General features: G+C 65.9%; 59 protein-coding genes, 1 tRNA gene and 2 rRNA genes (2 of these 62 only partly in view). 35 read left to right on the top strand and 27 right to left on the bottom strand.

Annotated elements, in window-relative coordinates; all coding sequences use genetic code 11:
- Together TZ53_RS10245 and tsaD are read right to left on the bottom strand one after the other, a co-directional pair.
- A protein-coding gene (locus TZ53_RS10245; RefSeq protein ID WP_044661191.1) for an NAD(P)H-dependent glycerol-3-phosphate dehydrogenase crosses the window boundary here: on the bottom strand, positions 1 to 255 show its 5' portion. 732 nt of this gene lie to the left of the window's left edge; the window shows 255 of its 987 coding nt (coding positions 1-255); its start codon is at positions 253 to 255; the stop codon falls past the left edge of the window.
- Entirely contained in the window at positions 252 to 1,286 is a 1,035-nt protein-coding gene (gene tsaD, locus TZ53_RS10240) for a tRNA (adenosine(37)-N6)-threonylcarbamoyltransferase complex transferase subunit TsaD (RefSeq protein WP_044662974.1), read from the bottom strand. Before tsaD ends, TZ53_RS10245 begins: the two co-directional genes overlap by 4 nt.
- A gap of 45 nt (positions 1,287 to 1,331) precedes the next feature.
- Between tsaD and hemC the strand changes: the two genes are divergently transcribed.
- The 4 genes from hemC to TZ53_RS10220 all read left to right on the top strand — a co-directional run bounded on the left by hemC (position 1,332) and on the right by TZ53_RS10220 (position 4,702).
- Positions 1,332 to 2,270 (top strand): hydroxymethylbilane synthase, encoded by a 939-nt coding sequence (gene hemC / locus TZ53_RS10235; protein ID WP_044661190.1) that lies wholly within the window; start codon positions 1,332 to 1,334, stop codon positions 2,268 to 2,270.
- On the top strand, positions 2,267 to 2,935 hold the full coding sequence (locus TZ53_RS10230; RefSeq protein WP_044661189.1) for a uroporphyrinogen-III synthase: 669 nt from the start codon (positions 2,267 to 2,269) through the stop codon (positions 2,933 to 2,935). The genes hemC and TZ53_RS10230 overlap by 4 nt, the downstream gene beginning before the upstream one ends.
- Before the next feature lie 10 nt (positions 2,936 to 2,945).
- Entirely contained in the window at positions 2,946 to 3,830 is an 885-nt protein-coding gene (locus TZ53_RS10225; protein WP_044661188.1) for a hypothetical protein, read from the top strand.
- Positions 3,831 to 3,952: 122 nt separating this feature from the next.
- Positions 3,953 to 4,702 (top strand): esterase/lipase family protein, encoded by a 750-nt coding sequence (locus TZ53_RS10220; protein WP_044661187.1) that lies wholly within the window; start codon positions 3,953 to 3,955, stop codon positions 4,700 to 4,702.
- A gap of 159 nt (positions 4,703 to 4,861) precedes the next feature.
- Here TZ53_RS10220 and gltX read toward each other — a convergent pair whose 3' ends face one another.
- Together gltX and TZ53_RS10210 are read right to left on the bottom strand one after the other, a co-directional pair.
- The gene (gltX, locus tag TZ53_RS10215; RefSeq protein ID WP_044661186.1) at positions 4,862 to 6,190 is read right to left on the bottom strand and encodes a glutamate--tRNA ligase; all 1,329 of its coding nucleotides are present in this window, start codon (positions 6,188 to 6,190) and stop codon (positions 4,862 to 4,864) included.
- Positions 6,191 to 6,195: 5 nt separating this feature from the next.
- Positions 6,196 to 7,857 carry an NAD+ synthase gene (locus TZ53_RS10210; protein WP_044661185.1) on the bottom strand — a complete coding sequence of 554 codons (1,662 nt, stop codon included), beginning with the start codon at positions 7,855 to 7,857 and terminating at the stop codon, positions 6,196 to 6,198.
- A gap of 131 nt (positions 7,858 to 7,988) precedes the next feature.
- Between TZ53_RS10210 and TZ53_RS10205 the strand changes: the two genes are divergently transcribed.
- Positions 7,989 to 8,924, top strand: coding sequence for a ribose-phosphate pyrophosphokinase (locus TZ53_RS10205; RefSeq protein WP_044661184.1), 936 nt, complete (start codon positions 7,989 to 7,991; stop codon positions 8,922 to 8,924).
- Positions 8,925 to 9,018: 94 nt separating this feature from the next.
- Here TZ53_RS10205 and TZ53_RS10200 read toward each other — a convergent pair whose 3' ends face one another.
- Both TZ53_RS10200 and TZ53_RS10195 read right to left on the bottom strand, forming a co-directional pair.
- Positions 9,019 to 9,255, bottom strand: a complete 237-nt coding sequence (locus tag TZ53_RS10200; RefSeq protein ID WP_025548238.1) for a hypothetical protein — start codon at positions 9,253 to 9,255, stop codon at positions 9,019 to 9,021.
- Between the two features lie 54 nt (positions 9,256 to 9,309).
- Positions 9,310 to 9,738, bottom strand: a complete 429-nt coding sequence (locus TZ53_RS10195; protein ID WP_044661183.1) for a VOC family protein — start codon at positions 9,736 to 9,738, stop codon at positions 9,310 to 9,312.
- Between the two features lie 127 nt (positions 9,739 to 9,865).
- Between TZ53_RS10195 and hisN the strand changes: the two genes are divergently transcribed.
- Positions 9,866 to 10,651, top strand: coding sequence for a histidinol-phosphatase (gene hisN / locus TZ53_RS10190; RefSeq protein WP_025548235.1), 786 nt, complete (start codon positions 9,866 to 9,868; stop codon positions 10,649 to 10,651).
- Between the two features lie 116 nt (positions 10,652 to 10,767).
- On the opposite strand, the gene TZ53_RS10185 is transcribed toward hisN, so the two are convergent.
- Entirely contained in the window at positions 10,768 to 12,963 is a 2,196-nt protein-coding gene (locus TZ53_RS10185; RefSeq protein WP_044661182.1) for an AsmA family protein, read from the bottom strand.
- A 158-nt stretch (positions 12,964 to 13,121) separates the two neighbouring features.
- Here TZ53_RS10185 and rpmI point away from each other — a divergent pair, with 158 nt between their 5' ends.
- The 7 genes from rpmI to TZ53_RS10150 all read left to right on the top strand — a co-directional run bounded on the left by rpmI (position 13,122) and on the right by TZ53_RS10150 (position 19,175).
- Positions 13,122 to 13,325 carry a 50S ribosomal protein L35 gene (gene rpmI, locus TZ53_RS10180; RefSeq protein WP_007689506.1) on the top strand — a complete coding sequence of 68 codons (204 nt, stop codon included), beginning with the start codon at positions 13,122 to 13,124 and terminating at the stop codon, positions 13,323 to 13,325.
- A 14-nt stretch (positions 13,326 to 13,339) separates the two neighbouring features.
- Entirely contained in the window at positions 13,340 to 13,702 is a 363-nt protein-coding gene (rplT, locus tag TZ53_RS10175) for a 50S ribosomal protein L20 (RefSeq protein WP_022682430.1), read from the top strand.
- A 200-nt stretch (positions 13,703 to 13,902) separates the two neighbouring features.
- Positions 13,903 to 14,523 (top strand): LysE family translocator, encoded by a 621-nt coding sequence (locus tag TZ53_RS10170; protein ID WP_025548232.1) that lies wholly within the window; start codon positions 13,903 to 13,905, stop codon positions 14,521 to 14,523.
- Between the two features lie 60 nt (positions 14,524 to 14,583).
- Entirely contained in the window at positions 14,584 to 14,931 is a 348-nt protein-coding gene (locus TZ53_RS10165; RefSeq protein ID WP_007689499.1) for a GIY-YIG nuclease family protein, read from the top strand.
- A 22-nt stretch (positions 14,932 to 14,953) separates the two neighbouring features.
- A complete protein-coding gene (gene pheS, locus TZ53_RS10160; RefSeq protein ID WP_025548230.1) occupies positions 14,954 to 16,057 on the top strand; it encodes a phenylalanine--tRNA ligase subunit alpha in 1,104 nt (367 codons plus the stop codon).
- Positions 16,054 to 18,468 (top strand): phenylalanine--tRNA ligase subunit beta, encoded by a 2,415-nt coding sequence (pheT, locus tag TZ53_RS10155; protein ID WP_044661181.1) that lies wholly within the window; start codon positions 16,054 to 16,056, stop codon positions 18,466 to 18,468. The genes pheS and pheT overlap by 4 nt, the downstream gene beginning before the upstream one ends.
- Positions 18,465 to 19,175, top strand: a complete 711-nt coding sequence (locus TZ53_RS10150; protein WP_044661180.1) for a DUF4386 domain-containing protein — start codon at positions 18,465 to 18,467, stop codon at positions 19,173 to 19,175. Before pheT ends, TZ53_RS10150 begins: the two co-directional genes overlap by 4 nt.
- Here TZ53_RS10150 and TZ53_RS10145 read toward each other — a convergent pair.
- Positions 19,123 to 19,647, bottom strand: coding sequence for a hypothetical protein (locus tag TZ53_RS10145; protein ID WP_044661179.1), 525 nt, complete (start codon positions 19,645 to 19,647; stop codon positions 19,123 to 19,125). The genes TZ53_RS10150 and TZ53_RS10145 overlap by 53 nt on opposite strands.
- A gap of 160 nt (positions 19,648 to 19,807) precedes the next feature.
- On the opposite strand from TZ53_RS10145, the gene TZ53_RS10140 reads away from it, so the two are divergent.
- Entirely contained in the window at positions 19,808 to 20,692 is an 885-nt protein-coding gene (locus tag TZ53_RS10140; RefSeq protein WP_044661178.1) for an aldose 1-epimerase family protein, read from the top strand.
- Between the two features lie 66 nt (positions 20,693 to 20,758).
- Complete coding sequence (locus TZ53_RS10135; RefSeq protein WP_044661177.1) at positions 20,759 to 22,324, top strand: peptide chain release factor 3; 1,566 nt, start codon at positions 20,759 to 20,761, stop codon at positions 22,322 to 22,324.
- A 188-nt stretch (positions 22,325 to 22,512) separates the two neighbouring features.
- On the opposite strand, the gene metW is transcribed toward TZ53_RS10135, so the two are convergent.
- On the bottom strand, positions 22,513 to 23,100 hold the full coding sequence (metW, locus tag TZ53_RS10130; RefSeq protein ID WP_044661176.1) for a methionine biosynthesis protein MetW: 588 nt from the start codon (positions 23,098 to 23,100) through the stop codon (positions 22,513 to 22,515).
- A complete protein-coding gene (metX, locus tag TZ53_RS10125; RefSeq protein WP_044661175.1) occupies positions 23,097 to 24,248 on the bottom strand; it encodes a homoserine O-acetyltransferase MetX in 1,152 nt (383 codons plus the stop codon). Before metX ends, metW begins: the two co-directional genes overlap by 4 nt.
- Positions 24,249 to 24,305: 57 nt before the next feature.
- Here metX and TZ53_RS10120 point away from each other — a divergent pair, with 57 nt between their 5' ends.
- The 3 genes from TZ53_RS10120 to TZ53_RS10110 all read left to right on the top strand — a co-directional run bounded on the left by TZ53_RS10120 (position 24,306) and on the right by TZ53_RS10110 (position 27,329).
- Positions 24,306 to 25,265: a 2-hydroxyacid dehydrogenase gene (locus TZ53_RS10120; RefSeq protein WP_044661174.1), complete on the top strand. Its 960-nt coding sequence runs from the start codon at positions 24,306 to 24,308 to the stop codon at positions 25,263 to 25,265.
- A gap of 61 nt (positions 25,266 to 25,326) precedes the next feature.
- Positions 25,327 to 26,424 carry a histidinol-phosphate transaminase gene (gene hisC / locus TZ53_RS10115; RefSeq protein WP_044661173.1) on the top strand — a complete coding sequence of 366 codons (1,098 nt, stop codon included), beginning with the start codon at positions 25,327 to 25,329 and terminating at the stop codon, positions 26,422 to 26,424.
- Positions 26,424 to 27,329 (top strand): prephenate/arogenate dehydrogenase family protein, encoded by a 906-nt coding sequence (locus TZ53_RS10110; protein WP_044661172.1) that lies wholly within the window; start codon positions 26,424 to 26,426, stop codon positions 27,327 to 27,329. Before hisC ends, TZ53_RS10110 begins: the two co-directional genes overlap by 1 nt.
- A 38-nt stretch (positions 27,330 to 27,367) precedes the next feature.
- Here TZ53_RS10110 and TZ53_RS10105 read toward each other — a convergent pair whose 3' ends face one another.
- The 4 genes from TZ53_RS10105 to ftsE are packed head-to-tail and all read right to left on the bottom strand — an operon-like array spanning position 27,368 to position 30,229.
- Positions 27,368 to 28,063, bottom strand: a complete 696-nt coding sequence (locus TZ53_RS10105) for a lysophospholipid acyltransferase family protein (protein ID WP_044661171.1) — start codon at positions 28,061 to 28,063, stop codon at positions 27,368 to 27,370.
- Between the two features lie 14 nt (positions 28,064 to 28,077).
- The gene (locus TZ53_RS10100; RefSeq protein WP_044661170.1) at positions 28,078 to 28,608 is read right to left on the bottom strand and encodes a YdcF family protein; all 531 of its coding nucleotides are present in this window, start codon (positions 28,606 to 28,608) and stop codon (positions 28,078 to 28,080) included.
- Entirely contained in the window at positions 28,605 to 29,519 is a 915-nt protein-coding gene (locus TZ53_RS10095; protein ID WP_044661169.1) for a cell division protein FtsX, read from the bottom strand. The genes TZ53_RS10100 and TZ53_RS10095 overlap by 4 nt, the downstream gene beginning before the upstream one ends.
- Positions 29,519 to 30,229: a cell division ATP-binding protein FtsE gene (ftsE, locus tag TZ53_RS10090; RefSeq protein WP_044661168.1), complete on the bottom strand. Its 711-nt coding sequence runs from the start codon at positions 30,227 to 30,229 to the stop codon at positions 29,519 to 29,521. Before ftsE ends, TZ53_RS10095 begins: the two co-directional genes overlap by 1 nt.
- Positions 30,230 to 30,398: 169 nt before the next feature.
- Here ftsE and TZ53_RS10085 point away from each other — a divergent pair, with 169 nt between their 5' ends.
- Positions 30,399 to 31,235: an MJ0042-type zinc finger domain-containing protein gene (locus tag TZ53_RS10085; RefSeq protein ID WP_044661167.1), complete on the top strand. Its 837-nt coding sequence runs from the start codon at positions 30,399 to 30,401 to the stop codon at positions 31,233 to 31,235.
- Between the two features lie 108 nt (positions 31,236 to 31,343).
- On the opposite strand, the gene TZ53_RS10080 is transcribed toward TZ53_RS10085, so the two are convergent.
- From TZ53_RS10080 to TZ53_RS10070, 3 genes are read right to left on the bottom strand one after another with little or no spacing between them, the layout of a single operon-like run.
- Positions 31,344 to 32,267: a pirin family protein gene (locus tag TZ53_RS10080; protein ID WP_044661166.1), complete on the bottom strand. Its 924-nt coding sequence runs from the start codon at positions 32,265 to 32,267 to the stop codon at positions 31,344 to 31,346.
- Positions 32,264 to 32,971, bottom strand: a complete 708-nt coding sequence (locus TZ53_RS10075; RefSeq protein WP_044662973.1) for a glutathione S-transferase — start codon at positions 32,969 to 32,971, stop codon at positions 32,264 to 32,266. Before TZ53_RS10075 ends, TZ53_RS10080 begins: the two co-directional genes overlap by 4 nt.
- Positions 32,972 to 33,022: 51 nt before the next feature.
- On the bottom strand, positions 33,023 to 33,307 hold the full coding sequence (locus TZ53_RS10070; protein WP_044661165.1) for a BolA family protein: 285 nt from the start codon (positions 33,305 to 33,307) through the stop codon (positions 33,023 to 33,025).
- Positions 33,308 to 33,351: 44 nt separating this feature from the next.
- On the opposite strand from TZ53_RS10070, the gene TZ53_RS10065 reads away from it, so the two are divergent.
- The 7 genes from TZ53_RS10065 (at position 33,352) to TZ53_RS10035 (ending at position 40,054) form a co-directional block, all read left to right on the top strand.
- On the top strand, positions 33,352 to 33,969 hold the full coding sequence (locus TZ53_RS10065; RefSeq protein WP_044661164.1) for a J domain-containing protein: 618 nt from the start codon (positions 33,352 to 33,354) through the stop codon (positions 33,967 to 33,969).
- 85 nt (positions 33,970 to 34,054) lie between these two features.
- Positions 34,055 to 35,341, top strand: a complete 1,287-nt coding sequence (locus TZ53_RS10060; protein ID WP_044661163.1) for an Hsp70 family protein — start codon at positions 34,055 to 34,057, stop codon at positions 35,339 to 35,341.
- A gap of 88 nt (positions 35,342 to 35,429) precedes the next feature.
- Positions 35,430 to 36,437, top strand: coding sequence for a cobaltochelatase subunit CobS (gene cobS / locus TZ53_RS10055; RefSeq protein WP_044661162.1), 1,008 nt, complete (start codon positions 35,430 to 35,432; stop codon positions 36,435 to 36,437).
- 1 nt (position 36,438) lies between these two features.
- Positions 36,439 to 36,861, top strand: a complete 423-nt coding sequence (locus TZ53_RS10050) for an OsmC family protein (RefSeq protein WP_044661161.1) — start codon at positions 36,439 to 36,441, stop codon at positions 36,859 to 36,861.
- On the top strand, positions 36,858 to 37,643 hold the full coding sequence (locus TZ53_RS10045; RefSeq protein ID WP_044661160.1) for a tyrosine-protein phosphatase: 786 nt from the start codon (positions 36,858 to 36,860) through the stop codon (positions 37,641 to 37,643). Before TZ53_RS10050 ends, TZ53_RS10045 begins: the two co-directional genes overlap by 4 nt.
- Positions 37,643 to 39,469, top strand: a complete 1,827-nt coding sequence (cobT, locus tag TZ53_RS10040; protein WP_044661159.1) for a cobaltochelatase subunit CobT — start codon at positions 37,643 to 37,645, stop codon at positions 39,467 to 39,469. The genes TZ53_RS10045 and cobT overlap by 1 nt, the downstream gene beginning before the upstream one ends.
- A gap of 114 nt (positions 39,470 to 39,583) precedes the next feature.
- Entirely contained in the window at positions 39,584 to 40,054 is a 471-nt protein-coding gene (locus TZ53_RS10035) for a GreA/GreB family elongation factor (RefSeq protein WP_044661158.1), read from the top strand.
- A gap of 173 nt (positions 40,055 to 40,227) precedes the next feature.
- On the opposite strand, the gene TZ53_RS10030 is transcribed toward TZ53_RS10035, so the two are convergent.
- The 3 genes from TZ53_RS10030 to TZ53_RS10020 all read right to left on the bottom strand — a co-directional run bounded on the left by TZ53_RS10030 (position 40,228) and on the right by TZ53_RS10020 (position 41,754).
- Positions 40,228 to 40,719 carry a Dps family protein gene (locus TZ53_RS10030; protein WP_044661157.1) on the bottom strand — a complete coding sequence of 164 codons (492 nt, stop codon included), beginning with the start codon at positions 40,717 to 40,719 and terminating at the stop codon, positions 40,228 to 40,230.
- A 119-nt stretch (positions 40,720 to 40,838) separates the two neighbouring features.
- Positions 40,839 to 41,405, bottom strand: a complete 567-nt coding sequence (locus tag TZ53_RS10025) for a TMEM165/GDT1 family protein (RefSeq protein ID WP_044661156.1) — start codon at positions 41,403 to 41,405, stop codon at positions 40,839 to 40,841.
- Between the two features lie 16 nt (positions 41,406 to 41,421).
- The gene (locus tag TZ53_RS10020) at positions 41,422 to 41,754 is read right to left on the bottom strand and encodes a hypothetical protein (protein ID WP_044661155.1); all 333 of its coding nucleotides are present in this window, start codon (positions 41,752 to 41,754) and stop codon (positions 41,422 to 41,424) included.
- A gap of 218 nt (positions 41,755 to 41,972) precedes the next feature.
- On the opposite strand from TZ53_RS10020, the gene rpmG reads away from it, so the two are divergent.
- Positions 41,973 to 42,140, top strand: a complete 168-nt coding sequence (gene rpmG / locus TZ53_RS10015; RefSeq protein WP_007687342.1) for a 50S ribosomal protein L33 — start codon at positions 41,973 to 41,975, stop codon at positions 42,138 to 42,140.
- A 311-nt stretch (positions 42,141 to 42,451) separates the two neighbouring features.
- Here rpmG and TZ53_RS10010 read toward each other — a convergent pair whose 3' ends face one another.
- Entirely contained in the window at positions 42,452 to 44,326 is a 1,875-nt protein-coding gene (locus tag TZ53_RS10010; RefSeq protein ID WP_044661154.1) for a PhoX family protein, read from the bottom strand.
- A gap of 2 nt (positions 44,327 to 44,328) precedes the next feature.
- On the opposite strand from TZ53_RS10010, the gene TZ53_RS27755 reads away from it, so the two are divergent.
- Positions 44,329 to 44,451, top strand: coding sequence for a hypothetical protein (locus tag TZ53_RS27755; RefSeq protein WP_255308956.1), 123 nt, complete (start codon positions 44,329 to 44,331; stop codon positions 44,449 to 44,451).
- Positions 44,452 to 44,524: 73 nt separating this feature from the next.
- On the opposite strand, the gene TZ53_RS10005 is transcribed toward TZ53_RS27755, so the two are convergent.
- Complete coding sequence (locus TZ53_RS10005; protein WP_170825584.1) at positions 44,525 to 44,887, bottom strand: response regulator; 363 nt, start codon at positions 44,885 to 44,887, stop codon at positions 44,525 to 44,527.
- Between the two features lie 78 nt (positions 44,888 to 44,965).
- On the opposite strand from TZ53_RS10005, the gene TZ53_RS10000 reads away from it, so the two are divergent.
- From TZ53_RS10000 to TZ53_RS09980, 5 genes are read left to right on the top strand one after another with little or no spacing between them, the layout of a single operon-like run.
- Entirely contained in the window at positions 44,966 to 45,262 is a 297-nt protein-coding gene (locus tag TZ53_RS10000) for a DUF3572 domain-containing protein (RefSeq protein WP_044661152.1), read from the top strand.
- The gene (locus tag TZ53_RS09995; RefSeq protein WP_044661151.1) at positions 45,259 to 45,915 is read left to right on the top strand and encodes a hypothetical protein; all 657 of its coding nucleotides are present in this window, start codon (positions 45,259 to 45,261) and stop codon (positions 45,913 to 45,915) included. Before TZ53_RS10000 ends, TZ53_RS09995 begins: the two co-directional genes overlap by 4 nt.
- On the top strand, positions 45,912 to 46,373 hold the full coding sequence (locus TZ53_RS09990; protein ID WP_044661150.1) for a RidA family protein: 462 nt from the start codon (positions 45,912 to 45,914) through the stop codon (positions 46,371 to 46,373). Before TZ53_RS09995 ends, TZ53_RS09990 begins: the two co-directional genes overlap by 4 nt.
- Positions 46,357 to 47,082, top strand: coding sequence for a glycerophosphodiester phosphodiesterase family protein (locus TZ53_RS09985; RefSeq protein WP_044661149.1), 726 nt, complete (start codon positions 46,357 to 46,359; stop codon positions 47,080 to 47,082). Before TZ53_RS09990 ends, TZ53_RS09985 begins: the two co-directional genes overlap by 17 nt.
- On the top strand, positions 47,075 to 48,220 hold the full coding sequence (locus tag TZ53_RS09980) for a GNAT family N-acetyltransferase (RefSeq protein ID WP_044661148.1): 1,146 nt from the start codon (positions 47,075 to 47,077) through the stop codon (positions 48,218 to 48,220). Before TZ53_RS09985 ends, TZ53_RS09980 begins: the two co-directional genes overlap by 8 nt.
- 188 nt (positions 48,221 to 48,408) lie before the next feature.
- Here TZ53_RS09980 and TZ53_RS09975 read toward each other — a convergent pair whose 3' ends face one another.
- Complete coding sequence (locus TZ53_RS09975) at positions 48,409 to 48,705, bottom strand: SEL1-like repeat protein (protein ID WP_044661147.1); 297 nt, start codon at positions 48,703 to 48,705, stop codon at positions 48,409 to 48,411.
- A 196-nt stretch (positions 48,706 to 48,901) separates the two neighbouring features.
- Here TZ53_RS09975 and TZ53_RS09970 point away from each other — a divergent pair, with 196 nt between their 5' ends.
- The gene (locus TZ53_RS09970) at positions 48,902 to 50,176 is read left to right on the top strand and encodes a multidrug effflux MFS transporter (protein ID WP_044661146.1); all 1,275 of its coding nucleotides are present in this window, start codon (positions 48,902 to 48,904) and stop codon (positions 50,174 to 50,176) included.
- Positions 50,177 to 50,208: 32 nt separating this feature from the next.
- Here TZ53_RS09970 and TZ53_RS09965 read toward each other — a convergent pair whose 3' ends face one another.
- The gene (locus tag TZ53_RS09965; protein ID WP_044661145.1) at positions 50,209 to 51,825 is read right to left on the bottom strand and encodes an amino acid permease; all 1,617 of its coding nucleotides are present in this window, start codon (positions 51,823 to 51,825) and stop codon (positions 50,209 to 50,211) included.
- A gap of 164 nt (positions 51,826 to 51,989) precedes the next feature.
- On the opposite strand from TZ53_RS09965, the gene pgeF reads away from it, so the two are divergent.
- A complete protein-coding gene (gene pgeF, locus TZ53_RS09960) occupies positions 51,990 to 52,751 on the top strand; it encodes a peptidoglycan editing factor PgeF (protein ID WP_044661144.1) in 762 nt (253 codons plus the stop codon).
- 190 nt (positions 52,752 to 52,941) lie between these two features.
- Here pgeF and TZ53_RS09955 read toward each other — a convergent pair.
- From TZ53_RS09955 to TZ53_RS09945, 3 genes are all read right to left on the bottom strand, one after another.
- A tRNA-Met gene (locus TZ53_RS09955) sits at positions 52,942 to 53,018 on the bottom strand.
- A gap of 66 nt (positions 53,019 to 53,084) precedes the next feature.
- Positions 53,085 to 53,199: ribosomal RNA gene (gene rrf, locus TZ53_RS09950) — 5S ribosomal RNA — on the bottom strand.
- A gap of 165 nt (positions 53,200 to 53,364) precedes the next feature.
- Positions 53,365 to 54,088 (bottom strand): 23S ribosomal RNA (locus TZ53_RS09945); it runs 2,071 nt beyond the window's last position.

Raw genomic sequence — 54,088 nt, 5'->3', positions numbered from 1 at the left:
CTGGGCAGGGCTGACGATCAGCAGCAGATCGCGGTCGGCCATGGCGGCCATGTCGCCGGTCGCCTCGATCGAGGCGCTGAGCGGGATATGGGGCAGGTAGAGCGGGTTCTGGCGGTCGCCGTTGACCGCCGCCACGACTTCGGGTTCCAGCGCCCAGAGGCGGACATGCCGGCCGTCCGCCGCCAGCGTCTGGGCCAGCGCGGTGCCCCAGGCGCCTGCTCCGATGACGCCTGCCTTCAGGGAGGGAGCCTTCATGCTTTCACTCCTGCGCCGCGCGCCTTTTCCGCGCCGGGGTCCAGCGGCCAGCGCGGGCGCGCCGGGACCGTGAGGTCGTCGATAAGGCCCGCCGCATAGCGTTCCGCCCCGGCCCACGCGATCATCGCCGCATTGTCCGTGCAGAGCCAGAGCGGCGGCGCGACAAAGGGCAGATCATGCTTTGCGGCGAGCGCTTCCAACGCGGCGCGGATCGACTGGTTGGCGGCGACGCCCCCCGCGACGACGAGGGCGGTGATGTCCTGAAGGCCCGCCAACTGCCGCTCGGTGCGGTCGATCAGGCAGTCGATGACGGCCTGCTGGAAGCTGGCGGCGATGTCCTCGGTCGAATATCGGCCGGACTGGGCCGCGCGCATGACCGCGCTCTTGAGGCCGGCGAAGGAGAAATGCGGCTCGGCGGTGCCGACCAGCGGGCGTGGCAGGGGAACGGCCCTCGAATTGCCATCGGCGGCGGCCTTCTCCACCGCCGGTCCACCGGGATAGCCCAGTCCGAGCAGCTTGGCGGTCTTGTCGAAGGCCTCGCCGCTGGCGTCATCGATGGTGGTGGCCAGGCGGGCATAGTCGCCCGGCCCCCGCACATGCAGCAACTGGCAATGGCCGCCCGACACCAGCAGCAGCAGATAGGGGAATTGCAGCGTCGGATCGGCCAGGCGCGGCGAAAGGGCATGGCCTTCCAGGTGGTTGACCGCGATCAGGGGCTTGTTCGCGGCATGGGCGAGCGCCTTGCCGGTGACGAGGCCGACCATCACGCCGCCGATCAGGCCGGGGCCGGCGGTGGCGGCGATCACGTCCACATCGGCAAGCGTGAGGTCGGCGTCCTTCAGCGCCGCCTCTATCAAGGGCGAAAGCGCCTCGACATGGGCGCGGGCAGCGATTTCCGGGACGACGCCGCCATAGGGGCGATGCGCCTCCTCCTGCGTGGCGAGGCGGTGGGCCAGGATCCTGCCCTCCGCCGTCACCAGCGCCGCCGCGGTTTCGTCGCAGCTTGATTCCAGGCCGAGGATGATCGTCATTGCCGCTTCCATCTAATGCCCGCGATCATTAGAGCAAGCGGGATCATGCAAAAGCCTTCCCGTCCGCCCCACACGCCCCTTCGCCTTGGCACGCGTGGCTCCCCGCTCGCGCTGGCGCAGGCCCATATGACGGTGGCGGCGCTGCGGGCGCGCCACGGCTGGGACGAGGGCGCGGTCGAGATCGTCGTGGTGCAGACCAGCGGCGACCGCATTCAGGACCGGGCGCTCGCGGAAATCGGCGGCAAGGCGCTTTGGACCAAGGAGCTGGACCGCGCGCTGGCCAGTGGCGAGATCGATTTCGCCGTGCACTCGATGAAGGATGTGGAGACGATCCGGCCCGCCGAAATCCGCATCGCCGCCATGCTGCCCCGCGCCGATGTGCGTGACCGCCTTGTGGGTGCGGACAGTTTCGCGGCGCTCCCCGAAAGGCCGCTGGTGGGCACCAGCTCGCCGCGCCGGGCGGCGCAGGTCAGGCGGCTTCGGCCCGACGCGGAGGTCATCCTGTTCCGCGGCAATGTCGCGACGCGGCTCGCCAAGCTGGAAAGGGGGGAGGCGCATGCGACCCTGCTGGCGGCGGCCGGGCTCGACCGGCTGGGCCAGGGCGATGTAGGCGTCACCATCCCAGTCGAGGTCATGCTGCCCGCGCCGTCCCAGGGCGCCGTGGGCATCGAGACGCTGAGCGACAATGAAGCGGTGCTCGATCTGCTGGCGTCGATCAGCGACGCCGACACCTTCGATTGCGTGATGGCGGAGCGCGCGGTGCTGGCCGGGCTCGGCGGCACCTGCCATTCGCCCATTGCGGCGCTGGCCCGGCTGGAGGATGGGCGGGTCCATCTGCGGGCCGAGATCATCAGCCCCGACGGGCAGGAGACGGTCAGCGATGCGCTGCGGATCGGGCGGGGCGATGCCGCCGCCGCGGAAAGGATGGGACGCGCTTTGCTGGACAGGGCCAGTCCGACGCTGCGGGCTTTGTTCGAGGCGTGAGGCCTCTCGTCATCCTGCGGCCTGAACCGGGGGCGGGCAAGACCGCGGCGCGGGCGGCGGAACTAGGGCTGAAAACGCGGGTCTTTCCGCTGTTCGCGCCCCGGGCGCTGCAATGGGAGGCCCCTGCCCCGGAAAGATTCGATGCCCTGTTGCTGACCAGTGCCAATGCGGCCCGACTGGCAGGGGAAGGGCTGGCCCGCTATCGGAAGTTGCCCGTCTATGCGGTCGGACAGGCGACGGCGAAGGCGCTGGAGGAAGCCGGATTCGCAGATGTCGTCGCCGGAGATGGCGACGGCACCGCCATTGCGCGGCGGATCGCGGCGGACGGGCATGGCGATGTGCTGCATCTGGCGGGGCGGACGGTGGCGCCGATCGACGCGGGCGCGCTGCGGATCGAGCGGGTCGTCGTCTATGAAATGCTGCGGACCGGCGATGAGGGATGGGTGGAGCGGCTGGAGGCCGGCAGCGTCCTTCTGGTCCATTCCCCGCGTGCCGGCGAATTGCTGGCGCGCCATGTGGGTCCGGGGCTGCGCAGATCACTCCACCTGATCGCCATCAGCCCTGCGGCGCTGGTCGCCTGCGGCACCGGATGGGCCAGCGCTCAGGCGCCCGATAAGCCCGATGATGAGAGGATGCTGGCCCTTGCCGTCCGATTATGCGAATGATTCGCCTCATATGGAAGAAAAGCCCTTGATGAGCGACACGGATGGCCCGTCCGGCGGCGTTGCGCCGCCGCCCCCGGCGCGACGCGGATCCTGGCTGCTGGTGCTGCTGGTCTTGCTCGCCTTTGCGGTCGGGGTCGTGCTGACCGTCCTCGCCCTGCCGCGCATCCAGCGGTGGAATGCACCGCAACGGCCGTCGGTGCTGAGCGATCCGTTGCTGAATGCCGCCGCGCCGGGCGTGCCGATGCGGCCGCTGTCCGCCGATGCCGGGCAGATGCTGGACGCGCGCGTCGTGCAGCTGGAGGAACGGCTCAACCGCATCACGGTGGAGGCGCAGGCGGCGTCGGGCAATGCGGCGCGCGCGGAGGGCCTGCTGGTCGCCTTCGCGGCGCGGCGGGCGCTCGATAGCGGGACGCCGCTCGGCTATATCGAAGGCCAGTTGCGCCTTCGTTTCGGACAGGCGCAGCCGCGCGCGGTGGCGACCATCATCAACGCCGCGCGGGAACCGGTGACGCTGGCCGACCTGCGCGCCGGGCTGACGGCCCTGGCCAACCGGGTCACCGTCCCGCCCGCCGACGCGAGCTGGTGGGAAGCGCTGGAACATGAGGCGCGGGAGATCATCACCATTCACCGGGCGTCCACCCCCTCCCCCCGGCCGCAGGCAGCGCTGGACCGGGCGCTGCGCTATCTGGACGGATCGCAGGTCGGCGCGGCTCTGGCCGAGGTGGAGCAGATGCCGGGGCGCGCGGCGGCCGACCGATGGATGCAATATGCGCGGCGCTATATGGAAGCGCGGCGGGCGCTGGACCTGATCGAAACGGCCGCGATATTGGAGCCGCGCCAGTTGCGGGCGGCCGACGGCGCGCCGGTGGCGCAGACCTCTCCATTGGCGCCCTGATCCTTCCATAAGCCGCTGTCACAAACGGCGAACCGTTCATGCCCGTGGATAAATCTCCATGGACTCGGGAGCCTGTGTCATGAGAATGTCATTTTTCCTGTTGGAAGAAGGAAGACATTTTCGTGCCGCCCTATGCCGACGCCATTGCCAGTTTCTGGAAGAGCCGCCTGGCCAGCGGACCTCGCGCGGCCGAGCGGCCGTCGCTCCAGCATCTGTTGGGCAATGCATCGGTGCCTTTCGATCTGGCGCGGACACGGGCGCAGGCCGCCCAACTGGCGCGGGCCATCCATGGCGACGGACGGCAGATCCTGCTGATCCCGGGCCTGCTCGCAAGCGAGCAGCGGATGGAGCCTTTACGCGCCGTGCTGAACGCGGCGGGCTATGAGGCGCATGGCTGGGGCATGGGCCGCAATTTCGGACCCAAGCCGGACAGTCTGGAACAGATCGACCGCCGGGTGGATGCCATAAGGCGTGAGACCGGAGCGCCCGTCACTCTGGTGGGCTGGAGCCTGGGCGGGCTGTTTGCGCGGGAATATGCCAAGTTCGCCATGCATAAGGTCGGCGGCGTCGTGACGATGGGTACGCCCTTTTCCGGCGATCCCCGCGCCAATCATGCGTGGCGGCTCTATCAGCTCGTTTCCGGATTTCCAGTCGACCGGCCGCCCTTCACCTGCCGGCGCGAGGAAAAACCGCCGGTGCCGACCGTGGCGCTCTGGTCGCGTCGGGATGGCGTGATATTGCCCCAATGCGCCAAGGGGCGCGTCGGCGAACGGGATCGGGCAATCGAGGTCGACTGCACCCATATGGGCTTCGCAGCCGCGCCGGAAGGGATTTTGGCCGTGGGCCGGGCGCTGGAGCTTATGCAGCGGTAGGGCTTTCGGAGCGCCGGGATAGTGGCCCGGGTGGAGAGCGGACAGGCCTGCTTTCTCCCACCGGTCTTGCTTGGGACTGTGGCGCAAAAACAGGCATAAAGGGCTTCGACAAGCTCGGCCCGAACGGTCTTCTGGTCCGCTCCTCGCCAAATCTCCCGATCAGACCGACAGACGCGCCAAGGCTTCTTCCCGCCCGATCAGTGGCAGGAGCTGGCCCATGTCCGGTCCATGGTCCAGTCCGGTCAGTGCCCGGCGTAGCGGCAGGAACAGCGCCTTGCCCTTGCGGCCGGTTTCCGTCTTCAGCGCTTCGGTCAGGGTTCGCCAGATGGCGGCATCGAAGCTCGCCTCCGCCAGCCGGGCATGCGCCAGGGCGAGGAAGTCGCGATCTTCGTCCACCGGGAATGGCGCGTCGATCGGGCCGGTGACGATCCGCCACCAGTCAGCCGCCCCCGCCACGGTTTCCAGATTGGGGCGGATGGCGTCCCAGGCCGCTTCGTCCATGCCCTGGGGCAAATGATCCACAACAGCCGCATAGGGCAGCAGGTGGACGATCTTCTGGTTGAGGCTCGCCAGTTCCCCTTCATCGAAGCGTGCTGGCGCACGGCCGAAATGGGCGAAGTCGAAGCTGTCGATCAGCGGTTGCAGGTCCGTAAAGGGTTCCACTGGCATGGAACTGCCCAGCCGCGCCAGCAGGGAGGCGATGGCCATCGGTTCAAGACCGCTCTCGCGAAAATGCGCGACGCCAAGCGACCCCAGCCGCTTGGAAAGCTTGCCCTCGCTCCCGGTCAGCAGCGCTTCATGGGCAAAGGCGGGCAGTGTCGCGCCCAGCGCCGCGAACATCTGGATCTGCGTCGCGGTGTTGGACACATGGTCTTCCCCGCGCAGAACATGGGTGACGCCCATGGCGATGTCGTCGATCACCGACGGCAGCATATAGAGCCAGCTTCCATCAGCGCGGCGGATCACCGGATCGGACAATAGTTTCGGGTCGAAGCGCTGGTCGCCGCGGATCAGGTCGGTCCAGCCGATGGGCAGGTCATGATCCAGTCTGAAGCGCCAGTGCGGCCGACGCCCTTCGGCTTCATAGGCCGCAATCTGGTCCGCGCTCAGGGCCAGCACCGCCCGGTCATAGACCGGCGGCAGGCCACGACCCAGCAGCACCTTGCGGCGCAGGTCCAGTTCCTGCGCGGTTTCATAGGCCGGATAGACATGACCCGACGCCTTGAGCGCTTCGAACTTTTCCTCATAGAGGGCGAAGCGGTCGGACTGCTTCTCCTCCCCGTCCCAATGCAGGCCGAGCCAGTTCAGGTCCGCCTTAATGCCGTCGACATATTCGGGGCGCGAGCGTTCGAGATCGGTGTCGTCGAGGCGCAGCAGGAACTGGCCGCCATATTTGCGCGCGAACAGCCAGTTGTGCAGCGCGGCGCGGATATTGCCGACATGGAGGTTGCCGGTGGGCGACGGAGCGAAGCGGGTGATGACTGTCATGCGGTTTACAGCGTGCGGAAGGCGTTGGTTATCGGGTAGCGGCGGTCGCGGCCGAAATTGCGGATGCCAAGCTTCACGCCCGGGGGCGACTGCCGGCGCTTATATTCCGCGACATAGAGCAGCCGTTCGATACGGGCGACCGTGTCGCGTTCGAATCCGCGGGCGACCAGTTGCTCGACCGACAGTTCCTCCTCCACCAAACCGTAGAGGATGGGGTCCAGCACCTCATAGGGGGGCAGGCTGTCCTCGTCCTTCTGGTTGTCGCGCAATTCGGCGCTGGGCGGCTTGGTGATGACGCGCTCGGGCATGACGGGGCCATGGGGGCCGAACCCCTCGCCCAGCGACGGGACATTCTCGTTGCGCCAGCGGCAAAGGTCGAACACCGTCGTCTTATAGGCGTCCTTCAGCACCGAATAGCCGCCCGCCATGTCGCCATAGATGGTGGCATAGCCGACCGACATCTCGCTCTTGTTGCCGGTGGTGAGCAGCATATGACCGAATTTGTTGGACAGGCCCATCAGCGTCACGCCCCGGATGCGGGACTGGATATTCTCCTCCGTCAGGTCGCGCTGGCGGCCGGCGAAGACGTCGGCCAGCATCGCATCGAAAGCCTCCACCGCGGGTTCGATGGGGATGCTGTCGTAGCGGACGCCCAGCAGGCGGGCGCATTCGATGGCATCGTCCAGGCTTTCCCGGCTGGTGAAGCGCGATGGCATCATCACGCACCACACCCGGTCGGCGCCCAGCGCGTCCACCGCGACGGCAGCGGAAAGGGCCGAGTCGATGCCGCCCGACAGGCCAAGCACGACTCCGGGAAAGCGGTTCCCATTCACATAGTCGCGCAGGCCCAGGACCATGGCGTTGTAGATGTCGGCGGGGCGATCATCGAGCGCGTGGCGCTCGCCGGGAAGGCAGACCCACTGGCCTTCCCATTTTTCCCAGTGCGTCAGGACCAGCGCCTCTTCCCAGTCGGGAAGCTGGTGCGCCAGGCTGAGGTCGCCGTTCATGACGAAGGAGGCGCCGTCGAACACCAGCTCGTCCTGCCCGCCAACGCGGTTCAGATAGACGAGCGGCAGGCCGGTTTCACGAACCCGGGTCCCGGCGACGGCGTTGATGCGGCGGTCGTCCTTGTCGACCTCGAACGGGGAGCCGTTGGGGCTGATCAGGATTTCCGCGCCTTCCGCCCGCAAATGGGCGGTGACGAAGGGAAACCAGATGTCCTCGCAGATCGGGACGCCGATGCGAACGCCCCGGAACTCGATGGGCGCGGGCAGCGGACCGGGGGCGAACAGGCGCTTTTCGTCGAAGGTGCCGTAATTGGGCAGTTCCCGCTTCTGCCGGATGGCGGTGACCGCGCCATTCTCCAGCAGGGCGACGACGTTGAACAGGACGCCTTGCGACGCCACGACCGTGCCCACCAGCATGGCGGGGCCGCCGTCGGCGGTCGCCTGCGCCAGCCGGTCCAGCTCATGATTGGCCCGGTCCACCAGCGCGGGCTTCAACACCAGATCCTCGGGCGGATAGCCGATCAGTTGCAGTTCGGGATAGACGATGAGGTCCGCTTCCATCGCCCGCGCACGCCATTCCAGCATCGCGTCGGCATTGGCGGACAAGTCGCCCACCGACTGCGTCATCTGGGCCAGGGCTATCACGAGTTTGTCGGTCATGGTCCGCGCCCCTAGAGCATTTTGCAGCAGCGCGCAAAAGCGCCTTTTCAGGAGGGGCCTCCGCCGCTAAAGGGGCCGCGTTCCGACAGCGTCACCAATTTGTCACGCCATTTAGTTCTAGGGGTTTGGCCATGAAGCTCATGACCGGCAATTCCAACAAGCCGCTCGCGGCCGCCATCGCCGACTATATCGAGATTCCCCTGACCGACGCGAGCGTCCGCCGCTTCGCCGACGAAGAGGTTTTCGTGGAAATTCACGAGAATGTCCGCGGCGAGGACGTGTTCGTGATCCAGTCGACCAGCTATCCGACGAACGACAATCTGATGGAGCTGCTGATCATGATCGACGCGCTGAAGCGCGCGTCGGCCAAGCGAATCACGGCGGTGGTCCCCTATTTCGGCTATGCCCGGCAGGATCGGAAGCCCGGCCCCCGCACGCCGATCTCGGCCAAGCTGGTCGCCAATCTCATCACCACCGCAGGCGCCAACCGCGTGCTGTCGGTGGACCTGCACGCCGGGCAGATCCAGGGCTTCTTCGACATTCCGACCGACAATCTGTTCGGCGCGCCGGTCATGTCGGCCGACATCCAGGCGCGCTTCGGCGACCGCAACCTGATGGTCGTGTCGCCGGACGTGGGCGGCGTGGTGCGCGCCCGCGCCCTTGCCAAGCGGCTGGACAACGCCCCCCTCGCCATCGTCGACAAGCGGCGTGAGCGCGCGGGCGAATCGGAGGTCATGAACATCATCGGCGACGTGAAGGGTCGCTTCTGCGTGCTGATCGACGACATCGTCGATTCGGCGGGCACGCTCTGCAACGCCGCAGCCGCGCTCAAGGTGGCGGGGGCTGAAGAGGTGGCCGCCTATGTCAGCCATGGCGTGCTGTCGGGCGGCGCGGTGGCGCGGGTCGAGGCGTCGGAACTCAAGGAACTGGTCATCACCGACTCGATCCAGGGTACGGATGCGGTCTGCGGCGCGAAGAGCATCCGCCATCTGCCGATCGCTCCCCTGTTGGGCGAGGCGATCAAGCGCATCGCGGACGAAAGCTCCGTTTCCAGCCTGTTCGACTGAGATCGCCGCGAGGAAGTCGAAAAAAAGGCTGCCGATGGTCCCATCGGCGGCCTTTTTCATGTCCGTTCGGCAAAGTCGCGCGGCGCGACTTTGCTCAGTTGCGCGGAAACAACAGCAGCGGCAGGCTGCAAACCAGCGCCATCGCCAGGAAGATGCGCTGGCTGAGTGAAATGCCGAGCGGCTTGTCGCGCCACAACCAGGGGCAGGTCAGCAGGGCCAGCATGAACAGGATGTTCGCCAATGCGGGCGAACCGTCGGCCGGGAGATCCTGCCACAGCGCCAGCCCTCCGAACAGGGCCATGAAACTTACAATCCAGCCGACCAGCGCCACCAGCAACTCCTTCGAGACATGTCGAAGGATAGGACGGCGCGAACCGGCGGAAGTTTAGGCGGAATGCGCCCAGGGGTCGTAAGTGCCGAAGCTCCAGACATTGCCTTCCGGATCGAGCGCTTCATAGCCGCGACCGGGATAGCCGTCATTGTCGTGCGGCTCGCTGACCACCACCGCGCCTTCATTCCGTGCGTGAAGGCAGTGGGCGTCGGCGTCGGGCACGACCACATAGATGCAGGTGGTGACGCCGCCCAGTTCCCTGGGCGTGCTCCAGCTATAGAGCGATTCCATCGCTCCGTCGCGGACGCTGCCCAGCATGACCATGCCCTCCCCCAGCACCAGCTGGGCATGATGGACGATGTGCGGGTCGTCCGCATCTTCGTAGCTGGCCTGCACTTCGAAACCAAAAGCCCGGCAGAGAAACCGGATGGCGGCGGGCGCATCGGCATAGCGCAGGCCGGGGATGACGGGAGAACCGGGCATCACATCCCTCCTTCAGGGAATCGGAGAGACCCAGCCTATCCTTTAACTCCGCCCGTCGCGACAGCCCTTTGCATTTTCCCGGCGGTCGACCGTTCCGCCGGGCGGGAAAATGCTCTAGGCCCATGGCATGACGACCCGCGACGATCTGGCCCTTGCCAACCGCCTTGCCGACGCCGCCCGCGCGGCGATCCGCCCCTTTTTCCGCGCGCGCTACGACATGGAATTCAAATCCGACAAGTCCCCCGTGACGGAGGCGGACAGGGCCGCGGAAGCAGCGATCCGCGCGATCCTGGAGAAGGAACGGCCGCAGGACGGCATCATCGGGGAGGAATATGGCGCGAGCCGCGAGGATGCGGAACGGGTATGGATCCTCGATCCCATCGACGGTACGCGCAGCTTCATCGCCGGGCGGCCGATCTTCGGCACGCTGATCGCGCTGACCCAGGCGGGTTGGCCGACCGTCGGGATCATCGACCAGCCCATTGCGGAGGAACGCTGGGCGGGAATGATGGGGCAGCCGACGACCTTCAACGGCAAGCCGGTGACCACCCGCGCCTGCCGCGCCCTGGACGAGGCGATCCTGGCATCCACCGCGCCGCAGCTTTTTCCGGGCTGCAGCGGCGAGCATTTCTCACGCCTTGCGGGGCAGTGCCGCGACACGGTCTGGGGCGGGGACTGCTATAATTATGGGCTGGTCGCGTCGGGTCATGTCGACATCGTGGTCGAGGCGGGTCTCAAGCTGCACGATCTGGCGGCGCTGGTGCCGGTGGTGGAGGGCGCGGGCGGGCGGATGTGCGACTGGACCGGCGAGCCGCTCACGCATGACAGCGACGGTCAGGTGATAGCGCTGGGCGACGCCGCGCGGCTGGATGACGTGCTGGAGGCGTTGGCCGAGGGGCATGAGGGTCATTAGGGCGCTAATTATTTCAGGAGGGTGTATCACTCGTCCAGCTCGGACGGCGATCTGTTAGCTGGGAAATGAGCCTGTCGCCGCTCAGCACCCCGCGATTGGTGCAGGGCGCCAGTGCATCAGAAGATGCCCAGGAATTTCTTCTTCTGGCTCTTATTTTCGCGGGCATTGCCCTTACCGGCTTCATCCTTGGCCGTGGTGCCGCGGCCGACATCGTCGCGGGGCTTGCCGCCCTTGGTGCGCTGGGCGGCGGCCGTCGCGCCGGCAAGGACCGGACCGCAGGCGGCGCTCTTCGCATCCCCGACATCGACGAAGGCAAGTACCGAGGCAAGCGGCGTGGCCGCTATGCCGAGCGCCGCCGCCGCGCCGCCGCGCGCGACCAGTTCGGGGCTGATCACGTCGATGCCCGGCCTGGCGAAATATCCGGTGATGCCGACGGGCGACTGACCCGAGAACAGGCTGAACTTCTTGCCGTCAGCGCGGAAGGCGAGGTCCAGGCTTTCGTTGCGGAAGGAGAAGCCGCCCCGGCCCAGCATCACATTCTTGCGCGTATCGATGATGATCGGATCGGCGGCGGCCACGCCGTTGCGCACGGTGAAGGCGATCAGGCCGCAATTGATCTCCACCGGGTCCTTCAGCTTCTTCTGGAACATCTTGGTGATGAAGGTGCCGATGTCGAGTTCCGCCAGTTGGACGTTGCGCGCCCACATGGAGCCCGCCGGCAGGATCACGGCGATGCGACCGTTGGACGTGCTGAGCGAATCGTGCAGCGTGTTGCCGAGGCCGGTCATCTGGACGCGCGCCTTGATCGTGCCGGTGGTGCCGGATTCCTCCACGCCCCAGCGGGAAAGCAGCTTGCCCATGGGCGTAGGAGACAGTCGGATGTCGTAGCTGGTGCGAACGGGTTCTGTCCGGGCATTGATGCTGATGTCGGAACTGACATGACCGCCCGACATGTCGAATGTCAGCGGCGACAGCCTGAGCAGGCTGCGGTCGAGCGAGAGCGTCAGGCCGATATTGGACACCGGCAGATTGTCGGCGCGGACCCGGCGGACGTCATAGCGGACGCGCGCATCGAAATTGCGCAGCGCCTCCACTCGCAGCGGCGCGTCGGGCAGGACGCGCGGCGTGCCGCCCACCGTCTGGATCGCGCCCGCCTTGCCCTGCCTCTCCAGCCGCTGGGGGTCATAGCCGATGAACGGGCCGACATCGACGATGTCGAGGCTTTGGGTGGCGAGGTCGGCCTTCAGCAGCAGGCGATCGTCGGGCAGGGACACGGTCATGCGCCCCGCCAGGTCGCTGTCGCCGAAACGGCCCTTGAGATGGGTGAACCGCCACTCCTCGCCAGCCTTGGTCAGCGCGGAGGTAAAGCGATAGGCGCGCGTTTCGGGAATGGCGACGCCCAGGAAATCGAACAGCCGCGCAAGATTGGGGCCATGGGTGAGCAGGCGCAGGTCCGCCCCCTCGATCTCGGTCGCGCCGGGAAGCGTGCCGCTGACCTCCAGCACGGTCGCGCCAGCCTCGGCCCGGAGGGCAAGCCTGTTCCGGCCGCCCGTCACCGTCTGGTTGGGCGAGAGCAGGCCGCCGCGCAGCCTGAAGGGGCGGCCCCGCATCGTGCCGGTGCCGGAAAAGCGCACGTCGCTGGCAAAGCGGGTGTCCTGCGCCTTCACCGTCTCGAATCCGATGTCGGCGTCAAGCTGCATGCGGGGGTCGCGATAGCGCAGCGTCGTACCGGCCAGGAGGGCGCGGCGGATCAACGGCAGGTTGAGCGGTTCGCCCTTCCTGCCGGGATCGCCGAAGGTCCATGTGTTGCTCCTGCCGTCGCGCGACCATTCCAGATCGGCGGCGGCATTGCGCAGTTCGAGCCAGCGGACCTTGTACTTGTCCCCGAAGAGAAGGCTGAGGGGCGCGATCCGGCTATCGATCAGATCGGCCCGGAAAAAGGCGGGCCGGCTGGCCCAGGGCGTATTGGCGACGGCCATATGCTCGGCGCGGAACTTGATCGTGATGGGGTCGAAATAGAGCTGGAAGTCGCCGCCGACGCGCACGGGGCGTTCAAGGCGGTTGCCGAGCATCCGTTCGAAGGGATGCTTGAGGAAGCGGCCCTTGGTGATGAAGAGCATGAGCCAGAGCGCGAAGAGAATGCCGACGATCCAGAGCAGGATGCGCACCGGCAGGGGGAGCCTTCGCCAGCCCTCTCTGGCGCGCTGGACATAATGGCCCGTGCCGCGGGGGCGCGGCATTTCGCTTGTCGGCCTATCCGGCCGATCGGGGCTTGCCGGCATGTCCGGCCGGAGGGGATCGGCGTCGGCCATGGCGGTTCAACGCCGATCCGCCTTTTTGGGTCCGAATCGCTTGCGTTCGGGGATGCTTCCGACTATGGGCCGCCCTTCGCGATATTTGGAAGGACCGCCCGGCTAACTAGGGCTGCCGTGGCTGTCCGTAATCGTCGCGCTTTGAAAAGGAGACGAAAATGCCCAAGCTCAAGACCAAGAGCGGTGTGAAGAAGCGCTTCAAGTTCACCGCTTCCGGCAAGGTCAAGCACGGCGTCGCTGGCAAGCGTCACCGCCTGATCAGCCACAATGCGAAATATATCCGCCAGAATCGCGGCACCTCGGTCATGTCCGACGCCGACGTGGCCCATGTGCGCCTCTGGGCGCCCTATGGCCTGAAGTAAGGGAGGGCTGACCAATGGCACGTGTCAAGCGTGGTACGACCACCAAGGCGAAGCATAAGAGGATATTGGATCAGGCGAAGGGCTATTATGGCCGTCGCAAGAACACGATCCGCATCGCCCGTCAGGCCGTCGAAAAGGCCGGCCAGTACGCCTATCGCGACCGCAAGGTCAAGAAGCGGACCTTCCGCGGCCTGTGGATCCAGCGCATCAACGCCGGTGTCCGCGCCGAGGGCCTGACCTATTCGCAGTTCATGCACGGCCTGAAGCTGGCCGGCGTGGATCTGGACCGCAAGGTCCTGGCCGACATTGCGATGCACGAAGGCGAGGCGTTTAGCGCCATCATCGCCCAGGCGAAGGCTGCGCTGCCCGCGGCCTGAGCTTAGAACGGTCGCAAGATCGTCCAAAGGGGCGCCGGGGCAGATGCCTTCGGCGCCCTTTTTGATTGGCGTGAACCCCCATCTCCGCTCACCCTGGGCGAAGTCGAAGGTTCTGCTGAGCCGCAGGCGAACGGTTTCGCCAGGCTCAAGCGCTGGCTTCGGCTTCGCTCAGCCCGAACGGTATTGAAGGAATATCCCTCATGTCGCTGCATGTCTGGTGGCTCTATGTCACGGCGGTCTTCCTGATCTCGGCCACGCCGGGACCGAACATGCTGCATGTGATGACGCAGAGCATTCATCATGGCCCGCGTCGGGCGCTTGCCACCATGGCCGGGCTGATGAGCGCGATCCTGCTGTGCCTGATCGCCTCCGCGCTGGGGCTGGGGGCGTTGCTGAAAGCCTCTCCGCGCCTGTTCGACGGGTTGCGCTATGCAGGTGTCGCCTATCTGATCTGGCTGGGCGTCAAGGCCTGGCGCGCGCCGGTGGGTGAAGCAGGCGAGGTGGGCGCCACGCGGGCGCGGTCGCTGCGGGCGCTCTATGGCACCGGGTTGCTCACCGGCCTCAGCAATCCCAAGCTCATCATCTTCGCGGCCGCGCTGTTTCCGCAGTTCATCGATACCGATCGGCCCTTTGCGGTGCAGCTGGGCATATTGGTGGCGAGCTTCGTCGCCATCGAGTTCGGCTGGCAGTGCGTCTATGCGCTGGGGGGCATGAAGCTCGCCCGCTGGTTGGCGCCCGCGAACCGGCAGCGGTTGTTCAACCGGGGAACGGGGCTGATGTTCATCGGCTTCGGCGGGGCGTTGCTGGGGGCGCGGGCGTAAGTCCCCGCTTTTCCACCTCGTCATTCCCGCGAAAGCGGGAACCCATCTCCCGAGGAATGCATGAAACGCGAAATCAGCCCAACGGTCTACATATTGGCGAGCCGCCGAAATGGGACGCTGTACACCGGCGTTACCTCCGACCTTGTAAAGCGTCTATACGAACATCGAAACGGCTTGATTGAAGGCTTCACGAGCGACTACGGCGTCAAGCGCCTTGTCTGGTTCGAAATGCATGACGCGATCGATGGCGCGATATTGCGGGAAAAGCGGATCAAGAAATGGAACAGGCAATGGAAGATCGAGCTGATCGAGGCTGGAAATCCCGAATGGGATGATCTGGCCCTGGCTTTCGGCTTTGAACCCCTCCGCGAGAGGGCAGGAGATGGGTTCCCGCTTTCGCGGGAATGACGGGAAAGTGGAACGACGTTCGATGACTGAGATTGCCAATCTGAAAGCCGGCCTGATCGCGGATATTGCCGCCGCCGACACGCTCGACGCGCTGGAGGCGCTGCGGGTCGGCGCCTTGGGCAAGAATGGCGTGGTGACGGGGTTGCTCAAGACGCTGGGCCCGATGAGCCCGGAGGAGCGGCTGGAGAAAGGCCCCCCGATCCAGGATTTGCGGGAGAGCGTGACGGCGGCGCTGGCGGAAAGGAAGGCGGCGCTGGAGCAGGCGGCGCTCGATGCGAAGCTTGCGGCCGAGAAGATCGACATGACCCTGCCCGCCGACACCGGTCCACAGGGGTCCGTGCATCCGGTCAGCCAGGTGATGGACGAACTGGCGGAGATTTTCGCCGATCTGGGCTTCTCCGTGGCGACGGGGCCGGAGATCGAGGACGACTGGCATAATTTCACCGCGCTCAACATTCCGGAGACGCATCCGGCGCGGGCGATGCACGACACTTTCTACTTCCCCGACACCACCGATGGGAATGGGGACGGGAAGAAGATGCTGCTGCGCACCCACACCTCCCCCGTGCAGATCCGGACCATGATGAACGGCGAACCGCCGATCCGCATCATCGCGCCGGGCCGCGTCTATCGGTCGGACAGCGACGCGACGCATACGCCGATGTTCCATCAGATCGAGGGGCTGGTGATCGACAAGGGCATCACGCTCGGTCATCTCAAATGGACGCTGGAGACTTTCCTGAAGGCCTTTTTCGAGCGCGACGACATCGTCCTGCGCCTGCGGCCCAGCTATTTCCCCTTCACCGAACCTTCGGTGGAGGTCGACGTCGGCTATACGCTGGTGAACGGCCAGCGGGTGATCGGGGGCGACGGCGACGCGCCGGGTGGCGGCTGGCTGGAGGTGCTGGGCAGCGGCATGGTGAACCGGCGGGTGATCGAGGCCTGCGGGCTCGATCCGGATGAATGGCAGGGCTTTGCCTTCGGGACGGGCGTCGACCGGCTCGCCATGCTGAAATATGGGATGAACGACTTGCGCGCTTTCTTCGACGGCGATCTGCGCTGGCTGAAACATTATGGCTTTTCGGCGCTGGATGTGCCCACTTTGAGCGGGGGAGTGGGCGCATGAAGTTCACGCTGAGCTGGCTCAAGACGCATCTTAATAGCGATGCCGACCTGCCGACGATCCTCAAGGGGCTGACGAACATCGGTCTTGAGGTCGAGGGCGCGGAGAATCCGGCGGAGAAGCTGGGCGCCTTCCGCATTGCGAAGGTGCTGACGGCGGAGCGTCATCCGCAGGCGGACAAGCTGCAGGTGCTGACCGTGGATGCGGGCGACGGCCCGTTGCAGGTGGTCTGCGGCGCTCCCAATGCGCGGGCCGGGCTGGTCGGCGTGTTCGGGACCGAGGGCGCGGTGGTGCCGGTCAACGGCATGGTGCTGAAAAAGACCGCCATTCGCGGCGTCGAATCCAACGGCATGATGTGCTCGTTCCGGGAGCTGGAACTGGGCGAGGATCATGACGGGATCATCGAACTCAGCGCCGATGCGCCGGTGGGACGGGTCTATGCGGAATGGGCGGGGCTGGACGATCCGGTCATCGACGTGTCGATCACGCCCAACCGGCAGGACTGCATGGGCGTGCGCGGCATCGCGCGCGACCTGGCGGCGGCGGGGCTGGGCACGCTGAACGCGCTGATCGTGCCAACGATCGAGGCCGCCGGGCCCGGACCGGACGTGCGGATCGAGGATGCGGAGGGCTGCCCCGCCTTCTTCGCCCGGACAGTGCGCGGCGTGAAGAACGGCAGCTCGCCCGAATGGATGGCGAAGCAGTTGAAGGCCATCGGGCAGAAGCCGATCAGCACGCTGGTCGACATCACCAATTACATCATGATCGATCTGGGCCGGCCGCTGCACGTCTATGACATGGCGACGCTCAAGGGCGGGCTGGTGGCGCGGCGCGGCAGACCGGGCGAGCAGGTGCTGGCGCTGAACGGCAAGACCTACACGGTCGATGAGAGCATGACCGTGATCGCCGACGACGAAGCGGTGCACGACATTGGCGGCATCATGGGCGGCGAGCATTCGGGCGCCACGGAAGCCACGACCGACGTGCTGATCGAATGCGCCTATTTCACGCCGGAACGGATCGCGGTGACGGGGCAGAAGCTGGGGCTGACCAGCGACGCGCGCGGACGGTTCGAGCGTGGGGTGGACCCGGCCTTCCTGGACGACGGCCTGTCGATAGCGACCTATCTGGTGACGCATCTGTGCGGCGGCAGCGCCAGCGAGGCGACGCGCGCCGGCAGTCCGCCGCTGGCCGTGAAGACCGTGACCTACGATCCGGCGCAATGCCTGGCGCTTGCCGGCGTCGACGTCGCGGATTCGGAGCAGAAACGCATTCTTGAAAGCCTGGGATTCGAGGTGGAAGGCAATGACGCCACCTTCGAATATCAGGACGGCGTGCCGGTCACGACCCCTGCCACATGGACCGTGACGGTGCCGAGCTGGCGGCGTGATGTCGACGGCTGGCCCGACATCGTCGAGGAGGTGGTGCGCATCGTCGGGCTGGATCAGGTGCCCTCCACCCCCCTGCCCCGCGCCCCCGGCGTCGCCAAGCCGACCGCCACGCCGGAACAGGCCATCGAACGGCGCGTGCGCCGGACGGCGGCGGCGCGTGGGCTGGCCGAAGCGGTCAACTGGTCCTTCATTTCGGAGAGGGAGGCCGCCGCGGTCGGCGGCGGGGCATGGACCCTCGCCAACCCGATTTCGGAGGATCTGAAGGTCATGCGTCCTTCCCTGCTGCCCGGTCTGCTTTCGGCCACGCGGCGGAATGTGGACCGCGGCGCGGCTTCGGTGCGGTTGTTCGAGCTGGGCCGCCGCTATCTGGCGGACAAGGAGCGGCCGACCGTCGGCTTCGTGCTGGCGGGCGAGAAGGTGGCGCGGGGCTGGCAGACCGGGAAGGCGCAGCCCTTCTCCGCCTTCGACGCCAAGGGCGAGGCGATCGCGCTGCTCACCGCCGCGGGCGCGCCCGTCGCCAATCTCCAGAGCTTCGGCGAGGCCTCGGGCGCCTATCATCCGGGCCAGTCGGGCACGTTGCGGCTGGGGCCGAAAACGGTTCTGGCGGAGTTCGGCGTGCTGCATCCCAGCCTCGCCAGGCAGTTCGGGCTGACCGGCGCGGTGGTCGCGGGCGAGATCTTCCTCGACGCGATCCCCGCCCGACGGGCCAGCGGCTTCATGCGCCCGCCCTATGCGCCGCCAGCCTTGCAGGCGGTGAAACGCGATTTCGCGTTCCTCGTCGATCAGACTGTCGAAGCCGACGCACTGGTCCGTGCGGTCAGGAACGCGGATAAGAAAGCGATCGTTGACGCGCGGCTGTTCGACGTCTTCGTCGGCCCCGGCGTGGATGAGGGCAAGAAGAGCCTTGCCGTCGAGATCACGCTGCAACCCGGCGACAAGAGCTTTTCCCAGGAAGAGCTGGACGCGATCAGCGCGGCCGTGGTGAAGGCGGCGGAAAAGCTGGGCGGCACTCTGCGGGGATGAGGCTGTTCGCCGGGATCGAGGGGAAAGCGCGGCTTGCCGGTCTCTTCCTTCTCGGCGGCATGGCGGCGCGCGGCGTGGGTGAGGCCATGATCCGCGCCGCTCTGGTCGTGCCCGGTTCCGGGCGGGAAACGGCGCGGAACATAAAGGACTTTCCCTGGGCCTATCGCGCGGCGGAGGCGACCGATCTGGCGATGGCTTGCGCCATGCTGGGGGCGACCGTCCTGCTTTATGCGCTGTTCGCGCCGGGCGGGAGGCATGTTGCGCGGATGGCGGCTTCGCTTTCCGTCATCGGCATTGCGACGCTGGGGGCAGGCAGCCTGCTCTCCATCGCGCCGCTCATCCTGCTGGACGGGGCGCCGCATCCGGGCATCGGCATGGCGCAGACCTATTCGCTCGTGGAACTGACGCTGCTGCTGCGGGATCAGGTTCAACACGTCGCACGCATCTTCCTGGGGCTGTATCTGCTGCTGATCGGTCTGCTGGCTTTCCGCTCGCGGCGGTTTCCCCGCGCATTGGGCGCGGCGCTGATGTTCGGCGGCTCGGTACAGGCGGTGGCGCGCCTGATGGCGCTGATCGCGCCGGACCTGGCCGACGCGACGGTGATTCAGGCGGACATCGTGGCGGTGCTGGCGGAGGCGGTCTTCGCGCTATGGCTTATTTTTTCGGCTCGTCGGCCTTTTCCTGCGCCGTCGGCGGCGGACTCATGATCTTGCAACCCTTGGCGTCGGCCAGGCCGCGCAAATAGCCGCGCCGGGCTATGCCGGCGGTGACGGCGGCTTCCAGACGACGCTCGGCAGGGGCCGCGCCGCTGATCTCCCGCACGAGGCCGCGAAAGGGAATGATCGAATTGACGATCGTCTTGCCGACGGCTTCGGCTATCTTGCCGGTGCGGTTCTCATTCGCCTTCTGCCCCACGGTGAAGTCGGGGCCAAGCACCGCGTTGAGTTCTTCGAGCGAGGTCTTGAGCGCCTTGCAGCTCCGCAAGGGCGGGCGCTTATAGGGGTCTTCGACCGCCTGCTGGAGCACATCGGGAATCTTGTCCTTGTCGATGCCGACATCCCGCGCGGGCTGGGTCGCGATGGTGCCCGCCTTCTTCAACGTGTCGTCCTTCTTCTCCTGTTCCTGCGCCAGAGCGCCCGTCGAACAGAGCAGCAGCGCAGCCACGCCGATCCATTTCATCCGATTTCTCCCTGCTGCTTCTTCAACCCCTTGAGACTGGGCGTGGTTCCGCGCAGGCCTGGCCGCTCCGGACTCTTTCTTTTCCGCGATTTCCTGACCGGCGGTCGGTTCCGGTCGCCGGGAAATCGCTCTATGCCGGACGGCAAGGAGATTGCAGCATATGGCGGACGAATTCATCACCATCGGTTCAGGCGATCTGAGCGCCGTCGTCAACCCGCTGGGGGCGGAGCTCTGGTCGCTGAAGGACCGGCAGGGGCGCGAGTTGATGACCGATGCGGACCCGCGCTGGTGGACGGGACACGCGCCGTTGCTCTTCCCCTTCGTCGGGCGCTCTCGCGGGGATGCCTATCGCTTCGAGGGGCGGGATTACGCGATGCCGCAGCATGGCTTTGCGCGGCGCAGGGCTTTCGCGCTGGTGGAGCGGAGCGGCGAGGCCGTGACCTTCCGGCTGGAGGCGGATGCGGAGACGCGGGCGGTCTATCCCTTCGACTTCCGGCTGGACATGCGCTTCGCGGTCGAGGGAGCGGCGCTGCGGATGAAGGCGACGGTGGCCAATATCGGCGAGGGCAACCTGCCCTTCTCCTTCGGCTATCATCCTGCCTTTGCATGGCCGCTGCCCTATGGCGGGGCGGCGGAGGATCACCGGGTGCTGTTCGAGAAGGCGGAACCCGCGCCGATCCGCAAGGTGGGGGACGAGCCGGGCCTGATCGCGCGGGAAAGCATTGCTTCACCCGTGGATGGCCAGGTGCTGGTGCCCACCCATGCGATGTTTGAGGGCGACGCGCTGGTCTGGGACCGGCTGGAGAGCCGCAGCCTGTTCTGGGGCGTGCCGGGCGGCAAGGGGCTGAGGATCGATTTTCCCGATACGCCCTGGCTGGGGCTGTGGCAAAAGCCGGGGGCGCATTATCTTTGCGTGGAACCCTGGGCGGGGATGGCCGATCCGGTGGGTTTTACCGGAGATGTTTGGGAGAAGCAGGGGATCATGCGGCTGGCGCCGGGGAAGGAACGGGCCTTCCGGATGGACGTGACGGTGGTGGGCGGCTGAATTCGAGTTGCCTTCCAAAAACGGCCTTACTGGCGCGGCGGCAAAGAATCGCTATATGGGCCGCCCATGAGCATTCCTTCCCGCCGTACCTTCGCCATCATCTCGCACCCTGACGCGGGCAAGACCACGCTGACCGAGAAGCTGCTGCTGGAAGGCGGCGCGATCCATCTGGCGGGGGAGGTCAAGGCGCGCGGGGCGAACCGGCGCGCGCGGTCCGACTGGATGAAGATCGAGCAGCAGCGCGGCATTTCCGTGACCAGCTCCGTCATGACCTTCGAACGCGACGGGGTGACGTTCAACCTGCTCGACACGCCGGGGCACGAGGATTTTTCCGAGGACACCTATCGCACGCTGACGGCGGTGGACTCGGCCGTGATGGTGATCGACGCCGCCAAGGGCATCGAGCCGCAGACGCGCAAGCTGTTCGAGGTGTGCCGCCTGCGCAACGTCCCCATCATCACCTTCGTCAACAAGGTGGATCGTGAAGGGCGCGACGCCTTCGCCCTGCTGGATGAAGTGGCGGACGCGCTGGCGCTGGACGTGTGTCCGATGAGCTGGCCGGTCGGCATGGGCGGCGAGTTCGAGGGGATTTACGACTTCGCCCGGAACCGCCTGCGCCAGCCTTCGGGCGCGAGCAAGGAATTTGAGGGGAAGGAAGCCTCCTTCTCCGGCATCGACGATGATGCTCTGGCCGGGCATCTGTCCGGACAGGGGCTGGCGCGGCTGCGGGAGGAGGCGGAACTGGCTGTGGGCGGCTATGCCGATTTCGACCTTGCCGCCTATCGCCATGGCGACCTGACGCCGGTCTATTTCGGGTCGGCGCTCAAGCTGTTCGGCGTGACCGAACTGATCGACGCGCTGGCCGCCCATGCGCCGCCGCCGCGTGCCCAGCCCGCCGAGCCCGCGCCCGTCGAGCCGGAGAATAGCGAAGTCACCGGCTTCATCTTCAAGGTCCAGGCCAATATGGACCCGCAGCATCGCGACCGGATCGCCTTCATGCGGCTCTGTTCGGGCAAGTTCCGGCGGGGCATGAAGCTGACGCCAAGCGGCAGCGGCAAGCCGATCGCCGTGCATTCCCCGATCCTCTTCTTCGCGCAGGACCGCGAGATTGCGGACGAGGCCTTTCCGGGCGACATCATCGGCATTCCCAACCATGGAACGCTGCGCGTCGGCGATACGCTGAGCGAGAAGGCCGGGGTCCGCTTCACCGGCCTGCCGAACTTCGCGCCTGAAATCCTGCGGCGCGTGGCGCTGAAGGACCCGACCAAGACGAAGCAGCTCCGCAAGGCGCTGGATGACCTGTCCGAAGAGGGCGTGATCCAGGTCTTCTATCCGGAAATCGGATCGAACTGGATCGTCGGCGTGGTCGGGCAGTTGCAGCTCGACGTGCTGATCTCCCGGCTGGAGGCGGAATATAAGGTCGCGGCCGGGCTGGAGGCTTCGCCCTTCGACACGGCGCGATGGATTTCGGGGGACGACGCCGCGATCAGGGACCTGGTGTCGTTCAACGGCGCCAATATGGCCAAGGATCGCGACGGCAACCTCGTCTTCATGGCGAAGAGCGCCTGGGACATCGGCTATCAGCAGGAGCGGCACCCCAAGGTCAAGTTCAGCGCGACCAAGGAGCGTTGAACGGGGTACGGCCGAATTTGGCCAATTCAAGACATTCCCCTCCCGTAAACGGGAGGGGTTAGGGGTGGGCGCGAGCGTAGCGAGCTTCTGACTTAGCCGTTGCAAAACAGCGCAGGTGCCGCGCCAGCTCACCCCCTAACCCCCTCCCGCCTGCGGGAGGGGGCATGTCCTGATTCCACCCCTCCCGCTTACCGCCGCAGCAGGAACACCGCATGTTCCGCGAACAGATTGGCGTTCGCATGGGTGGTTTCCCGGTCGCCCTTCAGGAACCATTGGCCGTCTATGGTCCAGCCGCGATCCTTCACCAGGGCGCGGAAATCGTCGACCGTGACATGGTGGATGTTGAGCGTGTCGTACCATGTGTCGGGCAGCAGGCGCGTCACCGGCATGCGCCCGCCCCAGAACAGCGACAGCCGCCCGCGCCAATGGGCGAAATTGGGGAAGGATACGAAGGCCTGACGGCCAATGCGCAGCAGTTCCTCCACCACGCGGTCCGGGCGTCGGGTGGTCTGGAGCGTCTGGCTCAAGATCGCATAGTCGAAGCTGGCTTCGGGATAAGTGACAAGGTCGGTGTCGGCGTCCCCCTGCACCACCGAAAGTCCCCGGCCAACGGCGGCGGCGACATTGTGCGGGTCGATTTCAAGGCCGCGCGCGTCGACCCGTTTGGTGTCGCGCAGCGCCGCCATCAGCGCGCCGTCGCCGCAGCCCACGTCCAGCACCCGCGCGCCGGGGGTCACGGTACGGGCGATCAGGGCGAGGTCGGGACGCAGGCTCATGCGCGGCCGCCCTTCAGGAAGCCGTCCACCACCCGGTTCAGTTCCGGGCATTCCAGCAGGAAGGCGTCATGGCCGAAGGGGCTGGAGAGTTCGACGAAGCTCGCCTGCGCGCCGCCGGCATTGAGCGCGTGGACGATCAGGCGGGATTCCGCCGTGGGATAGAGCCAGTCCGTGTCGAAGCTGACGAGGCAGAAACGCGCCCTGGATGCCGTAAAGGCCTTGGCAAGGCTGCCGCCATGATCCTCCGCAATGTCATAATAGTCCATGGCGCGGGTGATGTAGAGATAGCTGTTGGCGTCGAACCGCTCGACGAAGCTCAGCCCCTGGTGGCGCAGATAGGATTCCACCTGGAAATCGGCGTCGAAGCCGAAGGTCTTGGACCCATTCGGGTTTTCCGGGCGCCCCTGAAGACGACGCCCGAATTTCTCTGTGAGGCCCGCTTCGGAAAGATAGGTGATGTGCGCGGCCATGCGCGCCACCGCCAGGCCCGCGCTGGGGATCGCGCCGTCCGCATAATAGTCGCCGCCGCGCCAGTTGGGGTCGGCCATGATCGCCTGCCGCCCGACTTCGTGGAAGGCGATGTTCTGGGCGCTGTGTCGCGCCGTGGAGGCGATGACGACGCAGCTTTCGACGCGTTCCGGATAAAGGGTGGGCCAGATCAGCGCCTGCATGCCGCCCATGGAACCGCCGATCACGGCATGAAGCCGGTCCACGCCCAGATGATCGAGCAGCATCGCCTGGGCGCGGACCATGTCGGCGATGGTGATCACCGGAAAGCGCATCGCATGGGGGTCGCCGGTCGCGGGGTCCAGGCTGGCAGGCCCGCTGGAGCCCATGCAACTGCCGATGACATTGGCGCAGACGATGAAATGACGGGCGGGGTCGACCGGCTTCCCCTCCCCCACCAGCCGCCACCACCAACCGGGCTTGCCGGTGACGGGATGGTCCGACGCGACATATTGATCGCCGGTCAGCGCGTGGCAGATGAGGATGACGTTGGAACGGTCCGCATTCATCCGCCCGTAGGTTTCATAGGCGATGTCCACCGGCCCCAGCGCGGCTCCGCTGTCCAGCCGCAGCGGGCCGGGCAGCCGCGCCTGCCGGCGCAGGCCGAAACGGGTGTCATCGGGAAAGGACGCGCTGGCCATATCGGTTCGGGCTAGGACCGGGGCCGGGCTCTGTCAATCGGCCCTTCCTTCGCCTAGATGACGGGCATGACCGACCATTCTTCCATCCCTATCCTCACCTATGGCCCGCTCTATCCCTATCTGGACGATGGGCTGGCACGGCGCTTTGCGGTTCACGCCCTTGCGGCGGATGCCGATCCGGATGCGCTGCCGCCCGAAGCGCGGGAGGCGCGGGCGCTGGTATCCTTCGGATCGGTCGGCGCCTCCGCGGCGATCATGGACGCCTTGCCGAAGCTGGAGATGATCGGGCTGTTTTCGGTTGGCTATGACAAGGTCGATGTCGATCATGCACGGGCGAAGGGCATTCGCGTCACCAATACGCCGGACGTGCTGACCGATGACGTGGCCGACCTGGCGGTGGGGCTGCTCTATGCGACGGTGCGCAATATCGCGGCCAATGACCGGATGGTGCGGGCCGGGGATTGGGCGCGGGGCGTGAAGCCGCCGCTGTGCGGGCGCGTGACGGGCAAGCGGATCGGGATTTTGGGACTGGGCCGGATCGGGCGCGCCATCGCCCGGCGGCTGGAGCCGGTGGCGGGGGAGATTATCTACCACAGCCGGCGGGCGGTGGCGGATACGACCTGTCGCTATGTGGCCGATCCGCTGGATTTCGCGCGGCAGAGCGATGTCGTCATTGTCGCGACCTCCGGCGGGCCGGAGGCGCGCGGGCTGGTCGATGCGGCGATGCTGGATGCGCTGGGCCCCGAGGGCGTGATCATCAACATCAGCCGGGGCAGCGTGATCGATGAGGACGCGCTGGTGGCGGCGCTGGGGGAAAGACGGATTGCGGGCGCGGGTCTCGACGTGTTCGCGAACGAGCCGCATGTGCCGGAAGCGCTGTTGGAAATGGATCATGTGGTGCTGCAACCGCATCAGGGCAGCGCGACCGTCGAGACGCGCAAGGCGATGGCCGATCTGGTGCTTGCCAATCTGGATGCCTGGGCGGCGGGCGAACCCCTGCTGACCCCCGTGGTGTGAGAAGCGGACGCCCGCATCCAAGCGCTTTGCGTTTCGCTTCGATGACGCTAAAGCGCGGCGCATGACAAAGCTTGCCCCCAAAGACTGGATCCTCGGCATTTCACCCTATGTTCCCGGCAAGTCGGCCGCCGATGACGGGCGACCGCTGGTGAAGCTGTCCGCCAATGAAAATCCGCTGGGCACCGGGGAAGCGGCGCGGGCCGCACTGGTCGCGGCAACGGCGGATCTGGCGACCTATCCCGATCCCGGCGCGGCCAGGCTGCGCGAGGCGATCGCGGCGGCGCATGGGCTGGACCCGGCGCGGGTGATCTACGGCACCGGGTCGGACGAATTGCTGCATATCGCGGCGAGCGCCTATGCCGGGCCGGGGGATGAGGTGCTCTACGTCCGCTACGGCTTTTCGGTGTACGACATCGCGGCGCGGCGCGTGGGGGCGACGCCGGTCATCGCGCCGGACGCCGATTATGCGACCGATGTGGATGCGCTGCTCGCGGCGGTGACGGAGAAGACCAAGGTCGTCTTCCTCGCCAACCCCAACAACCCGACCGGCACCATGACGTCGCGGGAAGAGATTGCGCGGCTGCATGCCGGTCTGCGGCCCGACATATTGTTCGTGCTGGATCAGGCCTATGCCGAATATCTGGACGCGGACGAGGATGATGGCGGGCTGGAACTGGCGAAGAATGCCGCCAATATGTTCGTGACCCGGACATTTTCGAAGATTTACGGGCTTGCCGCCGAGCGGATCGGCTGGGGCTATGCCAGCGCCGAGGTGATCGACGTGCTGCACCGCATCCGCGCGCCGTTCAACGTGACGACGGCCGGGCAGGCCGCTGCGGTGGCGGCGATCGAGGACGTCGCCTGGGTCGAGGCGAGCCGGACACATAACCGGAAATGGCGCGAATGGCTGGCGGGCGAGATCGCCGCGCTGTCCAACCATGGGCTGCGCGCCGTGCCGAGCAAGGCGAATTTCCTGCTTATCCTGTTCGACGGCCGGCTGACGGCCGAGGCGGCGATGAAGGGCCTGTGGGACGAAGGCTTCGCCACCCGCTGGCTGCCGGGGCAGGGTCTGCCCAACGGACTGCGCATCACCATCGGCACCGAGGATCAGATGCGCAAGGTCGCGGCCAAGCTGCGCGCCATGGCGGAAGCGGCCTGATGCTGCCATTCTCGCGCGTCACGATCATTGGGCTGGGCCTGATCGGCTCCTCGCTGGCGCGGGCGATCCGCGAAGCCATGCCAACCGTTCGGGTGACGGGCCATGATGCCGATGCCGGCGTGCGGGAGATCGCGCGGGCCATCGATCTGTGCGACGACGTGACCGATACGGCGGGCGCTTCGGTGACGGATGCCGATCTGGTCGTGCTGTGCGTGCCGGTGCGGGCCATGGGCGCGGCGGCGGCGGAGATTGCCGACGATCTGCCTGCGGAGGCGATCATCAGCGATGTCGGCTCCTGCAAGGCCGATGTGCTGGCGCAGTTGAACATTGCCTTGCCCGGGCGCACGGTCATTCCCGCCCATCCCGTCGCGGGCACGGAGAATAGCGGGCCGGAAGCGGGCTTCGCCTCCCTGTTCCGGGGCCGCTGGTGCATCGTGACGCCGCCCGCCGACGCCGATCCGGCGGCGGTCGAGCGCGTGTCGGAGCTGTGGCGGCGCGTCGGCGCGGATGTCGAGACGATGGACCCGGCGCATCATGACCTGGTGCTGGCGGTGACCAGCCATCTGCCGCACCTTATCGCCTATACCATCGTCGGCACCGCCAGCGATCTGGAGGATGTGACCCAGTCGGAAGTCATCAAATATTCCGCCGGCGGCTTCCGCGACTTCACCCGCATCGCCGCGTCCGATCCGACCATGTGGCGCGACGTGTTCCTGGCGAACAAGGATGCGGTGCTGGAGATGCTCCAGCGCTTTTCGGAGGATCTGTCGGCCTTGCAGCGGGCGATCCGCTGGAATGACGGGGATGCGCTGTTCAACCTGTTCACCCGCACGCGGGCGATCCGGCGGTCGATCATCGAACAGGGACAGGACGATCCCAAGCCCGACTTCGGGCGTTCACATTGAATAGCGGCGAGCGCCTGCCTTCGCAGGAGCATATCAGCCTATAAAGGCTCGTTCAGCGCATTGATGGCCGCATGGACGCGAACTTCCGCTTCCCGTCGATCCAGGCCGGGCGGAACGATCTCGCCCACCTTGTAAGTGATCGTGCCGCTGCGCTTCATGAACTTGCCGCGGGGCGAGACGCGGCCGCTGTCGACCGCGATGGGCACGACCGGCAGGCCCAGCAACACGTAGAGCCCGGCGAAACCGGCGCGCAAGGGCGGGCTTTCGCCATGGGGAACGCGGGTGCCTTCGGGAAAGAGGCAGATGGCGCGGCCCTCCGCCGTGGCGGCCTTGGCGGCGGTGCGAAGAGCGCGCAGCGCGCTCGCCCCGGCGCTGCGTTCGATGGGGATCAGGCCATAGCGGCGGGCGATGCCGCCCCAGAGCGGAATGTCGAACAGCTCGCGCTTGGCGGCGATGGCGGGACGATCCAGCAGGCAGAGCAGGTCGATCGTCTCGAACATCGATTCATGCTTGAGGATGTAGAGATAGGGACCGTCCTCCAGCCTTCCCTCGACCCGGACCTTCTGCCCCAGCAGCCAGCGCGCGCAGCCGCGATGGAAGCGGCTCCACGCGGTGGCGACGCGGGGAATGGAGCGGGGCGCGACCAGATTGACCGCCATGGCCGCAAGGACGAACAGCAGCGATCCCGGATAGAAGATCGACATGAAGGCGAGGGATCGCAGCGCGGTCAGCATTCCGGGTGAACCGTTCAGATACCAATAAGCGCCGCCGCCCGGCGCAGCAGATATTTATTATATTCACGCGCCAGCATGGTGAGGCTGGGGCGGCTGGGCACGGCGTCGTAGACCAGCGTGACCCGTTCGGGCAAGGCCTGCCGCAGTTCGAGCGCGGAACGCCGCATGTGCCAGTCGGTGGTGATGAGGCGCACCGTCTTGAAATCCCGCCGTTCCAGCCAGTGCGCTGTCTCTATGGCGTTGGACCGGGTGTCGATGGCTTCGCGGCCAAGCGTGATGCAACAGGAGAAGAGGCGTTCAGGCGCCTTATATTGCGCGGCCAGCTCCGCCGGGCGGACCGAGCGGTCGACGCCGGAGATCAGCATCCGCTTGGCCGCGCCGTCCTGAAGCAGGGAAAGGCCGCGGTCGATACGCCCGGCCCCGCCGGTCAGCACGACGATCGCGTCGGTCTGGCGACCGTCCAGCGGCTGGGGCAGGAAGATCGCGAACCAGGCGAAGCCCAGCATCCATCCCAACAGGGTGACGGCGATGAAGCGGACGATCACAGCAGCCGCCCCAGCGACCGCAGCACCGTCCAGCGCGCCGCGATCCGCGCCAGCAGCACGCAGCCCATGGGTATCGCGGCCAGCGCGGCCCAGCTTGTCCACGGCAGCTGGACGCCGCTCAGCAGTTCCGATCCCGTCGCCAGCAGCCGCGCGCCCAGCAGCAGGATCACCAGCAATGCGCAGGCAAAGCCGAGCGCGCCCCCGAACAGCGCGTCGAGGCCGATGCGCCGCTGGAACAGCCGGGCGATCTGCACGTCGGTCGCGCCCATCAGGTGCAGCACGTCGATGGTGCCGCGATGGCTGTCATGCGCGGCGCGGGCGGCGAGGACGACCACCGCGCCGGTCGCCAGCGTCATCAGCACGACGATGCCCGCCGCCAGCCAGCCAAGCGCGGAAAGCAGATCCGCGAGCGGCGCGAGGAAGGCGGCATGGGGTTCGATGCGGGCCTTTGGCGAGAGGGCATGGAGCTGTCGGCGGAGCCGCTCGACCTTCGCGTCCGTCTGGCCCGGCGTGAGTTCGATGTCGATCAGCGCTGGTATCGGCAGGTCGCCGCTGGCCGCGTCCTGCCCAAGCCAGGGACGGATCTGCTCCGCCAGCGCGGCGGACGGGACCGGACGAACGGCGCGGACGGTCGCGTCCTTGCGCAGTGCGGCGGCCATGGCGGCGCTGAGGCGCTCGCGCTGTTCGGCATTGGCTTCCACGATCTGCACCGTCGCGCGCCCGGCAAGGTCGGCGCCCATCGCCTTCACCGCCGCGCCCAGGCCCAGACCGGCAGCGGCCGACAGGACCGTCAGGAACATCATGATGGCAATGATCCAGGGCATGGGGCCGGCCACCCGCCCCTCCGGCAGCAGCCGGTGGCGCGCGGCGGCGGCGGCGCGGCGATTGCCCATGGCGCCGGGGGACGCCATCAACCGGCCGCCTGCGGTCGGGGCGGGTAGCGCAGCGATCCGGTCGGATCGGACAGACGGCCCTTGTCCAGCTTCATCATCTGCGCGCTGCCCACCTGCGCGATCAGCGGCAGGTCGTGGGTGGCGACGACGATGGTGGTGCCCAGCCGGTTGAGCGCTTCGAACAGGGTCATGAGGCGGCGGGCCATGTCGGCGTCGACATTGCCGGTCGGCTCGTCCGCCACCAGTATTTCCGGGCGGCCGATGACGGCGCGGGCGATGGCGACGCGCTGCTGTTCCCCGCCCGACAGGGTGGCGGGGCGGGCCTGGCCGCGATCGCCCAGCCCCACCCAGTTCAGCATCTCGCTGACGGGCAGGTCGATCTCGCTCTCCTCCATGCCCGCGACCCGCAGCGGCAGGGCGATATTGTCATAGACCGACAGATGCGGGACCAGCCGGAAATCCTGGAACACCACCCCGATGCGCCGGCGGAACCCCGGCAGGCGCTTGCGGGGCAGTGTCACGACATCCTCCCCGAACAGGCGGATGACGCCGCGGCTGGGCCGCTGGGCGAGGTAGAGGAGCTTCAGCAGCGATGTCTTGCCCGCGCCCGACGCGCCGGTCAGGAAATAGAAGCCGCCGCTCGCCAGGGAGAAGCTGACGTCGGACAGCGTCTCGCTATCCAGACCATAGCGCAGGCCGACATTTTCGAACTGTACGATGGCCGACATGCGTCTATTTCAGCGCCCGCGCGCTCCCTGCTTCCCCGATGGCCTAGCCATGGCACAGCGGACGGGCGGCCGTAAAGCCCATCCGGCCTGAGTCCGCGAGTCGCGCCCGGGTGAACGGGCATGTTTGAAGCCGCTTGCCCTCGAATCCAACTCATGCCTATGAAGCGTCATGATCCTGGTGTGTCCCAATTGCGCCACGCGCTATATCGTGCCGGACAGCGCCGTCGGCCCGAACGGCCGCCAGGTTCGCTGCGCCGCCTGCAAACATAGCTGGTTCCAGGAAGGCGCCGCGCTCGCCCCGCGAGAGGAAGCATTGGCGACGGCAGGCGTGCCCGAAGTCGCGGCGCCATCGCCTCCGCCTCCGCCGCCCCCCCCGGCGCCGCCCCCACCGCCGCCTCCGGTTGAGGAGTCCGCCCCGCCAGCGGTGGAGCCCGTCGCAGCGCCCGTGGAGCCCGAACCCGTCGCGCAAGCCGCACCCCCGGAAACCGCAAGGCCGGACTATCGGTTCGACGATATTTACGGGCGCGCCGAAGCGGATGCGCGCGACGATTGGGCCGAACCCGCGCCGGTAGCGGCGAAGCCCCGGCGCAACCGGCTGAAGATATGGACCTATGCGGCGCTCGCCTTCTGCCTGGCGATCGGCGCGGCCGGCGGGGCGCTCTGGTATTTCGGAACGCCTGGCTGGGCGGTCAATCTGGGCCTGGTGCCCGAGGAAGGCGACCCGGACCTGCTCTTCTATCTTTCCAAGCCTGCCGAGCGGCGCAAGCTGCCGACCGGGGAGGAATATTTCGCCTTTGGAGCGCGGATCGTGAACAGCGGCAAGCAGGTGCTGCCGGTGCCCCCCGTGCTGGTGCAACTGCGCGACAGGCAGAACCGGCTGGTGTTCAGCTGGACCACCAAGGCGGACCGGACCAGCCTGAAACCGGGTGAGGAAGCGTCGATCAACGAAAGCCGGATCGACATTCCGAAAAATGCCGAGAATCTGTCGCTGACCTTCGTCCAGTGATCCGTTCGTCGTTCCTGCGCAGGCGGGAACCCATCTCCTGAACGTGCCGCCTGGGACGACTTATGGGAGATGGATCCCCGCCTTCGCGGGGATGACGATCTCAAAAAATCACGGATAGCTCACCGTCTTCGGCCGTCCCTGGGGGATCGGGATGAATTCCCGGTCGTCGCCAGGGATCAGGGGAAAGCGCATGGCTTCCCAATCCTCGCGGGCCTGCATCAGGCGGTCGGTGGAGGATGACACGAAATTCCACCAGACATGGCGAGGCGTCCGGAACGCCTCTCCCCCGCAAAGTATGACGCGGCCGCCGTCCACGCTCATCAACGTCGCCCTGATGCCGGGCCGCAGGACGTAGAGCATCTGCGGCTGGAGCATCACCCCGTCCAGCGCTGCGTCGCCGCCGGAGACATAGATCGCCCGCTCCTCCGCATCCGCGTCGATGGGGACCGAACCGCCGGGCGAGAGCTGGATGTCGGCATAGATGGTGTTCGCATAGGTGGTGACCGGTGAGGTTGCGCCCCACAGGCTGCCCATGATCACGCGTGCCCGCGCCCCAGCGCCATCGATGACGGGCAGGCCGCCTTCACCGACATGCTCGAAGGCCGGGTCCATCTCCTCATAACGGTCGGGAAGCGCGAGCCAGGTCTGGATGGCGGACAGTTTCGACAGCTTTGCCCGGTCCTCGTCCGGCGACCGCTCGCTGTGGACGATGCCCTTGCCAGCGGTCATCAGGTTGACCGCGCCCGGCTCGATCAACTGCTCCGTGCCCAGGGAATCGCGGTGGAGGAAGCTGCCTTCATACATATAGGTGACGGTGGCGAGGTTGATGTGCGGGTGGGGGCGCACGTCCACGCCCTGCCCCGGTTCGATCCGGGCGGGACCGGCCTGGTCGAAGAAGATGAAGGGGCCGACCATGGTGCGATCCTTCACCGGCAGGGAACGATGGACGCGGAAATCGCCCAGGTCATGGGTGGTGGGCGTGATCGTCTGGATGATCGGATCGTTCTGGATGATCGGTTCGGGCGGGGTCATGCTGCGTCCAGTTCGGGATAGTGGCGGAAGACATCTTCGTCGGTGAACGGCAGGCGCCGTTCGCTTGCCAGATAGTCCTGCAATTCGGGCAGCGCCGCAACCCGGTCATGCAGATCGGCAAGGCGCGGGAAGGATGGCGTCAGCGTCGCCATGCGCAGCGGAAAGGCATAGCGCAATCCCGCGATCAGGTGAAAGAGCGAGAGATCGGCATAGCTCCAGCTTCGGCCTGCCAGCCAGTCGCCCGTCTCCGCGCTCAGGGCATGTTCGAAATAGGTCAGGAATTTGGGGATGCGGCCGGCGCGAAACCCCTGGGCGGCGCGCAGGGCCTCGGCCTTCTGATTCTCATAATAGAGATGGGCGCCGACCGGATGGTGGACGTCATGCGCCTCCGCCACCATATCCATGATGGTGAGCTGCACCTGGGCGAGCCAATAGCGCGGCTTAAGGCCGGTGGGGCCGCATTCATGGCGTTCGGCCAGATAGAACAGGATGTTGGCGGTCTGCGCCACGGTGCGGCCGTCCGTCACCAGATAGGGCGGGGCGAAGGCGGGACCGGCGTCGTGACGCTCCATGTCCGCCATCAGCGCTTCGTCGCCGTCGGTGCGGGCGCGGTCGCGATAGGCGATGCCGCACGCCTCCATCGTCAGCCGCACGAACTCGCCGCGCCCGGCTATGGTGGACCAGTACCAGAAATCATAGGCCATGATGCGCGCCTCCTTCGACGGCGGCACAACGTTCGAACGGGCGCTATGGTGTCATTCGCCCGGCGCGCGAGCCTTTATCGCCAGGGCGTGGACCTTTTCGCGCAGCAGGTCGGCCAGCGCGGCATTGACCATCCGCTGGCGGGCGACGCGGTTCTGGCCCGTGAAGCGGCCGGAGACGATCTCCACGGTGAAGTGGCTCTCCCCCGATCCGTCATGCCCGGCATGGCCGCGATGCTTCTCGCTGTCATCGATCACGGCGAGCCGTTCGGGGCTGAGGGCGGCCTGCAGCCGGGCTTCGATTTCGGTGGCGACAGGGCCTTTTAGAATCTCGGTCATGGCCCCTATATAGGCCCTTTATTCCCCGTTGCATCAGGACAATCTTGGCTAGCGATCCCTTCTCGACCCGGCGTTTCAACCGTTTCCACGGCCGCGTGGAAGGCGACCGCCCCTGCGCGGTGCCCGGCTGCGAGGAACCGGGGGAATTTCGCGCGCCGCCCCTGGAAGGAGGCCGGCCGAACCAGGAAGGCCCACGCTGGCGCTGGCTGTGCCTCGACCATGTGCGGGAATTCAACCAGGGCTATAATTTCTTCACCGGCATGAGCCCGGAGGAGATCGCCGCCGCCCAGCGCCCCTATGCTGGGTGGGAGCGGGAAACGCGGGCCTTTTCGTCCAACGCCGCCAGTCCGCCGCCCAGATGGTCGGACTTTCAGGACCCGCTGGACGCAATCGGCGCCAAGTTCAGGGAGCGGGTGGCGAAGGCGCGGGCCGACAACCAGACGCGGCAGGACGGAAAATTCCTGTCGCGGGACGACCGGCGGGCGCTGGAGGTGATGGGGTTGCCGATCGACGCCGACCGAAGGGCGCTGCGGCAGCGCTACACCGAATTGCTGCGGCGCTTTCATCCCGATCATAATGGCGGCGACCGGAGCCATGAGGCTTTGTTGCAGGGAGTGATCGAGGCCTATCAATTGTTGAGGAAGGCTGAGGCTTTCGCTTGAACATCGTCGTTCCCGCACAGGCGGGAATGACTTGTGATCGGTTCATCGCGCTGTCATAGGCGCCGACCCTTCCCCGGAGATTCCTATGACAACCCGCGCCCTGGGCCTCGATTTCGGCACGACCAACAGCGTGGCCGCGCTCGCTGGCGGGGGCGGGTCGGAACTGGTGGAATTTGCCGGCAAGGAAGCAACCGGCGCGGTGTTCCGCTCCGCGCTCTGCTTCTGGCATGACAGCGGCGTGAAGGGCGGCATGGCGCATGAGGCGGGACCATGGGCGATAGCGGAATATCTGGAATTTCCGGAGGACAGCCGCTTCCTGCAAAGCTTCAAGTCGGTGGCGGCCAGCCCGGTCTTCGAAAGCGCGAATGTGTTCGAGAAGCGCTTCCGCTTCGAGGAACTGGGGCAGATGTTCCTCTCCCGCATGGTCGGCCATGCGGGCGGCGCGCTGGACCGGCGGCCGGAGCGGATCGTGGTCGGGCGGCCGGTGGAATATGCCGGATCACGGCCCGACGAGGCGCTCGCCCGGCGGCGCTATGACGCCATGTTCGCAGGGTTCGGGGACGAGATTCACTATGTCTACGAACCGCTGGGCGCCGCGTTCAGCTATGCCAGCCGCCTGACCGAAGCGGCGACGATATTGGTGGCGGACTTTGGCGGGGGCACCAGCGACTTTTCCATCGTCCGGGTCGAGGCGCCGGGCGCGGCGCGGCGTTGCGTGCCGCTCGGCTCGGCGGGCATCGGCCTTGCCGGGGACCGCTTCGACTATCGGATCGTCGATCATCTGGTGCTGCCGATGCTGGGCAAGGGCGGCAGCTATCACAGCTTCGGCAAGGAACTGGAGATTCCGCGCAGCTATTTTGCCGATTTTGCCGACTGGTCGCGGCTGGCGCTGATGCGCAACCGGCGGACCATGGACGAGCTGGCGCGGTTGCAGAAGGCCGCCCATGATCCCGACGCAATCGGACGGATGATCACGGTGATCGAGAAGGAACTGGGCTATCCGCTCTACGATGCGGTGGGGTCATTGAAACGGCGGCTGTCGGAGGCGGAGAGCGCGACTTTCCGCTTCGAAGGCGGCGGGCTCACCATCGAAAAGCAGGTAACGCGCGCCGATTTCGAGGGGTGGATCGCGCCCGACATCGCCCGGATCGAAGCCACGGTGGACAAGGCGCTCGACAGGGCGGGCGTGGCGCCCGATGCCATCGACCGGGTGTTCCTGACCGGCGGCACGTCCCTGATCCCGGCGATCCGGCGCATTTTCGACCGGCGCTTCGGGAAAGACCATATTGCAACCGGCGGAGAATTGACGTCCATCGCCCATGGGCTGGCGCTGGTCGGGCAGGAGGCCAATTTGGCCGAATGGGCCGCTTGATCCCGGCGTGTTAAGGCCCCACTCTATCGACATGCCTGTCCCTGATGGTTAGGGCAGTGCCGACCAGATCGTTCAAAGAGATTAGAAGATGACCGACATCCCGAACGTCCAGCCCGATACCCGCGCCGAAACGCTGTTGGCCTCGCCCGACCGCGAAGTCGACGCGCGCGAAGTGTTCGGCATCGATGTCGACATGAAGATCCCGGCCTTTTCGGAAGCCGACGAGCGGGTGCCCGATCTCGACCCCGCCTATGTGTTCGATCCGGACACCACGCTCGCGATCCTGGCTGGTTTCGCCTATAACCGCCGCGTGATGGTGCAGGGCTATCACGGCACCGGCAAGTCGAGCCATATCGAACAGGTCGCCGCGCGCCTGCGCTGGCCGTGCATCCGCATCAACCTGGACGCGCATATCAGCCGCATCGACCTGGTCGGGCGCGACGCCATCGTCCTGAAGGACGGGCAGCAGGTGACGGAATTCCGCGAAGGCCTGCTCCCCTGGGCGTTGCAGCGGCCTGTGGCTTTGGTGTTCGACGAATATGATGCGGGCCGCCCGGACGTGATGTTCGTGATCCAGCGCGTGCTGGAAACCGACGGCAAGATGACGCTGCTCGACCAGAACCGGGTGATTCGGCCCAATCCCTGGTTCCGCCTGTTCGCGACCGCCAACACCGTGGGTCTGGGCGACACCACCGGCCTTTATCACGGCACGCAGCAGATCAACCAGGGCCAGATGGACCGCTGGAACCTGGTGGTGGCGCTCAACTATCTGCCCGCCGCGACCGAGGCGCAGGTGGTGCTGGCCAAGTCCGGCGAGTACGACCATGAGGGCGGCCGCAAGGAAGTCGAGAATATGATCAAGGTGGCGGAACTGACGCGTCAGGGCTTCGTCAACGGCGACATATCGACCGTCATGAGCCCGCGCACCGTGATAAGCTGGGCGCAGAATGCGCTGATCTTCAAGAATATCGGCTTCGCCTTCCGCCTGAGCTTCCTCAACAAATGCGATGAGGCGGAGCGGCCGCTGGTGGCCGAATATTATCAGCGCGTCTTCGGCAAGGACCTGCCCGAAAGCGTCGCGCACCGGGCGGCGTGACGTGATCGTCGTCGAACGGATCGATCCGGAGGGCGGGACCGCCCATCGGATCAGCATTCGCGGGCATGAACTGATCGCGGACATGTCGGCGCCGGACGGCCATGATGCCGGGCCGGACCCGCATGACCTTTACGATTCGGCCTTGGGCGCGTGCAAGGCGATGACGATGCTCTGGTATGCGCAGCGCAACGGCATTCCGGTGGAGGGCATCCATGTCGGCGTGGTGCGCGACGCGAGCCAGGAACGGCAGGGCATCTACAGGCTGACCACGCGCATCGCGCTGTCCGGTCCGCTCACCGAGGAGCAGCATGACAGACTGATCGCCGTCGCCGCGAAATGCCCGGTGCACAAGCTGATGAGCGAGGTCGAAACGCAGATCGAAACCATCGCCGTGCCCATGGTCGGGGAGGGCGAGCGGCCGTGAGCGAGCCTGTCGCCCTGACGCCGGAAAAAGCCCGCCTGCCGCTGGAGAGCGCGTTCAACCTGCGCGACTTCGGTGGTTATGCGACCGCCGATGGGCGCTGCGTGAAGCGCGGCATGCTCTACCGGTCGGGGACGATGGCGCTGCTGACGGACGCGGATGCGGACCATCTCCGCTCGCTCGGCATCAAGGCGATCTGCGATTTCCGCCGCGGCAACGAACGGACCGCCGAACCCACGCTCTGGCATGGGAGCGAGGTCGATTATTTCTGCCGCGACTATGCGGAAAGCAGCGGGCTCCTCGGAGAGATGCTGAAGCGCGACGGCGCGACCGCGGACGATATGCGGCAGACGATGATCGCCCTCTATCGCGTCATTCCGGTCGACCATGCCGAATCCTACCGCGCCATGTTCGCGCGGATCGCGGATGGGCGCGTGCCGTTGCTGATCAACTGTTCGGCGGGCAAGGACCGGACCGGCGTGGGCGCGGCGCTGGTTCTGGCGGCGCTGGGCGTCCCGCGTCCGACCATCGTTCAGGATTATCTGGCGACCAACGCCCATGCCGATTGGGACTGGCTGCTGGCGCAGCGCAACACGCTGGTGGCGCGGATGCGGCTGACCAGAACCGACATGCTCGAACCGCTGCTGAAGGCGGAATCCGTCTATCTGGATACATTGTTCGCGACGCTGGATGAAAGCCATGGCGGCGTGGACGGCTATCTGAACGATGTGCTGGGCGTCGACGCCGCGGCACGGGATTCGATGCGCGGAATGTTGCTCGACTGATGGCCGACCGTTCGCCCCTCGACGCCTTCAAGGACGTGCTGTCCGGCGCGGCGCGGTCGATCGCGCGCGACGCGGAGGTGGAGGTGAGCTTCACCGCCGACACGCCGCATATGGCGGGCAAGGCGATCAAGGTGCCGACGCCCGGACGCAATCTGCCCGCCGATCAGGTGGCGCTGGCGCGGGGTTTCGCGGACGCCAATGCGCTGCGGCTGCGGCACCATAATGCCCGGATTCACAATGCCGCCGCGCCTGCCGACGCGACGGCGCGGGCCGTCTATGACGCGGTCGAGCAGGCGCGGGTAGAAGCGATCGGTTCGCGGGCGATGGAGGGGGTAAGGGCGAACCTCAACCATGCGCTCGACCTGAAATTGAAGTCCGATCCGATCCGCCGGGCGCGTTCCGCCGATGAGGTGCCCTTGTCGACCGCGCTGGCGCTCAAGGTGCGCGAGCGGCTGACCGGGCAGGCCGCGCCCAAGGATGTGCGGGCGGGCCTCGCCATGGTCGACCAGTGGATCGAGGACAAGGCGGGCGCGGATCTCGACGCGCTGGCCATGGCCATCGACGACCAGCGCGCTTTCCAGAAGCTGACCTCGGCCATGCTGGAGCATCTCCAGTTGATCGACGCCGACGTGCCGCCCGAAACCGACGATTCCGAACCGCAGGAAGAGGGGGAGGACGAAGAGCAGCAACAGGAAGAGGGTGACAGCGGCGAGGATCAGGCGGGCGACAGCGACGCCTTTGCCGAGGCGCGCGCCGAGGACCAGGGCGGCGACACCGAGGACGGCGAAACCGAATATAGCGACGAGTTCGACGCCGACAGCGAAGAAGGCGCGGAGGATATGGGCGAGGAGGGCATGATGCCCGTCCGCCCCAACCGGCCGATGGGCGACCTGCCGCCGGGCTTCGACTATAAGCCCTATACGCAGCTTCACGATGAGGTCGTGACCGCCGAGGATCTGTGCGACGAGGATGAATTGCTGCGCCTGCGCGGCTTCCTCGACCAGCAATTGGTGAGCCTGCAGGGCGCGGTGACGAAGCTTGCCAACCGGCTGCAGCGGCGGCTGATGGCGCAGCAGTCGCGGAGCTGGGACTTCGATCAGGAAGAGGGGCTGCTCGACGCGGCGCGGCTGGCGCGGATCGTGATCGATCCGACGCGCTCGCTCTCCTACAAGATCGAGCGGGACACCGAGTTCCGCGATACGGTCGTGACGCTGCTGATCGACAATAGCGGGTCGATGCGCGGGCGGCCGATCTCCATTGCGGCGATCAGCGCCGACATCATGGCCCGCACGCTGGAACGTTGCGGGGTGAAGACCGAGATATTGGGCTTCACCACCCGCGCCTGGAAGGGCGGGCAGAGCCGGGAGGACTGGCTCGCCGCCGGGCGTCCGCCGATGCCGGGGCGTCTCAACGACCTGCGCCACATCATCTACAAGAAGGCCGATGAACCCTGGCGCCGGGCGCGCAAGAATCTGGGCCTGATGATGCGCGAGGGGCTTCTCAAGGAGAATATCGACGGCGAGGCGCTGCTCTGGGCGCATAACCGGCTGATCGCCCGCAATGAGGAACGCCGCATATTGATGGTGATCTCCGACGGCGCGCCGGTCGACGATTCCACCCTGTCGGTGAACAGCGGCACCTATCTGGAGCGCCATTTGCGGCAGGTGATCGAGTGGATCGAGAACCGCTCGCCCGTGCAGCTCGTCGCCATCGGCATCGGCCATGACGTCACGCGCTATTATCGCCGCGCGGTGACCATCATGGATGCCGAACAGCTCGGCGGGACCATGGTGGAGCAGCTCGCCGGACTGTTCGACGAAGATTAGAGGCCCTGCTCGTTCGGGCTTCCGCGATGTCGAAGCCCGGACCTTCCCTTGAAAAGAAGATCGGCAGTTTCGACCTCGTGTCAGCGCGAACAAGCGTTTTGACAGGAGAGTGCAATGAGTGTCGCCTTTCGTCGCGAGAGTGACGAGGAGCATCTGGAACCCACTTTCGAGATTCCCTTACCGCCCGGACCCAATTGGGTGACGGCGCGCGGCCTGCGGCTGACGCGGGAGAAGGTGGAAGCGCTGGAGGCGGTCGATACCGAAGCCATGGCCGAGGAGGACGCCAAGAAGCTGAAGCGCGAGCTGCGCTATTGGCGCACGCGCCTGGCGACGGCGGAATTGCGGCCGGTGCCGGATGCGGAGGCCGTGGCCTTCGGCAGCCGCGTCACCTACCGGTTGAACGGCAAGGAGAAGCGGGTCGCCATCGTCGGGGACGACGAGGCCGAGCCGACGGAAGGGCGTATCGCCTTTTCCGCGCCGCTCGCCCGGGCGATGATGGATGCGGAAGAAGGCGAAAGCGTCGATTTCGGCGGTAAGCCGGGCGCGATCATGATCCTCGCGATCGAAGCGATATTGGAGGAGTAGACCTCGCAATATGCCGGATTGTGTTCCTGCAAAGGCAGGAACCCAGTTCCGACGGCAGGACTGGGCTCCTGCCTTCGCAGGAGCACACTGCAAAAAGATCGGTATCGTTCAAACGGATAAATGCTGATCAAAAAAGCCCTCCAGTTTCGGCTGGAGGGCTTTCGTCTATTCAATCAAGCGTTGCGGCTTGCTTCGAACAGGAACCAGGCGCGTTCCTCGGCCTCGTCGGTCCAGTCGTCGATAATGCCCTCGGTCGCATTGTCGCCCGCTTCGGTCGCGGCCGCCTTGGCGGCGCGCAGCGCCTCGACCAGCTTCAGATTGTCCTCGCGCAGCTCATTCAGCATGTCGCCGGGGCTTACATAATCGGCGTCATTGTCGACCAGCGACTGGTGGCGCGAAATGTCTCCGATGGAACGCAGCGTCGTGTTGCCGGTCTTGCGCACCCGCTCCGCGATCAGGTCGGTGGTCGCCAGGATCTGCGTCGCCTGCTCGTCGAACATCAGATGATAGTCGCGGAAATGCGGGCCGGAGACGTGCCAGTGGAAATTCTTGGTCTTGAAATACAGTGCATAGCTGTCGGCGAGCACGCCGTTCAGCGCCTCTGCGACCGACTTGGTGGCGTTGCTGCGCAGGTCCGTCGGGGTCTTGAGATCGGGGGCTGTCATGCTTGGCTCCTGCTGGGGGACTTGGTTTCGGACATATAATGGTCTGTCCCCGATAAGGTGCCATGACAAGACAGGAATTTTGCCGGGATAATGCCGGTCAGTGTGATGCAGCCAATCGATCAGGCGAGATGCAGGGCCGACACCGCCGCCGCCATGCCCGCCAGCAGCACCAGCACGCCCCCGCCCAGCCGGATCGCGCGAAGCGGCAGCGCCTTGAACGACGGACCGCGCATCAGAATGGCGGGCACGGTCGCGGCGATGATGCCGATCGCCCCGCCCGTCGCGGCCAGGAAAGGATCGGCGGTCCGCACGGCGATTCCCAGGATCAGGAACTGCGCGCCGTCCCCGAAGCCGAGGATGAAGAGGCCGAGCGCGCTGGTCGGAAAGGGCCCCAGCCGCCAGCTTGCCAGGGGATCAGGCCGTTTCGTCGGCCAGAACATGCCGACCGCCAGGAAGATCAGCGCCAGCGCCAGGAAAAGGAGCCGCCCGTCCGTACCCAGCATCGGCGCGATGAAGGCGCCTGCCGCCGCGCCGATGGCCGCATTGGCGAGCGCCGCCGCCACGATCCCCGCTATCACCGCTCCGTCGCGGCGGAACCGTTCGGCCAGCGCAAGCGCCAGCAACTGCCCCTTGTCGCCCGTCTCCGCCATCAGGCAGCCGAGCAATGCGATCAGCAATGCATCCATTCAGCCGGCCAGACAGTCAGACGGTCAGGTGCGCGCCGGGCCCTGCCGCCGGCTTGGCGGCGACGGGCATGGCGATGACGTCCGCCTCCGGCATTTTGGCCGCGATCGCGTCGCGCATCAGGTCGAGATAGGACATGATGACCGGTCCGGCGCCTTGCAGCGACAGCGCCGATTGCAATGTGCCGGCCAGGCTTTCCACGCTGTCGAGGTGAAAGGCGCGGGCAATATGGCGAATGCGGTCGATCTCGTCGCGCAACCGCACCACCGATACATGGCCCCTTTCCCCCGCAAGCCCGTCGACCCGCCTCAGCAGATCGGCAAGAATGGCCAGCATCGGATCATGTCGCATGGAGAAGACTCCCCCGTCCTGTAACTCCGTCTCCCTGATAGAGCGAAGCGGGTTAAGGCCACGTAAAGTGTAGCATAACCCCCGCGCCTGGGCCACGAGCCTTGACATGGGGCCGAATCTGCCTCATGGGGCACCGCTGAAACGGGGCGGTCCCTTCCTCGCAAGAGAATTGGGGCCGCTCTTCTTTTTCACGATATTCACGACCAGGGACTAAGGCCATGGCCAAGCCAGCAACCGTCAAGATTCGCCTCGTCAGCTCGGCTGACACCGGCTTCTTCTACGTCACCAAGAAGAATCCGCGCACCAAGACCGAGAAGCTGAGCTTCCGGAAGTACGATCCCGTCGTGCGCAAGCATGTCGAGTTCAAGGAAGCCAAGATCAAGTGATCTGACGGCGGCTGCGGCCGCCCGACGATTGCAGCTTCGCGGCATCATGCCCGAACGAAGAGGCCCGTCCCCCATGGGGAACGGGCCTTTCCTTGTTGGCTGGAAATGCGGGTCGGGGGCGGATTTTGGGTGGTTTCCTGCCATTCCCCCTCCCGCAGGCGGGAGGGGGCTAGGGGGTGGGCTGGCGCGGCATCTGCGCTGTTTTGCAACGGCTAAGCTGGAAGCTCGCTGCGCTCGCGTCCACCCCTAACCCCTCCCGCTTGCGGGAGGGGAATGTCTTGGATTAGCCAAAATCCGCCAAGCCGGATCGATCAATTACCGACCGGCTGGCCATCCGTACGGCGCACCACGATGGTCGAGGAGCGTGGCTGCTGCCCCGATACCGGCCAGTTGCCGGTCGGATGCTGGATGTTGATGAAGAAGCTCTTGAGGTCCGGCGTATAGGCGATGCCGGTGATCTCGCAACCCACGGGACCGACCAGGAAGCGCTTGGATGCATTGCTCGTCTGGTCGACATGGTACATCGAATTGTTGCCGAAGGCCTGGGTCATGTTGACCGCCGCACCGTTCAGCGTGCCCGCATTGCCGGTGAGGTTGTGATCCGTCTGGACCCACAGGCGGCCCTGCGGATCGATGCGGAGGCCATCGGGGCTGGAGAAATAATCGCCGCTGATGTTCCCCTTCAGATTCGCTTCGGCCAGATTGGGATTGCCCGCCAGCAGGAAGACTTCCCAGGTGAAGCGGGTCGCCAGCGGCGAATCGCCATTTTCGCGGAACTTCAGGATATGACCGTGCAGGTTGGTCGTGCGCGGATTGGGGTTATCGGTGACGCGGCGGCCGCTATTGTTGGTGAGCGTGACGAAGATCGCCTGGCGGTTCGGCGCGACCGTGATCCATTCCGGCCGGTCCATCAGCGTGCCGCCGGCGACGCGCGCCGCCGACTGGGCGTTGATGAGCACATCGGCCGTACTGTTGAAGCTGACCGTCGTGGGGGTCGGCGGGGTGGTCGACTGGCTGACATTGCCCGGGTCGGAGGCATTGGCGACCAAGCCATTCTGCCCCTGCACCAGCGCCCGCCATTCACCCGTGCCATCCGCGTTGAAGCGCGCCACATAAAGCGTGCCATAGTCGAGCATGTCGATGTTCGACGCGCGGTTGCCGGTGCTGTAGGCGCGGTCGGGCACGAATTTGTAGATGCATCCCGGCGTCGAATCGTCGCCCATATAGAAGGCGACGCGGTTGTTGGCATCGTCCATATAGGCGGTATTCTCATGGGAGAAGCGGCCCATGGCGGTGCGCTTGGTCGGCGCGGCCAGCTCCTGATAGGGGTCGATCTCTACCACCCAGCCATAATTGTTGTTGGGCTGCGTCGGGTCGAGATAGTTGTTGGTCGTCTCCTCGCAGGTCAGATAGGTGCCCCAGGGCGTGCGGCCCGAGGAGCAGTTGTTGAGCGTGCCGCGGATGGTCGGGGAGAGCAGGCCCGCGGCGGGGCCGCCGACGCGATAGTCCGTGTTGCCGCTATAGCGCCTGTTGAAGCGCGAGCCAGCCTTGACCGCGAACTTGCCGTCCGTGCCCTTGGCGACCTCCACGACGGAAACGCCGACCGCCGACAGGGCGATGGCCTTCTGGTCGGCCGTAGCAGTGGCGGCATTATAGGCGCCGCTGGAAAAGAGGATGTTGTAATCCGGCAGTTCATGGTTGATCGCCAGCAGGCCGCCGCTGTTGGGGTCGACGCCCGACAGTTCGAAAAATTCCATGCCGTCATGATTGCCGCCCGCCCAGAAATTGGTCTGAGCCGCGCTGCCGGGGAAGCTGCCGGAGGCATAGGCGGCGCCGGTTTCGACCGAGTCGCCTGCTTTCAGCAGCACATCGACGGTGTAGCCGGCGGGAACCGTGACCGTGTCGTTGCCGTTGATCGCGACCGGTGCGAAGTTGATGGCGTAGCTGGGCGCCGGGGCTGGCGTCGGCGTGGGCGTGGGTGTCGGCGAGCCGGAATCGTCATCGTCGCCGCAGGCCGTGAGCGCACCCAGCATCGGCAGCATGGAAAGGCCGAGCAGGCCGTTCTTCAGCACGGTGCGGCGCGCCGGATTGGCGGCAACGATCGATTCCAGGCTGTCTTCGCCGGCAGTGATCTTGGGCTGCGCATCGCGGAAAGCCGCGCGCGCCTCGTCGGTCAGATGAGACATGGATGAATACCCCTGTGTACAATCCGGGCTGTCGGCTGAACGCCGCGCCCTTGGCGACGGCGGCATGGCAGAGCCGCGTGACGACATGGCTGCAAAAGGGAGACGGATCGATGAAAGCCGTATGACCGGGCGGTGACAATCCCGGCTTCAGGCGGCGGAGAGGGAGGATTTCATGGCCGCAACGGGCAAACCCGCGCCCTAGAGCAGAGCGTTCACCTGCTCTATGAAGCGCAGCACGGAAATCGGCTTGGACACATAGGCCTGCGCGCCTGCCCCGCGAATCCGTTCCTCATCGCCATGGCCCGCATAGGCGGTGACCGCCATGATCGGCACCGACGACAATTGCGCGTCCCGCTTCAGCGAGATGATGAGGTCGAGCCCGCTGATATGCGGCAGGTGAATGTCGGTGATCACCAGGTCCGGATGGAATTCGCGCGCCTGCGCCAGCAGGTCCCGCCCGTCGCGCAGCGGCAGCACCTCATGCCCGTGCGCGCGCAGCAGGTCACAAAAAAGTTTGAGATTGAGTTCGTTGTCCTCGACAACGAGCACGCGCTTTGCCACCAGTCACCCGCGTTTGGAGAAATCCGCAAACATAATGGAAGTGCGTCCACCTAGGCCCGCCCTTCGTTGAGATCAATCATGCGTCCCGACATTAACCATGGCAAGCAACATATCCCAGACGAGACCCGGGAGCCATCCGTTCTGGCCCTGATGGCGCTGGCCTGGACACTGGCGGACGATCGCCGCGCCGACCGGCTGCTGGCGCTGACCGGGCTGGACGCCGATACGCTGAGGAACGGCGTGGGCGATCCGGCGATATTGAGTGCGGTGCTGGGCTTCCTGGCCGATCATGAACCGGATCTGATCGCCTGTGCCGAAAGCATCGACAGCAGGCCGGAGGCGCTGATCGCCGCAAGGGAGTCCCTGATCGCATGACCCGCCCCCTGATCATCACCGACTGCGACGAGGTGCTGCTGCATATGGTGGTGCCCTTCCGGCAATGGCTGGGCGAGAACCACAATGTCCATTTCGACATGCGTGAGCGCGGCTTTGGCGGGGCGCTGCGGCACAAGGACAGCGGCCAGCCGCTGGAGCGCGCGCTGGTGTGGGAATTGCTGATCGGTTTCTTCGATACGGAAATGCATCGCCAGACGCCGATCGCCGGGGCGGTGGAGGCGATGCGCCGCCTGAGCGGGATCGCGGACATCGTTGTCCTCACCAATATCACGGAGCGGCATCACCGGCAGAGGGAGGAGCAGCTCGCGACCCATGGCCTCCCCTTCACCGTCTATTGGAACCAGGGCGGCAAGGGTCAGCCGCTGGCCGCCATCGTCGCGGAGCGCCGGCCCAGCGTCGCCCTGTTCATCGACGACCTGGCCGAGCATCATGGCTCGGTGGCGGATCATGCGCCGGGCGTCTGGCGCCTGCACATGGTGGGTGAGCCGGAGATCGCCGGCACGATAGCCGCCGCGCCGCGGGCCCACGCCCGGATCGACGACTGGGCGGCCGCCGAAGCCTGGATCGCGGCCCGGTTGGCCGAGGGTCCGGCGCCCGAAACCTTACCGACCACTCAAGGAGCATCCGCATGAGCATCGAAGCCCACCTGACCGAATTGGGCATCACCCTGCCCGCCGCCGCCGCGCCGGTCGCCGCCTATGTCGCGGCGGTGGAAGCGAACGGCCTGCTGCATATCTCCGGGCAGATCTCGCTGTCCGACGGCCAGTTGATGACGGGCCGGCTGGGCGAGGACCGCGACCTCGACTATGGCGTCAAGGCGGCGCGGGCCTGCGGCCTCAACCTGATCGCCCAGATGAAGGCGGCGCTTGGCAGCCTGGACCGGGTCGAACGGATCGTGAAGCTGGGCGCCTTCATCAGCAGCACGCCCGAATTCACCGACCAGCCCAAGGTCGCCAATGGCGCATCCGAACTGATGGTCGAGGTCTTCGGGGAAGCGGGCAAGCATGCCCGCAGCGCGGTGGGCGTGCCGGTGCTGCCGCTGGGCGCGGTGGTCGAGATCGACGCGATCGTCCTTGTCCGCCCGGCCTGACGCCTTCCCCTTCCTGATCGCCCGCCCCTTCGCCCATCGCGGGCTGCATGGGGGCCGGATCAGCGAGAACGGCATGGCGGCTTTCGCGGCCGCCATCGCCGGCGGTTTCGGCATCGAATGCGATGTCCGCCTCAGCCGCGATAATGTGGCGATTGTCTTCCACGACGCCGTGCTGCGCCGCATGACGGGCGAGAATGGGGCTGTGCAGGATCATGATGCCGGAGCGATAGACCGGCTGATGCTGCCGGACGGCGGCGGCGTTCCCCGCCTTCGCGCCCTGCTCGACCTGTGCGGGACGGACGTTCCGCTGCTCATCGAGATCAAGGTGGACGGGCGGCATGTCGAACCGATCTGCGTGGCGGTTGCCGACGATCTCGCGCGGCGGCCCAAGACGCCGGCGGCCGTCATGTCCTTCAATCCCGTGGCGATGCGCTGGTTCCGGCGTCACCGTCCCATGGTCGCGCGCGGGCTGGTGATCACGGAGCAGGGCAAGCGCGGCTGGCGCGACAGAATCGGGCGCGCCCTTGCACTTTGGGCGGCGAAACCCGATTTTATCGCCTGTGACATTCGCGACCTGCCTTCCTCCTTATCCGTTGACGCCCGCCGGAGGGGCCTGCCCGTGCTGACATGGACGGTGCGTGGCGAGGAGCAGCGTGCCCGCGCGGCGCTGCACGCGGACCAGATCATCTTCGAGCGGTCGCATGACTGAGTGCGTGGCGCGCCTTGCCCAGGGCGTGGCCGAATTGCCGCGCGACGAGTGGGATGCCTGCGCGGGGGATGCCAATCCCTTCATGAGCTGGGATTTCCTGACGGCGCTGGAACGGTCCGGCAGCGTCGGCGGAAATAGCGGCTGGCAGCCCCTGCCGCTGGTCATCGACGGGCCGGATGGGCGGATCGCCGGCGCTGCGCCGCTCTATGGCAAGACCCATAGCCAGGGCGAATATGTGTTCGACCATGGCTGGGCCGATGCCTGGGAGCGGGCCGGCGGGCAATATTATCCGAAGATTCAGATCGCCGCGCCCTTTTCGCCGGTGCCGGGCCCCCGGCTGCTGCTGCGCGACGAAGCCCTCGCCCCGGCGCTGATCGCCGGGATCGAGGCGGTGGTGCAGCAGAATGAGCTGTCCTCCGCCCATGCGACCTTCATCGCGCCGGAGCAGGTGCCGCTGTTCGAGGCGGCAGGCTGGCTGATCCGGGAAGACAGCCAGTTCCACTGGACCAATCGCGGCTATGGCGATTTCGGCGACTTCCTGGCCGACCTGTCGAGCGCCAAGCGCAAGAATATCCGCAAGGAACGTGAAAGGGCGGTCGAGGGACTGGAGATCGTCCACCTGACCGGGGCCGCGCTGACGGAGGCGCATTGGGACATATTCTGGACCTTCTACCAGGATACCGGCGCGCGCAAATGGGGGCGCCCCTATCTGACCCGCGCCTTCTTCTCCATGCTGGGGGAAAGCATGGCGGACCGGGTGCTGCTGGTGCTGGCGCTGCGGCATGGGCAACCGATCGCCGGCGCGCTCAACCTGATCGGCGCGGATACGCTCTATGGACGCTATTGGGGATGTACCGAGGACGTGCCCAATCTGCATTTCGAGCTATGCTATTATCAGGCGATCGACATCGCCATCGCCCGCCGGCTGAAACGGGTGGAGGCCGGCGCACAGGGTGGCCACAAGCTGGCGCGCGGCTATGCGCCGGAACCGACCTTTTCCGCGCATTTCATACCCAATGCCAGCTTCCGCCGCGCCGTTGCCGACTTCCTGGCGGCAGAGCGGCAGGGCGTGCAGCGCGACAGGACGTGGCTGACCGAAAGGACACCCTTTCGAAAGGGCGAGGCACGACCGGACTGATGCAAAGGGGCTGTGGGCAGACGGTCAGGTCCGATCAAAGGCGCCCCGTGCTCCTGCAAAGGCTGGAGAGTAGCCCCGTTATTTCCCGGTGGATCATCGCACCGATCCGTTTGCATCGGCGCGACCGCCCCAGGCTTTTGCCTTGTCGCCATTTCCGGGCGGTCAGGCGATGCCCCTGCTGGAAATGCCTAGGCAGCCCGCAGTTGCGTCGCGGCGATCAGCGCACGCGCCTGCCGCTGCGCTTCGGCGATTTCGCGCGCCGACATTTCCCCGGCCACTTCCGCGCGCATCGTCTGCCCTTCCTCGCTGCCCTTGAGCGCAGCGAGATTGAACCATTTATGCGCTTCGATCAGATCGACGGGCAGACCACCCGTGCCACAGCTATAGGCGACACCCAGATCGAAACAGGCCTCCGCCGTTCGGTCGGCTGCTCCCGCGAAGCGGCTTTCCATCAGAAACTGCGCACTCTTCAGTCCATTAGCCATAACCGAATCCCCCTCATGGATTTCGACGCGATGGTTTTCGACGAGCGGCAGGCTGCACCGGCAGCGGATAAAAAATGGTTAACACGGCAGATACCATAGATCGGAGCCGCGATGATGCCATGGGCGGCAAAGGCAATGCCCCGCGAAGGCACTAAAGGGGTGGCGCGTCCGCGCGATTGTCCCCATAGCCACCGGCATGACCGATCAACGCGACGTCGCCGCAGCACAGCCGCAAAAGGACATAGCGTTCCATGAGTTCGTGATGCTCTGCGCCTGCCTGATGGCGATGAACGCGCTGTCGATCGATCCCATGCTGCCCGCCTTGCCCGACATCGGCCGGGATCTTTCGGTCCCGCACCCCAATGACCGGCAGTTGATCATCAGCGCCTATTTCATGGGATTGGGGGTCGGATCGCTATTGTTCGGCGTGCTGTCCGACCGATATGGGCGAAAGCGGGTGCTGGGCAGCGCGATGGCGCTGTTCATCCTCGCCTCCATCGCCTGCGCGGGCGCGCACAGCTTCGCCATGATGCTCGTCGGCCGGGTCAGCGCCGGCTTCTTCGCGGGGGCCAGCCGGGTGATCACCGTCGGCATCGTCCGCGACCGGTTCAGGGGCGATGCGATGGCCCGGGTGATGTCGCTGATCTTCGCCGTTTTCATGCTGATCCCGGTCATGGCGCCGACATTCGGCCAAGCGATATTGTGGATCGCGCCCTGGCGCTGGATCTTCTGGGCGCTCGCGATCCTGGCGACGGCCGTCCTGCTGTGGATGAGCATGCGCCTGCCGGAAACGCTGCTGCCCGAAAATCGCCTGCGCATGAGCGCGGGCACGATTTTCCGCACGGTCGGCACCATCCTGCGCACCCGCACCTCGATCGGCTATATGCTGGCGAGCGGCGTCGTGATGAGTGGCCTGATCGGCTTCATCCTCTCGATACAGCAGATTTTCTTCGACATATTCGGGGCGCAGAGGATCTTCCCCTTCGCCTTCGCTGCCATCGCCGGCAGCATGGGGATCGGCAGCCTGCTCAACAGCCGGCTCGTCTCGCGCTTCGGTGCGCGGCGGTTGAGCCAGACGGCGCTGCTCTGTCTGGTGGCGATCAATGTCACGCATCTGGCGGTGATCCTGACGGGGCATGAAACCATCGTCAGCTTCATGATCCTGCAGGCGGCGACGATGATGACCATCGCCTTCACCGCATCGAATTTCAGCGCGATCTCGATGGAACCCTTCGCAAGGGGCGCGGGCGTCGCCTCCTCCTTCCAGGCGTTCCTGACCACGGCCGTGTCGAGCGCGCTGGGCAGCCTGATCGGCCGCGCCTTCGACGGAACGACATTGCCTTTGACCCTGGGGCTGGCGGTGTTCGGCTCGATCTCCTTCCTGATCGTCGCCTGGGCCGAACGGGGCAATTTGTTCACGCGCCCCCATCATGGCGCGCTGCGCGATCCGGAATTCGAACCGCTGCACTGAAAAGGGGGCGGTGTGGCCGCCCCCTTCGTCGATCAGGCGTCCCGGCCGCCGGGCGTATGCGCGCCCGGCAAAGGCGGCACGGGCTGAGGCGGAATGCCGGCATCCTGTTCGTGGGTTTCGATCAGGCCGCGTCCCACATGGCTCTTGCGATAGCCATAGATGAAATAAAGCACGAGGCCGAGGCCGCCCCAGACCGGCAGGACCAGCTGGGCATCGAAGGGCAGGTTGAAGAAGAGGAAGATGCAGCCGATGGCCGCCATCGGGGCGATCACCCACACCAGCGGCGTGCGGAAAGGACGGGCGCGGCCCGGTTCCTTCACGCGCAACACCAGCACGGCGATCGACACCATGAAGAAGGCGAAGAGCGTGCCGGAATTGGAGATGTCCGCGAGCTGACCCACGGGCAGCAGCGCGGCGCCGATGGCGACGAAGACGCCCGTCACCATGGTGACGACATGGGGCGTCTTGAACCGGGGATGGATGCTGGCCAGCTTTTCCGGCAGCAGGCCGTCGCGCGCCATCACGAAGAAGATGCGGGTCTGGCCGAACATCATCATCAGGATGACCGAGGGCAGCGCCAGATTGGCGGCAAGGCCCAGGGCGTTGCCCACCACGGTCCAGTTGATCTCACGCAGCACATGGGCGAGCGCTTCGTTGGAGCAGACAAGGTCCTTCGCATGGGCCGCGGTGGCGCAGGCGGCGGCAAAACCCTGCGATCCGGGCGCGACGACGGCGCCGTCCGGGCCGAGCACCGGCTGCGCGCCGATGGCGCCGATCGCGCCGCCAGCCACCAGCAGATAGAAGATGGTGCACAGCGCAAGGCTGCCGATCAGGCCGATGGGCACGTTGCGCTGCGGGTTCTTGGTTTCCTCCGCCGCGGTCGAGACGGCGTCGAAACCGACATAGGCGAAGAAGATCGAGGCGGCCGCGCCGACGATGCCCATGCCGCTTGTGCCTTCCGGGCCGAACCAGCCATTGGGCGCGAAGGGCGAGAAATTGCCGGTGTCCAGCACGGGCAGCGTCAAGAGGATGAAGGCGGTGAGCGCTGTCACCTTGATGGCGACGAGCACGGCATTGACGCGGGCGCTTTCCGTGGTGCCGATCACCAGCAGAGCGGTGACGGCGAGCGCAACGACGATGGCGGGAATGTTGATGACGCCATGGGAGAAATCGGCATGCGGGATGAGGCCGTTCATCGTCCAGACGGGTCCCGCCGAAAGCGCCTGTGGCAGTTCCAGTCCCGTTATGCTTTTGAGCAATCCCATGAAATAGCCGGACCAGCCCACCGAAACGGCGCTGGCCGCGACCGCATATTCCAGGATCAGCGCCCAGCCCACCATCCAGGCGAGCAATTCCCCGACGACCGCATAGGTATAGGTATAGGCGGAACCCGATACGGGTACCATCGAGGCGATCTCGGAATAGCAGAGCGCCGCGAAGGCGCAGACGGCGCCCGCGATGACGAAGCTCCACATCATGCCCGGCCCGGCCTTCTGCGCGGCGGCGGCGGTCAGAACGAAAATACCGGTGCCGATAATCGCACCGACACCCAACAGCGTCAGTTGAACCGGCCCCAGGGTACGGACGAGAGATTTCTTCTCGGCCGTGGCCAATATGGCATCCAATGGCTTTATGCGCCCGAAAATCATGGTGGAGCCCTTTATCTTTGAAGTCTTTTGCCCAGGCGACCGTTGCGGCCGCTCCCCTTTTGTGATGGAACGGAGACTATCGCCTAATCCGCCGTGCGCAAGTATGTTGCGCATTCAGGACATGGTGCAAAAGCGGTTCCCATGACGATGTTGAGGAGTGAAGCGTGGTCGAGTTGCTGCGGGCTGCGGGTTTGGGCGACGTCCTGCACGGTTTCGCAGGGCGGCGCGGTGGCGTTTCGACCGGAATTCATGCGGGCCTGAACGTCGGACTGGGTTCGGAGGACGAACGCGGCGCGGTTCTGCGCAACCGGGATCTCGCCCGCGACGCGCTGCTGCCGGGTGCGACGCTGGTGACGGTCCACCAGGTTCATTCGCCCGATGTGGTCACGGTCACGGCGCCTGTCGAAGCCGACGAACGGCCGGCAGCCGATGCGATGGTGACCGATCGGCCTGGTTTGATATTGGGGATTCTCACCGCCGATTGCGTGCCGGTGCTGTTTGCCGATGCTTCCGCCGGAGTCGTTGGCGCGGCGCATGCAGGGTGGAAGGGTGCCTTGGGCGGTGTCACGGATCGGACGATCGAGGCGATGGAGGCGCTGGGCGCCGCACGCGACCGGATCGCCTGCGCGATAGGGCCTTGCATCGGGCGCTCATCCTATGAAGTAACCCTGGATTTCGCAGAGCGCTTCGCGGCGGCGGATGCGGAAAATGATCGCTTCTTCTCAGCAGGGCGCGAGGGGCATTGCCAGTTCGACATCGCCGCCTATGTAGCTGCGCGGCTGGCAGATGCGGGAATCGGCCAGATCGAACTGCTGGACGAGGACACCTATGGCCAGCCGGATCGCTTTTACAGTTACCGCCGTTCCTGCCATCGGGGAGAAGCCGACTATGGCCGGCAGATTTCGATGATCGCGTTGCAGGATTAGGAGCGGGAATCGGCCGCTCAAAGGACCGTGGCGGGATTCAAACCTCCGCGCACGCCTGCCGTGCGATTTTGCGCCGGAACCTATTCGGGGAACAGGTGACGCATGTCGGCGCAATGAAAGTCCGACACCGATCCGAAAGATCGATGGGACATGTTCATGGCTGATGAAATGGCAGTTGAATTGCGGCCTCTGGTTGCGGGAGTAGGATTTGAACCTACGACCTTCAGGTTATGAGCCTGACGAGCTACCGGGCTGCTCCATCCCGCGACACTAGAGATCGCTGCGGAGGCCGCATTTATTGCGAATGGGTTAATGTGAAGCGCGAGCTATAATGCCTGGCGACGCCCTACTCTTCCGGGGCTTGAGCCACAGTACCATCGGCGCAGACTGGTTTCACGTCCGAGTTCGGGAAGGGATCGGGTGGGTCACAGACGCTATGGTCACCAAGCAATAGAGCTTGCGCTTCGGGTTTTAATCGGTGCCGTGCACTTGGGCGTTTCGGTTGAGAAACGCGTCATCAAATGAGTTGGTTTGTTTATCTGGCATGAGGTTGATCACCACGCTCGATGGCAGACGCTGGTTTGTGTCCAGTGTTGTCATTGATGGTGGGACTCTCAGGCGCGATCAGAGCAATTAGGACCGGTTAGCTCCATATGTTACCACACTTCTACATCCGGCCTATCAAGGTCGTGGTCTACGACCGCTCGAAGAAATCTTATCTTGAGGGAGGCTTCCCGCTTAGATGCTTTCAGCGGTTATCCCGTCCATGCATAGCTACCCTGCTGCGCCCTTGGCAGGACGACAGGTACACCAGAGGCATGTTCAACCCGGTCCTCTCGTACTAGGGTCAACTCCTCTCAAATTTCGACGCCCACGGCAGATAGGGACCAAACTGTCTCGCGACGTTCTGAACCCAGCTCACGTACCACTTTAATTGGCGAACAGCCAAACCCTTGGGACCTGCTCCAGCCCCAGGATGTGATGAGCCGACATCGAGGTGCCAAACGATTCCGTCGATATGAGCTCTTGGGAATCATCAGCCTGTTATCCCCGGCGTACCTTTTATCCGTTGAGCGATGGCCCTTCCACGAGGGACCACCGGATCACTATGACCGACTTTCGTCTCTGCTCGACTTGTCAGTCTCGCAGTCAGGCGGGCTTATGCCATTGCACTCTAACAGACGGTTTCCAACCGTCCTGAGCCCACCATCGCGCGCCTCCGTTACTCTTTAGGAGGCGACCGCCCCAGTCAAACTACCCGCCACAGAGGGTCCCTGCACCGGATGACGGTGCGAGGTTAGACATCAGAAAACAACAGGGTGGTATTTCACCTATGG

The sequence above is a fragment of the Sphingobium sp. YBL2 genome, assembly GCF_000943805.1.
GTDB classification, from domain to species: Bacteria; Pseudomonadota; Alphaproteobacteria; order Sphingomonadales; family Sphingomonadaceae; genus Sphingobium; species Sphingobium fuliginis.
This window is presented reverse-complemented; position numbering and strand designations above follow the sequence as displayed.

Excerpts from the sequence above, each read along its gene's own strand:
- tsaD (WP_044662974.1), bottom strand. The coding sequence starts at position 1,286 with ATGACGATCATCCTCGGCCTGGAATCAAGCTGCGACGAAACCGCGGCG.
- hemC (WP_044661190.1), top strand. The coding sequence starts at position 1,332 with ATGCAAAAGCCTTCCCGTCCGCCCCACACGCCCCTTCGCCTTGGCACG.
- TZ53_RS10225 (WP_044661188.1), top strand. The coding sequence starts at position 2,946 with ATGGAAGAAAAGCCCTTGATGAGCGACACGGATGGCCCGTCCGGCGGC.
- gltX (WP_044661186.1), bottom strand. The coding sequence starts at position 6,190 with ATGACAGTCATCACCCGCTTCGCTCCGTCGCCCACCGGCAACCTCCAT.
- TZ53_RS10210 (WP_044661185.1), bottom strand. The coding sequence starts at position 7,857 with ATGACCGACAAACTCGTGATAGCCCTGGCCCAGATGACGCAGTCGGTG.
- TZ53_RS10205 (WP_044661184.1), top strand. The coding sequence starts at position 7,989 with ATGAAGCTCATGACCGGCAATTCCAACAAGCCGCTCGCGGCCGCCATC.
- TZ53_RS10195 (WP_044661183.1), bottom strand. The coding sequence starts at position 9,738 with ATGCCCGGTTCTCCCGTCATCCCCGGCCTGCGCTATGCCGATGCGCCC.
- hisN (WP_025548235.1), top strand. The coding sequence starts at position 9,866 with ATGACGACCCGCGACGATCTGGCCCTTGCCAACCGCCTTGCCGACGCC.
- TZ53_RS10185 (WP_044661182.1), bottom strand. The coding sequence starts at position 12,963 with ATGGCCGACGCCGATCCCCTCCGGCCGGACATGCCGGCAAGCCCCGAT.
- rpmI (WP_007689506.1), top strand. The coding sequence starts at position 13,122 with ATGCCCAAGCTCAAGACCAAGAGCGGTGTGAAGAAGCGCTTCAAGTTC.
- rplT (WP_022682430.1), top strand. The coding sequence starts at position 13,340 with ATGGCACGTGTCAAGCGTGGTACGACCACCAAGGCGAAGCATAAGAGG.
- TZ53_RS10170 (WP_025548232.1), top strand. The coding sequence starts at position 13,903 with ATGTCGCTGCATGTCTGGTGGCTCTATGTCACGGCGGTCTTCCTGATC.
- TZ53_RS10165 (WP_007689499.1), top strand. The coding sequence starts at position 14,584 with ATGAAACGCGAAATCAGCCCAACGGTCTACATATTGGCGAGCCGCCGA.
- pheS (WP_025548230.1), top strand. The coding sequence starts at position 14,954 with ATGACTGAGATTGCCAATCTGAAAGCCGGCCTGATCGCGGATATTGCC.
- pheT (WP_044661181.1), top strand. The coding sequence starts at position 16,054 with ATGAAGTTCACGCTGAGCTGGCTCAAGACGCATCTTAATAGCGATGCC.
- TZ53_RS10150 (WP_044661180.1), top strand. The coding sequence starts at position 18,465 with ATGAGGCTGTTCGCCGGGATCGAGGGGAAAGCGCGGCTTGCCGGTCTC.
- TZ53_RS10145 (WP_044661179.1), bottom strand. The coding sequence starts at position 19,647 with ATGAAATGGATCGGCGTGGCTGCGCTGCTGCTCTGTTCGACGGGCGCT.
- TZ53_RS10140 (WP_044661178.1), top strand. The coding sequence starts at position 19,808 with ATGGCGGACGAATTCATCACCATCGGTTCAGGCGATCTGAGCGCCGTC.
- TZ53_RS10135 (WP_044661177.1), top strand. The coding sequence starts at position 20,759 with ATGAGCATTCCTTCCCGCCGTACCTTCGCCATCATCTCGCACCCTGAC.
- metW (WP_044661176.1), bottom strand. The coding sequence starts at position 23,100 with ATGAGCCTGCGTCCCGACCTCGCCCTGATCGCCCGTACCGTGACCCCC.
- metX (WP_044661175.1), bottom strand. The coding sequence starts at position 24,248 with ATGGCCAGCGCGTCCTTTCCCGATGACACCCGTTTCGGCCTGCGCCGG.
- TZ53_RS10120 (WP_044661174.1), top strand. The coding sequence starts at position 24,306 with ATGACGGGCATGACCGACCATTCTTCCATCCCTATCCTCACCTATGGC.
- hisC (WP_044661173.1), top strand. The coding sequence starts at position 25,327 with ATGACAAAGCTTGCCCCCAAAGACTGGATCCTCGGCATTTCACCCTAT.
- TZ53_RS10110 (WP_044661172.1), top strand. The coding sequence starts at position 26,424 with ATGCTGCCATTCTCGCGCGTCACGATCATTGGGCTGGGCCTGATCGGC.
- TZ53_RS10105 (WP_044661171.1), bottom strand. The coding sequence starts at position 28,063 with ATGCTGACCGCGCTGCGATCCCTCGCCTTCATGTCGATCTTCTATCCG.
- TZ53_RS10095 (WP_044661169.1), bottom strand. The coding sequence starts at position 29,519 with ATGGCGTCCCCCGGCGCCATGGGCAATCGCCGCGCCGCCGCCGCCGCG.
- ftsE (WP_044661168.1), bottom strand. The coding sequence starts at position 30,229 with ATGTCGGCCATCGTACAGTTCGAAAATGTCGGCCTGCGCTATGGTCTG.
- TZ53_RS10085 (WP_044661167.1), top strand. The coding sequence starts at position 30,399 with ATGATCCTGGTGTGTCCCAATTGCGCCACGCGCTATATCGTGCCGGAC.
- TZ53_RS10080 (WP_044661166.1), bottom strand. The coding sequence starts at position 32,267 with ATGACCCCGCCCGAACCGATCATCCAGAACGATCCGATCATCCAGACG.
- TZ53_RS10075 (WP_044662973.1), bottom strand. The coding sequence starts at position 32,971 with ATGGCCTATGATTTCTGGTACTGGTCCACCATAGCCGGGCGCGGCGAG.
- TZ53_RS10070 (WP_044661165.1), bottom strand. The coding sequence starts at position 33,307 with ATGACCGAGATTCTAAAAGGCCCTGTCGCCACCGAAATCGAAGCCCGG.
- TZ53_RS10060 (WP_044661163.1), top strand. The coding sequence starts at position 34,055 with ATGACAACCCGCGCCCTGGGCCTCGATTTCGGCACGACCAACAGCGTG.
- cobS (WP_044661162.1), top strand. The coding sequence starts at position 35,430 with ATGACCGACATCCCGAACGTCCAGCCCGATACCCGCGCCGAAACGCTG.
- cobT (WP_044661159.1), top strand. The coding sequence starts at position 37,643 with ATGGCCGACCGTTCGCCCCTCGACGCCTTCAAGGACGTGCTGTCCGGC.
- TZ53_RS10035 (WP_044661158.1), top strand. The coding sequence starts at position 39,584 with ATGAGTGTCGCCTTTCGTCGCGAGAGTGACGAGGAGCATCTGGAACCC.
- TZ53_RS10030 (WP_044661157.1), bottom strand. The coding sequence starts at position 40,719 with ATGACAGCCCCCGATCTCAAGACCCCGACGGACCTGCGCAGCAACGCC.
- TZ53_RS10025 (WP_044661156.1), bottom strand. The coding sequence starts at position 41,405 with ATGGATGCATTGCTGATCGCATTGCTCGGCTGCCTGATGGCGGAGACG.
- TZ53_RS10020 (WP_044661155.1), bottom strand. The coding sequence starts at position 41,754 with ATGCGACATGATCCGATGCTGGCCATTCTTGCCGATCTGCTGAGGCGG.
- rpmG (WP_007687342.1), top strand. The coding sequence starts at position 41,973 with ATGGCCAAGCCAGCAACCGTCAAGATTCGCCTCGTCAGCTCGGCTGAC.
- TZ53_RS10010 (WP_044661154.1), bottom strand. The coding sequence starts at position 44,326 with ATGTCTCATCTGACCGACGAGGCGCGCGCGGCTTTCCGCGATGCGCAG.
- TZ53_RS27755 (WP_255308956.1), top strand. The coding sequence starts at position 44,329 with ATGAATACCCCTGTGTACAATCCGGGCTGTCGGCTGAACGCCGCGCCC.
- TZ53_RS10000 (WP_044661152.1), top strand. The coding sequence starts at position 44,966 with ATGCGTCCCGACATTAACCATGGCAAGCAACATATCCCAGACGAGACC.
- TZ53_RS09995 (WP_044661151.1), top strand. The coding sequence starts at position 45,259 with ATGACCCGCCCCCTGATCATCACCGACTGCGACGAGGTGCTGCTGCAT.
- TZ53_RS09990 (WP_044661150.1), top strand. The coding sequence starts at position 45,912 with ATGAGCATCGAAGCCCACCTGACCGAATTGGGCATCACCCTGCCCGCC.
- TZ53_RS09980 (WP_044661148.1), top strand. The coding sequence starts at position 47,075 with ATGACTGAGTGCGTGGCGCGCCTTGCCCAGGGCGTGGCCGAATTGCCG.
- TZ53_RS09975 (WP_044661147.1), bottom strand. The coding sequence starts at position 48,705 with ATGGCTAATGGACTGAAGAGTGCGCAGTTTCTGATGGAAAGCCGCTTC.
- TZ53_RS09970 (WP_044661146.1), top strand. The coding sequence starts at position 48,902 with ATGACCGATCAACGCGACGTCGCCGCAGCACAGCCGCAAAAGGACATA.
- TZ53_RS09965 (WP_044661145.1), bottom strand. The coding sequence starts at position 51,825 with ATGATTTTCGGGCGCATAAAGCCATTGGATGCCATATTGGCCACGGCC.